The organism is Kineococcus aridisoli, assembly GCF_050871885.1.
Classification (GTDB): domain Bacteria; phylum Actinomycetota; class Actinomycetes; order Actinomycetales; family Kineococcaceae; genus Kineococcus.
In genome coordinates this window covers 1-51,021 of the sequence record NZ_JBJLSF010000024.1, presented here as the reverse complement: position 1 = coordinate 51,021, position 51,021 = coordinate 1, and the positions used below count along the sequence as shown (strand labels likewise).

Annotated in this window: 51 protein-coding genes; 44 read left to right on the top strand and 7 right to left on the bottom strand. The window is 75.5% G+C overall.

Annotated elements, in window-relative coordinates; genetic code table 11:
• Positions 1–10: 10 nt before the first annotated feature.
• From ACRYM2_RS09125 to ACRYM2_RS09040, 18 genes are all read left to right on the top strand, one after another.
• A complete protein-coding gene (locus tag ACRYM2_RS09125; protein ID WP_432521618.1) occupies positions 11–1,408 on the top strand; it encodes a UDP-N-acetylmuramoyl-tripeptide--D-alanyl-D-alanine ligase in 1,398 nt (465 codons plus the stop codon).
• On the top strand, positions 1,405–2,496 hold the full coding sequence (gene mraY, locus ACRYM2_RS09120; RefSeq protein WP_432521615.1) for a phospho-N-acetylmuramoyl-pentapeptide-transferase: 1,092 nt from the start codon (positions 1,405–1,407) through the stop codon (positions 2,494–2,496). The genes ACRYM2_RS09125 and mraY overlap by 4 nt, the downstream gene beginning before the upstream one ends.
• Positions 2,493–4,076: a UDP-N-acetylmuramoyl-L-alanine--D-glutamate ligase gene (murD, locus tag ACRYM2_RS09115; protein ID WP_432521613.1), complete on the top strand. Its 1,584-nt coding sequence runs from the start codon at positions 2,493–2,495 to the stop codon at positions 4,074–4,076. The genes mraY and murD overlap by 4 nt, the downstream gene beginning before the upstream one ends.
• 1 nt (position 4,077) lies before the next feature.
• A complete protein-coding gene (gene ftsW, locus ACRYM2_RS09110) occupies positions 4,078–5,436 on the top strand; it encodes a putative lipid II flippase FtsW (protein ID WP_432521612.1) in 1,359 nt (452 codons plus the stop codon).
• Positions 5,433–6,527 (top strand): undecaprenyldiphospho-muramoylpentapeptide beta-N-acetylglucosaminyltransferase, encoded by a 1,095-nt coding sequence (gene murG, locus ACRYM2_RS09105; protein WP_432521611.1) that lies wholly within the window; start codon positions 5,433–5,435, stop codon positions 6,525–6,527. The genes ftsW and murG overlap by 4 nt, the downstream gene beginning before the upstream one ends.
• Positions 6,524–7,939, top strand: a complete 1,416-nt coding sequence (gene murC, locus ACRYM2_RS09100) for a UDP-N-acetylmuramate--L-alanine ligase (RefSeq protein WP_432521610.1) — start codon at positions 6,524–6,526, stop codon at positions 7,937–7,939. The genes murG and murC overlap by 4 nt, the downstream gene beginning before the upstream one ends.
• A gap of 41 nt (positions 7,940–7,980) precedes the next feature.
• The gene (locus ACRYM2_RS09095) at positions 7,981–8,961 is read left to right on the top strand and encodes a cell division protein FtsQ/DivIB (protein ID WP_432521609.1); all 981 of its coding nucleotides are present in this window, start codon (positions 7,981–7,983) and stop codon (positions 8,959–8,961) included.
• A 265-nt stretch (positions 8,962–9,226) separates the two neighbouring features.
• Complete coding sequence (gene ftsZ / locus ACRYM2_RS09090) at positions 9,227–10,642, top strand: cell division protein FtsZ (RefSeq protein ID WP_432521607.1); 1,416 nt, start codon at positions 9,227–9,229, stop codon at positions 10,640–10,642.
• A gap of 22 nt (positions 10,643–10,664) precedes the next feature.
• Positions 10,665–11,390, top strand: a complete 726-nt coding sequence (gene pgeF, locus ACRYM2_RS09085; RefSeq protein ID WP_432521606.1) for a peptidoglycan editing factor PgeF — start codon at positions 10,665–10,667, stop codon at positions 11,388–11,390.
• Positions 11,387–12,151, top strand: a complete 765-nt coding sequence (locus ACRYM2_RS09080; RefSeq protein ID WP_432521604.1) for a YggS family pyridoxal phosphate-dependent enzyme — start codon at positions 11,387–11,389, stop codon at positions 12,149–12,151. Before pgeF ends, ACRYM2_RS09080 begins: the two co-directional genes overlap by 4 nt.
• A 109-nt stretch (positions 12,152–12,260) precedes the next feature.
• The gene (locus ACRYM2_RS09075; protein ID WP_432521603.1) at positions 12,261–12,836 is read left to right on the top strand and encodes a cell division protein SepF; all 576 of its coding nucleotides are present in this window, start codon (positions 12,261–12,263) and stop codon (positions 12,834–12,836) included.
• Between the two features lie 39 nt (positions 12,837–12,875).
• Positions 12,876–13,181 carry a YggT family protein gene (locus tag ACRYM2_RS09070; RefSeq protein WP_432521602.1) on the top strand — a complete coding sequence of 102 codons (306 nt, stop codon included), beginning with the start codon at positions 12,876–12,878 and terminating at the stop codon, positions 13,179–13,181.
• Positions 13,182–13,355: 174 nt separating this feature from the next.
• Positions 13,356–14,054: a DivIVA domain-containing protein gene (locus tag ACRYM2_RS09065; protein WP_432521601.1), complete on the top strand. Its 699-nt coding sequence runs from the start codon at positions 13,356–13,358 to the stop codon at positions 14,052–14,054.
• A gap of 192 nt (positions 14,055–14,246) precedes the next feature.
• Positions 14,247–14,738 (top strand): TraR/DksA family transcriptional regulator, encoded by a 492-nt coding sequence (locus tag ACRYM2_RS09060; protein WP_432521599.1) that lies wholly within the window; start codon positions 14,247–14,249, stop codon positions 14,736–14,738.
• A 95-nt stretch (positions 14,739–14,833) separates the two neighbouring features.
• Positions 14,834–15,418 carry a signal peptidase II gene (gene lspA / locus ACRYM2_RS09055; RefSeq protein WP_432521597.1) on the top strand — a complete coding sequence of 195 codons (585 nt, stop codon included), beginning with the start codon at positions 14,834–14,836 and terminating at the stop codon, positions 15,416–15,418.
• Positions 15,411–16,334, top strand: coding sequence for an RluA family pseudouridine synthase (locus tag ACRYM2_RS09050; RefSeq protein WP_432521596.1), 924 nt, complete (start codon positions 15,411–15,413; stop codon positions 16,332–16,334). The genes lspA and ACRYM2_RS09050 overlap by 8 nt, the downstream gene beginning before the upstream one ends.
• A 95-nt stretch (positions 16,335–16,429) precedes the next feature.
• A complete protein-coding gene (gene dnaE / locus ACRYM2_RS09045) occupies positions 16,430–19,978 on the top strand; it encodes a DNA polymerase III subunit alpha (RefSeq protein ID WP_432521595.1) in 3,549 nt (1,182 codons plus the stop codon).
• Positions 19,975–20,442, top strand: a complete 468-nt coding sequence (locus ACRYM2_RS09040; RefSeq protein WP_432521593.1) for a hypothetical protein — start codon at positions 19,975–19,977, stop codon at positions 20,440–20,442. The genes dnaE and ACRYM2_RS09040 overlap by 4 nt, the downstream gene beginning before the upstream one ends.
• Before the next feature lie 37 nt (positions 20,443–20,479).
• Here ACRYM2_RS09040 and ybaK read toward each other — a convergent pair whose 3' ends face one another.
• Together ybaK and ACRYM2_RS09030 are read right to left on the bottom strand one after the other, a co-directional pair.
• Positions 20,480–20,986, bottom strand: coding sequence for a Cys-tRNA(Pro) deacylase (ybaK, locus tag ACRYM2_RS09035; protein ID WP_432521591.1), 507 nt, complete (start codon positions 20,984–20,986; stop codon positions 20,480–20,482).
• A 48-nt stretch (positions 20,987–21,034) separates the two neighbouring features.
• Complete coding sequence (locus ACRYM2_RS09030) at positions 21,035–21,721, bottom strand: LON peptidase substrate-binding domain-containing protein (protein ID WP_432521589.1); 687 nt, start codon at positions 21,719–21,721, stop codon at positions 21,035–21,037.
• Positions 21,722–21,853: 132 nt separating this feature from the next.
• On the opposite strand from ACRYM2_RS09030, the gene hisD reads away from it, so the two are divergent.
• Positions 21,854–23,131 carry a histidinol dehydrogenase gene (gene hisD / locus ACRYM2_RS09025; protein WP_432521617.1) on the top strand — a complete coding sequence of 426 codons (1,278 nt, stop codon included), beginning with the start codon at positions 21,854–21,856 and terminating at the stop codon, positions 23,129–23,131.
• On the top strand, positions 23,128–23,727 hold the full coding sequence (locus tag ACRYM2_RS09020; RefSeq protein WP_432521588.1) for a hypothetical protein: 600 nt from the start codon (positions 23,128–23,130) through the stop codon (positions 23,725–23,727). Before hisD ends, ACRYM2_RS09020 begins: the two co-directional genes overlap by 4 nt.
• On the opposite strand, the gene ACRYM2_RS09015 is transcribed toward ACRYM2_RS09020, so the two are convergent.
• Together ACRYM2_RS09015 and ACRYM2_RS09010 are read right to left on the bottom strand one after the other, a co-directional pair.
• The gene (locus ACRYM2_RS09015) at positions 23,724–24,053 is read right to left on the bottom strand and encodes a hypothetical protein (protein ID WP_432521586.1); all 330 of its coding nucleotides are present in this window, start codon (positions 24,051–24,053) and stop codon (positions 23,724–23,726) included. The genes ACRYM2_RS09020 and ACRYM2_RS09015 overlap by 4 nt on opposite strands.
• An 8-nt stretch (positions 24,054–24,061) precedes the next feature.
• Entirely contained in the window at positions 24,062–24,946 is an 885-nt protein-coding gene (locus ACRYM2_RS09010) for a tyrosinase family protein (protein WP_432521585.1), read from the bottom strand.
• Between the two features lie 343 nt (positions 24,947–25,289).
• Between ACRYM2_RS09010 and ACRYM2_RS09005 the strand changes: the two genes are divergently transcribed.
• Positions 25,290–26,282: a Gfo/Idh/MocA family protein gene (locus tag ACRYM2_RS09005; RefSeq protein WP_432521583.1), complete on the top strand. Its 993-nt coding sequence runs from the start codon at positions 25,290–25,292 to the stop codon at positions 26,280–26,282.
• Entirely contained in the window at positions 26,279–27,280 is a 1,002-nt protein-coding gene (locus tag ACRYM2_RS09000) for a Gfo/Idh/MocA family protein (RefSeq protein ID WP_432521581.1), read from the top strand. Before ACRYM2_RS09005 ends, ACRYM2_RS09000 begins: the two co-directional genes overlap by 4 nt.
• A gap of 19 nt (positions 27,281–27,299) precedes the next feature.
• Here the strand turns inward: ACRYM2_RS09000 and ACRYM2_RS08995 are convergent, their stop codons facing one another.
• Complete coding sequence (locus ACRYM2_RS08995) at positions 27,300–27,614, bottom strand: hypothetical protein (RefSeq protein ID WP_432521580.1); 315 nt, start codon at positions 27,612–27,614, stop codon at positions 27,300–27,302.
• Positions 27,615–27,687: 73 nt separating this feature from the next.
• Here ACRYM2_RS08995 and ACRYM2_RS08990 point away from each other — a divergent pair, with 73 nt between their 5' ends.
• From ACRYM2_RS08990 to ACRYM2_RS08970, 5 genes are read left to right on the top strand one after another with little or no spacing between them, the layout of a single operon-like run.
• On the top strand, positions 27,688–28,827 hold the full coding sequence (locus tag ACRYM2_RS08990; RefSeq protein WP_432521579.1) for a histidinol-phosphate transaminase: 1,140 nt from the start codon (positions 27,688–27,690) through the stop codon (positions 28,825–28,827).
• Positions 28,824–29,423 carry an imidazoleglycerol-phosphate dehydratase HisB gene (gene hisB / locus ACRYM2_RS08985; protein WP_432521577.1) on the top strand — a complete coding sequence of 200 codons (600 nt, stop codon included), beginning with the start codon at positions 28,824–28,826 and terminating at the stop codon, positions 29,421–29,423. Before ACRYM2_RS08990 ends, hisB begins: the two co-directional genes overlap by 4 nt.
• Entirely contained in the window at positions 29,420–30,064 is a 645-nt protein-coding gene (hisH, locus tag ACRYM2_RS08980; protein ID WP_432521576.1) for an imidazole glycerol phosphate synthase subunit HisH, read from the top strand. The genes hisB and hisH overlap by 4 nt, the downstream gene beginning before the upstream one ends.
• Positions 30,065–30,115: 51 nt before the next feature.
• The gene (gene priA, locus ACRYM2_RS08975; RefSeq protein ID WP_432521574.1) at positions 30,116–30,871 is read left to right on the top strand and encodes a bifunctional 1-(5-phosphoribosyl)-5-((5-phosphoribosylamino)methylideneamino)imidazole-4-carboxamide isomerase/phosphoribosylanthranilate isomerase PriA; all 756 of its coding nucleotides are present in this window, start codon (positions 30,116–30,118) and stop codon (positions 30,869–30,871) included.
• Positions 30,868–31,689 carry an SseB family protein gene (locus ACRYM2_RS08970; RefSeq protein ID WP_432521616.1) on the top strand — a complete coding sequence of 274 codons (822 nt, stop codon included), beginning with the start codon at positions 30,868–30,870 and terminating at the stop codon, positions 31,687–31,689. Before priA ends, ACRYM2_RS08970 begins: the two co-directional genes overlap by 4 nt.
• A gap of 43 nt (positions 31,690–31,732) precedes the next feature.
• Here ACRYM2_RS08970 and ACRYM2_RS08965 read toward each other — a convergent pair whose 3' ends face one another.
• Complete coding sequence (locus ACRYM2_RS08965) at positions 31,733–32,290, bottom strand: DoxX family protein (protein WP_432521572.1); 558 nt, start codon at positions 32,288–32,290, stop codon at positions 31,733–31,735.
• Between the two features lie 78 nt (positions 32,291–32,368).
• Positions 32,369–32,764 (bottom strand): DUF1844 domain-containing protein, encoded by a 396-nt coding sequence (locus tag ACRYM2_RS08960; RefSeq protein ID WP_432521571.1) that lies wholly within the window; start codon positions 32,762–32,764, stop codon positions 32,369–32,371.
• Positions 32,765–33,029: 265 nt separating this feature from the next.
• Between ACRYM2_RS08960 and infC the strand changes: the two genes are divergently transcribed.
• From infC to tyrS, 17 genes are all read left to right on the top strand, one after another.
• Positions 33,030–33,737: a translation initiation factor IF-3 gene (infC, locus tag ACRYM2_RS08955; protein WP_432521570.1), complete on the top strand. Its 708-nt coding sequence runs from the start codon at positions 33,030–33,032 to the stop codon at positions 33,735–33,737.
• 115 nt (positions 33,738–33,852) lie between these two features.
• Entirely contained in the window at positions 33,853–34,047 is a 195-nt protein-coding gene (rpmI, locus tag ACRYM2_RS08950; protein WP_166617867.1) for a 50S ribosomal protein L35, read from the top strand.
• Between the two features lie 103 nt (positions 34,048–34,150).
• On the top strand, positions 34,151–34,540 hold the full coding sequence (rplT, locus tag ACRYM2_RS08945) for a 50S ribosomal protein L20 (protein WP_432521569.1): 390 nt from the start codon (positions 34,151–34,153) through the stop codon (positions 34,538–34,540).
• Positions 34,541–34,572: 32 nt separating this feature from the next.
• Entirely contained in the window at positions 34,573–35,433 is an 861-nt protein-coding gene (locus ACRYM2_RS08940; RefSeq protein ID WP_432521567.1) for a TrmH family RNA methyltransferase, read from the top strand.
• Positions 35,434–35,506: 73 nt separating this feature from the next.
• Positions 35,507–36,670: a sensor histidine kinase gene (locus tag ACRYM2_RS08935; protein WP_432521566.1), complete on the top strand. Its 1,164-nt coding sequence runs from the start codon at positions 35,507–35,509 to the stop codon at positions 36,668–36,670.
• Between the two features lie 101 nt (positions 36,671–36,771).
• Positions 36,772–37,932, top strand: coding sequence for a phenylalanine--tRNA ligase subunit alpha (pheS, locus tag ACRYM2_RS08930; protein WP_432521565.1), 1,161 nt, complete (start codon positions 36,772–36,774; stop codon positions 37,930–37,932).
• Entirely contained in the window at positions 37,932–40,505 is a 2,574-nt protein-coding gene (gene pheT / locus ACRYM2_RS08925; RefSeq protein WP_432521564.1) for a phenylalanine--tRNA ligase subunit beta, read from the top strand. Before pheS ends, pheT begins: the two co-directional genes overlap by 1 nt.
• A complete protein-coding gene (locus tag ACRYM2_RS08920) occupies positions 40,498–41,301 on the top strand; it encodes an SDR family NAD(P)-dependent oxidoreductase (RefSeq protein WP_432521563.1) in 804 nt (267 codons plus the stop codon). The genes pheT and ACRYM2_RS08920 overlap by 8 nt, the downstream gene beginning before the upstream one ends.
• 55 nt (positions 41,302–41,356) lie before the next feature.
• Positions 41,357–42,415, top strand: coding sequence for an N-acetyl-gamma-glutamyl-phosphate reductase (gene argC / locus ACRYM2_RS08915; protein ID WP_432521561.1), 1,059 nt, complete (start codon positions 41,357–41,359; stop codon positions 42,413–42,415).
• A complete protein-coding gene (argJ, locus tag ACRYM2_RS08910; RefSeq protein WP_432521560.1) occupies positions 42,412–43,581 on the top strand; it encodes a bifunctional glutamate N-acetyltransferase/amino-acid acetyltransferase ArgJ in 1,170 nt (389 codons plus the stop codon). Before argC ends, argJ begins: the two co-directional genes overlap by 4 nt.
• On the top strand, positions 43,578–44,480 hold the full coding sequence (gene argB, locus ACRYM2_RS08905; RefSeq protein ID WP_432521559.1) for an acetylglutamate kinase: 903 nt from the start codon (positions 43,578–43,580) through the stop codon (positions 44,478–44,480). The genes argJ and argB overlap by 4 nt, the downstream gene beginning before the upstream one ends.
• A gap of 20 nt (positions 44,481–44,500) precedes the next feature.
• Positions 44,501–45,763 carry an acetylornithine transaminase gene (locus tag ACRYM2_RS08900; protein ID WP_432521558.1) on the top strand — a complete coding sequence of 421 codons (1,263 nt, stop codon included), beginning with the start codon at positions 44,501–44,503 and terminating at the stop codon, positions 45,761–45,763.
• A complete protein-coding gene (argF, locus tag ACRYM2_RS08895) occupies positions 45,760–46,692 on the top strand; it encodes an ornithine carbamoyltransferase (RefSeq protein ID WP_432521557.1) in 933 nt (310 codons plus the stop codon). Before ACRYM2_RS08900 ends, argF begins: the two co-directional genes overlap by 4 nt.
• Complete coding sequence (locus ACRYM2_RS08890; protein WP_432521555.1) at positions 46,689–47,291, top strand: arginine repressor; 603 nt, start codon at positions 46,689–46,691, stop codon at positions 47,289–47,291. Before argF ends, ACRYM2_RS08890 begins: the two co-directional genes overlap by 4 nt.
• A complete protein-coding gene (gene argH / locus ACRYM2_RS08885; RefSeq protein ID WP_432521554.1) occupies positions 47,284–48,756 on the top strand; it encodes an argininosuccinate lyase in 1,473 nt (490 codons plus the stop codon). The genes ACRYM2_RS08890 and argH overlap by 8 nt, the downstream gene beginning before the upstream one ends.
• Before the next feature lie 2 nt (positions 48,757–48,758).
• Positions 48,759–49,379 carry a DNA-3-methyladenine glycosylase gene (locus tag ACRYM2_RS08880; protein WP_432521552.1) on the top strand — a complete coding sequence of 207 codons (621 nt, stop codon included), beginning with the start codon at positions 48,759–48,761 and terminating at the stop codon, positions 49,377–49,379.
• Between the two features lie 14 nt (positions 49,380–49,393).
• Positions 49,394–50,662 (top strand): tyrosine--tRNA ligase, encoded by a 1,269-nt coding sequence (gene tyrS / locus ACRYM2_RS08875; RefSeq protein ID WP_432521551.1) that lies wholly within the window; start codon positions 49,394–49,396, stop codon positions 50,660–50,662.
• The last annotated feature ends 359 nt before the right edge of the window (positions 50,663–51,021 follow it).

Genomic DNA, 51,021 nt, shown 5'->3' with positions numbered 1-51,021 from the left:
GGGCGGGGTTGTGCGGGGGGGGGGTGGCGGGTTGCGGGCCGCCCGGGGGCGGCGGCCGCGGCCCGCGGCGCCCCCCCCCCCCCCCCCCCCCCCCCCCGACGGCGCCGAGCACGCCGCGGCGGCCGTCGCGGCCGGCGCGGTGCTGGTCCTCGCCGAGCGGGAGGTGCAGGTGCCCGCCGGGACGGCCGTCGTCCTCGCCGACGACGGCGTGGCGGCCCTGGGCCGCCTGGCGGCCGGCGCCCTGCGCCGGCTGCGCGAGGGCGCTCGCGGCCCGGTGGTCGTCGGGGTGACCGGCTCGCAGGGCAAGACGACGACCAAGGACCTGCTGGCGCAGGTGCTGGCCCCGCTGGGCCCGGTCGTGGCCCCCGCGGGCAGCTTCAACAACGAGATCGGCGCGCCCCTGACGGTGCTGCGCGCCGACGAGCGGACCGCCGCCCTCGTCGTGGAGATGGGCGCCCGCGGGCTGGGCCACATCGCCGCGCTGTGCGAGCTGGCGCAGCCGAGCGTCGGCGTGGAGCTCGTCGTGGGCGCCGCGCACGCCGGGGAGTTCGGCTCCCTGGAGGTCACGGCGCGGGCCAAGGGCGAGCTCGTCGAGGCGCTGCCCGCCGAGGGCCTCGCGGTGCTCAACGCCGACGACGACCGGGTGGCCGCGATGGCCGCCCGCACGCGGGCGCGGGTGCTGACCTTCGGCCGCTCCGCGCACGCCGAGGTCCGCGCTCAGGACGTCGTCCTCGACGAGCGGGCGCGGGCCGGGTTCACCCTGGTGCGCGGCGACGAGCGCGCGGGCGTGCAGCTGCGCCTGCACGGCGAGCACCAGGTGACCAACGCCCTGGCCGCCGCCGCCGTGGCGCTCGGCCTGGGCCTGCCGCTCGCCGGCGTCGCCGCCTCGCTGAGCGCCGCCGAGACCGTCAGCCCGGGGCGCATGCAGGTCGTGGAGCGCGCCGACGGCGTCACGGTCGTCCACGACGCCTACAACGCCAACCCCGACTCGATGCGGGCAGCGCTCAAGGCCCTCGTCGGCATGGCCGGCGGGCGGCGCACCTGGGCGGTGCTGGGGGAGATGCTCGAGCTCGGCCCGGCCTCGCGCGACGAGCACGACGCGCTCGGGCGGTTCGTGGTGCGCCTGGACGTCGCGCAGCTGCTGGTCGTCGGGGCCGGTGCGCGCCCGCTCTACACCGGTGCCGTCATGGAGGGCTCCTGGGGCGAGGAGGCCGCGTTCGCCGACGACGTCGACGCGGCGCTGGAGTTCCTGCGCCCGCGCCTGCGCAGCGGTGACGTCGTCCTGGTGAAGTCCTCGCAGGGGGCGGGCCTGGCCCGCCTCGCGCTGGCGCTCACCGCCGACCCGCTCACCGACCCGACCACCGACCCGACCACCGACCCGACCACGACCACGGAGGCCCCGGCGTGAGGACCGTCCTCATCGCGGGGGCCTTCTCCCTCGTCGTCGCCCTCTTCGGCACGCCGCTGTACATCCGCTGGCTGGTGCGCCGCGGCTACGGGCAGTTCGTGCGCGACGACGGGCCCACGAGCCACCACACCAAGCGCGGGACCCCCACGATGGGCGGCACCGTCATCATCCTGGGCGCGCTGCTCGCCTACGGCGCTGCGCACCTGTTCACCGGGGCGCCGCCGACGGCCTCGGGGCTGCTGGTCCTCTTCCTCATGACCGGCCTGGGCGTCGTCGGGTTCCTCGACGACTTCATCAAGATCTCCAAGCAGCGCAGCCTCGGCCTGCGCCCGCGGGCCAAGCTGGCCGGCCAGGGCCTGGTCGGCATCGTGTTCGCGGTCCTGGCGCTGCAGTTCCCGGACGGGCGCAAGGACGGCGCGACCCCCGCCTCGACGCACGTGTCCGTGCTGCGCGACACCCCGCTGGACCTCGCGTTCGCCGGCGCGGCCGTCGGCACCGTGCTGTTCGTGCTGTGGGCGCTGTTCATCACCTCCGCCATCAGCAACGGCGTGAACCTCACCGACGGCCTCGACGGCCTGGCCACCGGGGCGACGACGCTGGTGCTGGCCGCCTACGTCCTCATCTGCACGTTCCAGTCCAACCAGAGCTGCTACGTGCTCACCGAGGTCGAGGCGCGCTGCTACGAGGTGCGCGACCCGCGCGACCTCGCCGTCGTCGCCGCCGCCGTCATGGGCGCCTGCTTCGGCTTCCTGTGGTGGAACGCGAGCCCGGCGAAGATCTTCATGGGCGACACCGGCTCGCTCGCGCTGGGCGGTGCGCTGGCCGGCCTGGCGATCCTGTCGCGCACCCAGATGCTGCTCGTCGTCCTCGGCGGCCTCTTCGTCATCATCACCCTGTCGGTGGTCCTGCAGGTGGGCTCCTTCAAGCTCACCGGCAAGCGCATCTTCCGGATGGCGCCGCTGCAGCACCACTTCGAGCTCGCGGGCTGGGGCGAGGTGACGATCGTCATCCGGTTCTGGATCATCGCCGGGCTGTTCGTCTCGCTCGGCCTGGGCGTCTTCTACGCGGAATGGGTCACGGGGGCATGAGGGTCTTCGACAGCTGGCTGGGCAACCCCAGCCCCCGCGCCGACGACACCGACCGGGTGCGCGAGCTGCGCGACGCCGGATCCCGCTGGTCGGGGCTGCGCACGCTCGTCACGGGCATCGGGCTGTCCGGCTTCGCCGCGGCCGACGCCCTGCTGGAGGTGGGCGCCGAGGTCACCGTCGTCGACGCCGCCACCGGCGAGGGCCCGCACGAGAAGGCGCAGCTGCTGCAGGTGCTCGGCGCGCACGTCCTGCTCGGCCCCGAGCACGTGCAGGCGCCGCCGCGGCCGTGGGAGGCCTACGACCTCGTCGTCACCTCCCCGGGCTGGCACCCCGACGCGCCCCTGCTCGTGGGGGCGGCGCTGGCGGGCGTGCCCGTGTGGGGCGACGTGGAGCTCGCCTGGCGGATGCGCCCGGCCACCGGCGCCGCGCCGTGGCTGACGCTGACCGGCACCAACGGCAAGACGACCACCGTGGAGCTGCTGGCCTCGATGCTGCGCGCCGCCGGGCTGCGGGCCGCGGCGGCCGGCAACGTCGGCACCCCGCTCGTGGAGGCGCTGCGCCACCCGGAGGCCTACCAGGTCCTCGCGGTGGAGCTGTCCAGCTACCAGCTGCACTGGCTGTCCACCGACACCGCCGCCTCGCTGCGGCCGCTGGCCTCGGCGGTGCTCAACGTCGCACCCGACCACCTCGACTGGCACGGCTCCCTGGACGCCTACGCCCGGGCCAAGGGCCGCGTCTACGAGAACACCGAGGTGGCGTGCGTCTACAACCTCGCCGACCCGCGCACCGAGGAGCTCGTGCGCGAGGCGGACGTCGTCGAGGGCGCGCGCGCCGTCGGCTTCACCACCGGCGTGCCGCGCATCGGGACGCTCGGGCTGGTCGAGGACGTCCTGTGCGACCGCGCCTTCGTCGAGCAGCGCGCCACCAGCGCCGCGGAGCTGTGCTCGCTGGACGACCTGCGCCCGGCCGGCTCGCAGGACCCGGTGCCCCCGCACGCCGTCGAGAACGTGCTGGCGGCGGCCGCGCTGGCCCGCGCCGCCGGGGTCGGCCAGGCCGCCGTGCGCGACGGGGTCCGCGCCTTCACCCCCGCCCCGCACCGGGTCGCCACCGTCGCCCGGGCGGACGGCGTGCACTGGGTCGACGACTCCAAGGCGACCAACGCGCACGCGGCGTCCGCCTCGTTGGCGGCCTTCGACCCCGTGGTGTGGATCGCCGGGGGACTAGCCAAGGGCGCCCGCTTCGACGACCTCGTGGCCGCCCACCGCGACCGGCTGCGCGCCGCGGTGCTCATCGGCGCCGACCGGCAGCTGCTGCGCGAGGCCCTGCAGCGACACGCGCCGGATGTCCCGGTCGTCGAGGTCGACCTCCCGCAGACTGCAGGCGTGCCCGCCTCCGACACCCCGCCGGCCGACGCCCTCATGGACGCCGTCGTCGAGCGCGCGGCCGCCTCTGCGCAGCCGGGGGACACCGTGCTGCTCGCCCCGGCGTGCGCCTCCTTCGACCAGTTCACCTCCTACGGCCACCGCGGTGACGCCTTCGCGGCCGCGGTGCACCGCCGCCTCGGGCGCCGGGAGCGCTGACGTGGCGCTGACCGGTCCCCAGGCGCGGGCGCGCTCGGCCGGTGCCCGCCCGGCGTCCCGCCCGGCCGCCGGCTGGCGCCGCCCGGCGTGGCTGGAGGCGACGGGGGAGTGGGTCCGCGAGCGCGCCCGCCTGCTGGACTCGCCGCTGGCCACGCACCACGTGCTGCTGGCCACGACGTCCGTGCTCGTCGTCATCGGCCTCGTCATGGTGCTCTCCAGCTCCAGCGTGGAGTCGCTCACCGAGTACGGCTCGCAGTTCTACTACTTCCGGCGCCAGGCGATGTTCGCCGTCCTGGGGGGCCTGGCCCTCGTCGTGGCCAGCCGCCTGCCCGCCACCGCCTGGTCGCGGCTGGCCGTGCCGGCCCTGTTCGGCTCGGCGCTGCTGCAGCTGCTCGTCTTCGTGCCCGGCATCGGTCGCGTCGTCAACGGCAACCGCAACTGGATCGCGATCGGCCCGGTCAGCGGGCAGCCCTCCGAGGCCGCCAAGCTGGCCCTCGTGCTGGCGCTCGCGCTGGCGCTGACCCGGCGCCGCGAGCGGCTGCACGAACCGCTGCAGCTGCTCGGCGCGCTGGCGCTGCCCACCGGCCTGACGATCGGCCTGGTCCTGCTCGCCCGCGACCTCGGCACCGCGCTGGTCATGATGACGATGGTCGTGGCGGTGGTGTGGGCGGCCGGCGTCCCCGCGAAGTGGTTCGCCCTCGCCGGCGGTGCCGGTGCGCTCGTGGCCACGATCGCCGTGCTCACCAGCAGCAACCGCCGCGACCGCGTGCACGACTGGCTGTTCGGCGCCGGCGACACCGCCGAGGCCATCCAGGGCCTGTCGTGGCAGCCCGTGCAGGGCAAGTACGCGCTCGCCTCCGGCGGCTGGTGGGGGCTCGGCCTGGGCGCCAGCCGGGAGAAGTGGTCCTGGCTGCCCGAGGCGCACAACGACTTCATCTTCGCCGTCATCGGCGAGGAGCTGGGCCTGCCCGGCACGCTGACCATCCTGGTGCTCTTCGCCGTCATCGCCCTGGCCTGCCTGCGGCTGGTGCGCCGCTCCGAGCAGCTGTTCACCAAGCTCGCCGTGGCCGGCCTGGCCGCCTGGGTCCTCGGGCAGGCCTGCATCAACGTCGGCGTCGTGCTGGGCCTGCTGCCGGTCATCGGCATCCCGCTGCCGCTGATCTCCTACGGCGGCTCGGCGCTGGCGGTCACGCTGCTGGCGATCGGGGTGCTGCTGTCCTTCGCCCGCGCCGAACCCGGCGCCCCGGAGGCCCTCGCGGCCCGCGAGTCGGTCATCTCCCGCTCGCTGGCCGTCCTGCCGCGCCGGACCGGTGCTCCGGCGCCGAAGAAGCGCACGACCGCACGGAAGGCTCCTCGGTGAACGTCCTGCTCGCCGGTGGCGGCACGGCGGGGCACGTCGCCCCGCTGCTGGCCACCGCCGACTGCCTGCGCCGGCGCGACCCCGGCACCCGCGTCCTGGTCCTCGGCACCGCCGAGGGCCTGGAGTCGCGCCTGGTGCCGCAGCGCGGCTACGACCTGGCGCCGGTGCCGCGCGTGCCGCTGCCGCGCCGGCCCTCCGCCGACCTGCTGCGCCTGCCGGGACGGCTGAGCTCGGCGGTGGCCGCCGCCCGGCGGGCGATCGAGGACGTCGGGGCCGAGGTCGTCGTCGGCTTCGGCGGCTACGTGGCCGTCCCCGCCTACCTCGCGGCCCGGCGCGCGGGCGTGCCCGTGGTCGTCCACGAGCAGAACTCCCTGCCCGGCATCGCCAACCGCCTCGGCGCCCGGTGGGCGCGCAGCACCGCGGTCGCCTTCCCCGGCACCCCGCTGGCCGGCGCCGTGCACACCGGCATGCCGCTGCGCACCGAGATCACCGCCCTCGCCGCGGCCGGCGACCGCCCCGCGCGGCGGCGGGCGGCGCGGGCCGGGCTGGGCCTGGACCCGGACCTGCCGACGCTGCTGGTGACCGGCGGCTCGCTGGGCGCCCAGCGCCTCAACGACGTCTTCGGCGCCTGCGCACCGGACCTGCTGGGCGCCGGGGTGCAGGTCCTGCACGTCAGCGGCCGCGGCAAGCGGGTGCCGCTGCCGCCGCTGGAGGACGCGCTCGCGGGCCGCTACGCCGTGCGCGAGTACGCCGACGCGATGGACACCGCCTACGCCGCGGCCGACCTCGTCGCCTGCCGCAGCGGGGCGGGCACCGTCAGCGAGCTGACGGCGCTGGGGTTGCCCGCGGTCTACGTGCCGCTGCCCATCGGCAACGGCGAGCAGCGGCGCAACGCCGAACCGGTCGTCGCCGCCGGCGGCGGCCTGCTCGTGCCCGACGCCGAGCTGGACGCGGCCTTCGTCCGCGAGCGGGTGCTGCCGCTGCTGGGCGACGCCGCGGCGCTGGACGCCGCCGCGCGGGCGGCCGAGGCGTTCGGGGTGCGCGACGGCGACGAGCGGCTGGCCGACCTCGTCGAGGCGGCGGCCCGGTGAGCGCGACCACCCCCGCCCCCGTGGCCGTCGCCGACCTCGGCCGCGTGCACCTGCTCGGCATCGGCGGTGTCGGCGTCTCCGGCGTCGCCCGGCTGCTGCGGGCGCGCGGCGTGCAGGTCTCCGGCACCGACGCCGCCGACTCCGAGACGCTGCACCGCCTGGCCGACCTCGGGGTGCGCGTCGTCGTCGGGCACGACCCGGCCAACCTCGGCGACCTCGGCCCCGGCGACACCCTCGTGGTCAGCTCCGCGGTGCGCCCGTCCAACCCCGAGCTGCTCGCCGCCCGCGAGCGGGGCCTGCGCGTCCTGCACCGCTCGCAGGCGCTGGCGGCCCTCATGACCGGCCGGGCCGGCATTGCCGTTGCCGGCACCCACGGCAAGACGACGACGTCGTCGATGCTCGCGGTCGCCCTCACCGAGGCCGGTCTGGACCCCTCCTACGCCATCGGCGGCGAGCTGACCGGCGGCAGCGACGGCGGGGCGCGCGAGGGCGCCGGGCCGTTCGTCGCCGAGGCCGACGAGTCCGACGGCTCCTTCCGGGCCTACGCGCCGGTCGTCGACGTCGTCACCAACGTGGAACCGGACCACCTGGACCACTACGGCACGCCGGAGGCCGTCGTGGCCGCCTTCGAGGAGTTCGTCGAGCGCCTGCAGCCGGGCGGGCTGCTCGTGGCCTGCGCGGACGACCCGGGCGCCCGGCGGCTGGCGCAGAGCGCCCGCGGGCGCGGGGTGCGGGTGCGCACGTACGGCACGGCCGCCGACGCCGACGTGCGGCTGGAGCGGGTGCGCGACGGCGCCCGGCCCTCGGCGCTGCTGCACGAGGGCGCGGACGCGGTCGGCGAGCTGCGCCTGCGCGTGCCGGGCCGGCACAACCTGCTCAACGCCGCCGCCGCCTACGCGGCCGCGGTGGAGGTCGGTGCCGGTCCCGCCGCCGTGCTGGCGGGGCTGGCCGCCTTCGGCGGCGCCCGCCGGCGCTTCGAGCACAAGGGCGAGGCCGCCGGCGTGCGCGTGGTCGACGACTACGCCCACCACCCCACGGAGGTCGAGGCGCTGCTGCGCGCCGCCCGCCCCGTCGCCGACGGCGGTCGGGTGGTGGCGGTCTTCCAACCGCACCTGGTCAGCCGCACCAGGGCCTTCGCCGCGGAGTTCGGCCGCGCGCTGGGGCTGGCCGACGACGTCGTCGTCCTGGACGTCTACGTGGCCCGCGAGGACCCGGACCCGGCCGTGACCGGGGAGCTGGTCGCGCGGGCCGTGCCGCTGCCGGCCGAGCACGTGGCCTTCGTGCCCGAGCGCGCGGGCGCGGCCGCGGCCGTGGCGGCGCGGGTGCGCCCGGGGGACCTGCTGCTGACGATCGGGGCCGGCGACGTGACGCGGGTCGGCCCCGAGGTGCTCGAGCTGCTGGCGGCGCGCTGATGGCCCGTCCCACCCGGCCGCGCCGCCCACCGGCCCCGCCCGTGCCCCCGGCCGCCGCCGCGCCGCCCACCGGCTCCGGGGCCCCGGCGCCCCGCACCTCCGGCAGCCCCCAGCGCCGCCGGGCGGTGCGGGCGGCGGGTGCCGCCGGGACGCCGGTGGGACGGGCGCCGGCCGGGCGCACGCCGGCCGGGCGGTCGGCGGGCGGCCGTCCCGCGGTGCGGCCGGTGCGGCCGGCGTCGTCGGCCCAGGGTGCCGGCGCGGCTCCCGCGAAGGCGGCGCGCTCGGCGCGCATCGCCGAGCTGGCCGACCGCGCCGGCGCCCGGCGGGCGCACCGCTGGCGTCCGGGCCGGCGCGCGCTGGCGGCGCTGGCGGGCCTGGTGGCGCTGTGCGCGGCGGCGGGCTGGGTGCTGCTGGGCTCGCCCTGGCTGCGGGTGGAGCAGGTCCGCATCACCGGCACCGAGCGCACCGACCGGGCCGCCGTCGAGGCGCTCGTCGAGGACGTCCGGGGTGCCGCGCTGGCCGGGGTGAGCACCGGCTCGCTGGCCCGGCAGGTCGAGAGGCTGCCGCTGGTCGCCTCCGCGGACGTGACGCGCTCGTGGCCCTCGACCCTGCTGGTCACCGTCCACGAGCGCCAGGCCGTCGCCGCGGTGCCCTCGCGCACGGGGGGAGTGGACCTCGTCGACGGCGACGGCACGGTCCTCGTGCACGCCGAGGCCCCGCCGCCCGGCGTGCCGGTCCTCGACGTCGACGTCGACGCCGCGGGTGCGCAGGCGCTGCAGGCGGCCATCGCGGTCAACGGCTCGCTGTCGCCGCAGGTGCGCTCGCTGGTGGTCTCCATCGCCGCGACCAGCCCGGACGCGGTGAGCCTGCAGCTGGCCGACGGTCCCCGCGTCACCTGGGGCGACGCCTCGCGCCCGGAGCGCAAGGCGGAGGTCCTGCTGCGGCTGCTGCAGGAGCCGGCGGTGGCGGCCTCCAGCGCCGTCGACGTCTCCGCCCCCGACTTCGCGACGACCACGCCGTGACCACCGCTGCGTGACGGCTCGGTGACCACGAGTTGATCACGACGCGGTCCCGGACCGGTCACGGCGGTCCCACCCCCCGCTGAGCGCGTCCGATCCGGGGTGTTCGCGCGACACGCCGAGCCGTCGGTTGCAGTTCACCCTCATCGCTCCCTACGGTCACCACCCAGCAGGAAGTGACATAACGTTGACCCTCTACTTGAGGGTCAGGGTTCGCAGCAGCGCTCCAGACAGCGAGATTCGGCGAAAGAGGCGAGAGGCACTCGACGTGGCAGCTCCGCAGAACTACCTAGCGGTCATCAAGGTCGTCGGCGTCGGCGGCGGCGGGGTGAACGCGGTCAACCGGATGATCGAGGTCGGCCTCAAGGGCGTCGAGTTCATCGCCGTCAACACCGACGCCCAGGCACTGCTGATGTCGGACGCCGACGTCAAGCTCGACGTGGGCCGCGAGCTGACCCGCGGCCTCGGCGCGGGCGCCGACCCCGAGGTCGGCCGCAAGGCGGCCGAGGACCACGCGGAGGAGATCGAGGAGGTGCTCAAGGGCGCCGACATGGTCTTCGTCACCGCCGGCGAGGGCGGCGGCACCGGCACCGGCGGCGCGCCGGTCGTCGCCCGCATCGCCCGCTCCCTGGGCGCCCTGACGATCGGCGTGGTCACCCGGCCCTTCACCTTCGAGGGCCGCCGGCGGGCCAACTCCGCGGAGTCCGGCATCGCCGAGCTGCGCGACGAGGTCGACACCCTCATCGTCATCCCCAACGACCGGCTGCTGTCCATCAGCGACAAGCAGGTCAGCATCCTGGACGCCTTCAAGTCCGCCGACCAGGTGCTGCTGTCCGGTGTCCAGGGCATCACCGACCTGATCACCACCCCCGGCCTGATCAACCTCGACTTCGCGGACGTGAAGTCGGTCATGCAGGGCGCGGGCTCGGCCCTCATGGGGATCGGCTCGGCCCGCGGCGACGACCGCGCCGTGCAGGCCGCGGAGTCGGCGATCTCCTCGCCGCTGCTCGAGGCCAGCATCGACGGCGCCCACGGCGTCCTGCTGTCCATCCAGGGCGGCTCGGACCTCGGCCTCTACGAGATCAACGAGGCCGCCCGCCTCGTGCAGGAGGCCGCGCACCCGGAGGCCAACATCATCTTCGGCGCCGTCATCGACGACGCCCTCGGCGACGAGGTCCGCGTCACGGTCATCGCGGCGGGCTTCGACAGCGGCAGCCCGCTGCGCCGCCGCGACGAGCGCGCCCTGGGCCAGGTGCCCCAGGTCCCCGCCGGCCGCCCTCAGCAGCAGGGCAGCGCGGTGCCGCCGCGCGCGGCCCGCCCGGACGGCTGGGGCGCCCCCTCCCAGCAGTTCGCCCCCTCGCAGCCGCAGGCCCCGCAGGTGCCGCAGGCCCCGCAGCAGCCCCAGCAGCCGCAGTACGCCCCCGCGCAGCCGCAGCAGCCCGCCTACGCGCAGGCGCCCGCCCAGCCGGTTCAGCACCAGCAGCAGCCGGTGCAGCAGCAGGCCCAGCACCAGGCCCCGCAGGAGCAGCCGGTGGCCCAGCAGCCGCCGCAGGTCGTGCCCGGCGAGGACCCGGTGCAGGTCCCGCGGATCATCGAGCTGCCCCAGGACACCGCGGGCGCCCGCCGGCCGGTGCGCCAGCGCGTCGAGGAGGACGACCTCGACGTGCCCGACTTCCTCAAGTGAGGTCGGGGCGGCTCTGACGACCGTGCTCGACGTCCCCGTCCCGCTGCTGGACGCCGGTCTGCCGGCCGGCGTCCGCGGCGGGTTCACCACGCGGGCGGGCGCCGCGGGCGCCCCGCCCTTCGCCGGGCTCAACCTCGGCGACCACGTGGGCGACGACCCGCAGCGGGTGGCCGCCCACCGCGACGCCCTGCGCCGCGCGGTCGGAGCCCACGCCCTCGTGGTGCCCGAGCAGGTCCACGGCGCCGACGTGGTCGTCCTCGACGGCGTGCCGGCGCGCCCGCCGCGCGCCGACGCCCTGGTCACCGCCGTGCCGGGGCTGGCGCTGGCGGTCGTCGTCGCCGACTGCGTGCCGGTCGTGCTCGCCGACCCCGCCGCCGGCCTGGTGGCCGTGGCCCACGCCGGCCGGCCCGGTCTGGTGGCCGGTGTCGTCCCCGCGGTCGTCGCGGCCCTGCGCGCCGCGGGCGCCCGCGACCTCGTCGCCGCGCTCGGACCCTCCATCTGCGGCGGGTGCTACGAGGTGCCGCCGGCCATGGCCGACGAGGTCGCCGCCCGGGTCCCGGCGGCGCGGGCCCGCACCCGCCGCGGCACCCCGGCCGTCGACGTCCCCGCCGGCGTCCTCGCCCAGCTCGCCGACCTCGGCGTCCCCGCCCGCCGCACCGAGCGCTGCACCAGCGAGCACGAGGACCTCTACTCCTACCGCCGCGACGGGCGCACCGGCCGCAGCGGGGCGGTCGTGGTCCTGGCGTGAGCGGCGCGGACGCGGTCCGTGCGGACGGGGACCCGGTGACCACCCCCGAGCGCACCGACCAGCTGCGCGCGGGCCTCGAGGCCGCGCGCACCCGGGCGGCCGACGCGGCGCGCGCCGCCGGCCGGGCGCCGGAGGAGCTGACGCTCGTGGTCGTCACCAAGTTCTTCCCGGCCGCCGACGTGCGCGCCCTGGCGGCGCTCGGCGTGCGCGACGTGGGCGAGAACCGCGACCAGGAGGCGTCGGCGAAGGCCGCTGCCCTGCGCACCGGCGTGCCGGACCTGCGCTGGCACTTCATCGGCCAGCTGCAGACGAACAAGGTGCGCTCGGTCGTGGGCTACGCCGACACCGTGCACTCCGTGGACCGCGCGAAGCTGGCGGCGGCGCTGGGCGCCGAGGCCGCCAGGGCGGGGCGCCCGCTGGGCTGCTTCGTGCAGGTCGACCTCGCCACCGCGCTGGGGCAGCCGGTGGACCCCGGCCGGGGCGGTGCGGCGGCGGCCGACGTGCCGCGCCTGGCCGACGCCGTCGCGGCCCAGCCGGCGCTGCGGCTGCGCGGTCTCATGGCGGTCGCGCCGCGCGGCGCGGAGCCCGCCGCGGCCTTCGCGGCGCTCGCCGGGCTGGCCGAGCGCGTGCGCCGGGAGCACCCGGGCGCGCGCGAGCTGTCGGCGGGCATGAGCGGCGACCTGGAGCAGGCCGTGGCGGCCGGGGCGACACACCTGCGTGTCGGCAGTGCCATCCTCGGATCGCGACCGCCCGCGCGGTAACGTCACGCGCGTCCCGACCCGCTCCGGCGGGTCGAGCTGACGCCCACGTGGTCCGGTACCCGGTCCACCGACTGGTCAGACAACCGAGCACGATCCCGAGGAGCCTGCGATGGCCGGCGCGCTGCGCAATGCGATGGTCTACCTCGGCCTCGCCGAGGACGACCGCTACGCCGAGGACACCGAGGTCGAGTCGTCGCGCGCCCGCACCGAGGCGGTGCGCGAGGTCCGGCACGAACCGCGGCACGAACCCCGCGTCGAGGTGCGGCACGAGTCCCGCCCGGCGCCCGAGCCGGTCCCCGTCGCCGAGCGCCGCCCCAGCGCGGCCACGGCCCAGGTGACCCCCATCAGGAAGCAGGTGGCCCACGTGGTTCCCCCGTCGAGCCCCGTCTCCTCCGGTGCGGGTGAGCTGCACCGGATCACGACGATCCACCCGCGCACCTACAACGAGGCGAAGACGATCGGGGAGTCCTTCCGCGACGGCGTCCCGGTGATCATGAACCTCACCGACATGGACGACTCGGACGCCAAGCGCCTCGTGGACTTCTCCGCCGGGCTGGTCTTCGGCCTGCACGGTTCCATCGAACGGGTGACCAACAAGGTCTTCCTGCTGTCGCCGCAGAACGTGGAAGTGGCCACGCAGGAGGAGGAGCGCCCCGCCGAGCGCACCTTCTTCAACCAGTCGTGACGGTGGGGGTCGGCGCCGTGCGTCAGGCAGGATGAGGACGTGGCCGTCCTCTTCAAGCTCCTCGAGCTCGTCGTCTTCCTCTTCTTCATCTGCCTCATCGGCAGGCTCGTGCTCGACTGGGTGCAGGCGCTCTCGCGCGAGTGGCGGCCGCGCGGCGTGGTCCTCGTCCTCGCCGAGTCGGTCTATACCGTCACCGACCCGCCGCTGAAGGCCCTGCGCAAGGTGCTCCCGCCGCTGCGCCTGGGAGCGGTCCAGCTGGACCTGGCCTTCCTCGTGCTGGCGATCCTGTGCTCGATCCTCATGCCCACCCTGGACGGTCTGGCGAACAGCTTCGCGCAGGCCTGAGCCGCCCGGCCCGCCGCTGCGGGCGCGGCGGTGGCGGTGCGCTGGTGGTGCTCTGGTCCGGTGCGCGAGGGCCGGTGGGGTGCGCCGTCGTCCGGAGCGCGGGCGATCACGTCCGCTACGGTGGGGCCGAGTTCGCCGTCCGTCGGGGGCGGTCCGTCAGCGAAGGTGCGTGCCATGCCGCTCACTCCCGAAGACGTCGTCGAGAAGCGCTTCAACCCCACCCGGGTCCGCGAGGGGTACGCGCAGGACGAGGTCGACGACTTCCTCGACGAGGTGGTCGCCGAACTGCGCCGGCTCAACGCCGAGAACGCCGAGCTGCGCGGTCAGCTCGACCAGTGCCGGGCCCGCGTCTCCGAGCTGACCCGCGCCGGTGCGGGTCAGGTGCCCGCGGAGCAGGCGGTGCCCGCCGCCGAGCCCGCCCCCGCCGAGCCCGCCCCCGCCGAGGCCGAGCCGGCTCCGGTCGCCGCCCAGCCGGCGCCGGTCGCCGCCGCCGAGCCGGCACCCGAGCCGGCCGCAGCGCCGGCCGCACCGGCGGCAGCCGGCGGGGACGACGCGTCCGTGCGCGCGGCCGGGGTCATCGCCCTCGCGCAGCGCCTGCACGACGAGTACGTGCGCGAGGGCGAGAGCCGGCGCGACGCGCTGCTGGCCGAGGCCGAGGAGCAGGCGCAGCGCGTGGTGGCCGAGGCCGAGGTGCGGCGCGAGCGGACCCTGGGCGACCTGGAGAGCCGCCGCCACCAGCTCGAGGACGTCATCCGCCAGCTGCACGGGCGGGAGACGACCTACCGCGAGCAGCTGGAGCACTTCATGGCCGGGCAGCTGGAGGACCTGCGCCGCCTCGAGCGCGTCGTCCCCGACGAGGCCGTCAGCCGGTAGGCCCAGCGACCGCCGGCCGCCCCTTCCCGACAGCCGCCGCCCCCCGACGGGGCGGCGGCTGTCGTGCGCCCAGGTCCTCCGGGCAGCCGAACATCGGCAACTTTCCGTTTCCGGTTGCTTACACAGGGTGATAGTCCCTAGTGTCTCCCGCACGCGGCACCCGGCCGTGACGAGATGGAGGGGGGACCACAGGTGCACGGGACGACGGCAGGGACGGCGACGGCGGGCGCGGCGACGCGGATCACGGGGCACGGGCACGCCAGCGGACGGGCCGCGCGCGCCGCGGCGGTGCGCGAGCTGCCGGTGCGCGACAGCGAGGAGGCGTGGACGCCTGCCGAGCTGGAGGACGTCCGCCAGGAGCTGCAGGCCGAGGTGGACCGCCTCACCCACCAGCTCGACGACGCCACCTCCTCCTTCTCGGCGCTGGTGCGCTCGGGCGGCGAAGGGGCCGGTGACGACCAGGTCGACCACGGCGCGACGACCGCGGGTCGCGAGCACGAGATGACCATCCTCAACAACGCCCGCGACCTGCTGGAGCAGACGCAGCGCGCCCTCGTGCGCATGAGCTCCGGCGCGTACGGGGTCTGCGAGTCCTGCACCGGCGCCATCGGCAAGGCCCGCCTGCAGGCCTTCCCGCGCGTCACGCTCTGCATGTCCTGCAAGTCCCGCACCGAGCGGCGCTGACGCCGCACCCGCACCGGGGGAGTGCCGGTGGCCGCGCCCGGGCGCGCGGCCACCGGCACCGGGGCGGCCCGCCGGCGTGGGACACTCGCTGGGCCATGAGCCGCACCCCCACCCCCTCGCAGCCGCCGGACACCCCGGACGCCCCGGCGTCCGCCCGCCCGCGCCGCACCGCACGGGTCTTCGCCGTCTGGGCCGTCGTCTACGCGCTGGACCAGGTCACGAAGGTGCTCGCCGTCGCGCACCTGGAACCGGGCGTGGTCCGGCCCTTCGTCGGGCAGCTGCTGCAGTTCCACCTCATCCGTAACCCGGGGGCGGCCTTCAGCTTCGCCACCGGCAGCACGTGGATCTTCACCGTCCTGGCCGCCGTGGCCGTGGTGGTCATCGTGCGCCTGGCCCGGCGCCTGCGCAGCGGCGCCTGGGCGCTGGCCCTGGGCCTGCTGCTGGCCGGGGCCACCGGCAACCTCACCGACCGCCTGCTGCGCCAGCCCGGCTTCGCCCGCGGACACGTCGTGGACTTCCTGCAGCTGCCGCACTGGCCGATCTTCAACGTCGCCGACGCCGGCCTGTGCGCGGCCGCCGTGCTCATCGTCGTGCTGGCCGCGCGCGGCACGCAGCTGGACGGCACCCGCGAGCCGAGCGCCCGGCGCAGCCGGGCCCACCAGGAGGAGACCGGTGCCTGAGCTGCGCAGCCTGCCCGTGCCCGACGGCCTCGAGGGGGAGCGCGTCGACGCCGCCCTCTCGCGCCTGCTGGGGCTCTCGCGCACCCGCGCGGCCGAGCTCGCCGCCGAGGGCCTCGTCGTCATCGACGGCGCCCCCGCCGGCAAGTCCGACCGGGTGCGCGCGGGGTCCTGGCTGGAGGTGGAGGTCCCCGACCCGCCGGCGGCGCCCGCGGTCGTCGCCGAGCTCGTCGAGGGGCTGGTGGTCGTGCACGACGACGACGACCTCGTCGTCGTCGACAAGCCCGTCGGGGTCGCCGCGCACCCGAGCCCCGGCTGGAGCGGCCCGACCGTCGTCGGCGGCCTGGCGGGGGCGGGCTACGCCATCGCCACCTCCGGGGCGGCCGAGCGCCAGGGCGTGGTGCACCGCCTCGACGTGGGCACCTCGGGGCTGATGGTCGTGGCCAAGAGCGAGCACGCCTACTCCGCGCTCAAGCGGGCCTTCAAGGAGCGCACGGTCGACAAGGTCTACCACGCGCTCGTGCAGGGCCACCCGGACCCGCTGCGCGGCACCATCGACGCCCCCATCGGGCGCCACCCCGGCGGGGCCTACAAGTTCGCGGTGACCGCCGAGGGCAAGCCCAGCGTCACCCACTACGAGGTCCTGGAGGCCTTCCGGGCCGCCGCGCTGTGCGAGGTGCACCTGGAGACCGGGCGCACCCACCAGATCCGGGTGCACTTCTCCGCGCTGCGCCACCCCTGCGTGGGGGACCTGACCTACGGCGCCGACCCGACGCTGGCGGCCCGCCTCGGCGTGGCGCGGCAGTGGCTGCACGCCGTCCGCCTCGGCTTCGAGCACCCCGGCACGGGGCAGCCGGTGGAGTTCACCAGCTCCTACCCCGAGGACCTGCGGACCGCCCTGGAGCGCCTGGCCGACTGAGCCCGGCCCCGCCCGGCGAGGCGGCCCGGTGCTGTCCGACCCGGCGCCTACGATCGACCCGCACCACCGCCCGACAGCACCAGGAGGCGCCCCCCATGGCATCCGCGGACTCCTTCGTCCACCTGCACGTGCACACCGAGTACTCGATGCTCGACGGTGCGGCGAAGGTGGACGACCTCTTCCGCAGCGCCGCCGAGATGGGGATGCCGGCCGTCGCCACGACCGACCACGGCTTCGTCTTCGGCGCCTACGACTTCTGGAAGACGGCCAAGAAGCACGGCGTGAAGCCGATCATCGGCGTCGAGGCCTACCTGACCCCGGGCACCGCCCGCCAGGACAAGACCCGCGTGAAGTGGGGCGACCAGACCAGCCGCTCCGGCGACGACGTCTCGGGCGCCGGCTCGTACACGCACATGACGATGCTGGCCTCCACCACCGCCGGCATGCACAACCTCTTCAAGATGAGCTCGCTGGCCTCCCTGGAGGGCTTCCTCTACAAGCCCCGCATGGACCGCGAGCTGCTCTCGCAGTACTCCGACGGGCTCATCGCCACCACCGGCTGCCCGTCGGGGGAGGTGCAGACGCGGCTGCGGCTGGGCCAGTACGACGAGGCCCGCCAGGCCGCGGCCGACTACCGCGACATCTTCGGCCGGGAGAACTTCTTCTGCGAGCTGATGGACCACGGCCTCGACATCGAGCGCCGGGTGCAGGACGACCTGCTCAAGCTCGCCAAGGACCTCGACCTGCCGCTGCTGGCCACCAACGACCTGCACTACACGCACGCCTCCGACGCCCAGGCGCACGCCGCGCTGCTGTGCGTGCAGTCCGGCTCGACGCTGGCCGACCCCAAGCGCTTCAAGTTCGACGCCGACGAGTTCTACCTCAAGAGCCCGGCCCAGATGCGCGAGGTCTGGCGCGACCACCCCGAGGCCTGCGACAACACCCTGCTCATCGCCGAGCGCTGCGAGGTGGAGTTCACCGAGTCCACCGGCGCCTACATGCCGCGCTTCCCCTGCCCGCCGGGGGAGAACGAGGAGAGCTGGTTCGTGAAGGAGGTCTGGAGCGGCCTGGCCCACCGCTACCCGGCCGGCATCCCCGACGACGTGCGCAAGCAGGCCGAGTACGAGATCGAGGTCATCACCTCCAAGGGCTACGCGGGCTACTTCCTCGTCGTCGCCGACTTCATCAACTGGTCCAAGGCCAACGGCATCCGCGTCGGCCCCGGCCGCGGGTCGGGCGCCGGCTCGATGGCGGCCTACGCCATGAAGATCACCGACCTCGACCCGCTGCGGCACGGGCTGTTCTTCGAGCGCTTCCTCAACCCCGAGCGCATGTCGATGCCCGACTTCGACGTCGACTTCGACGAGCGCCGGCGCGGTGAGGTCATCCAGTACGTCGTCGAGAAGTACGGCACCGACCGCGTCGCCCAGATCGTCACGTACGGCACGATCAAGGCCAAGCAGGCGGTCAAGGACTCCTCGCGCGTGCTCGGGTTCCCCTTCTCCATGGGCGACCGGATCACCAAGACGATGCCGCCGGCCGTCATGGGCAAGGACATCCCGCTGTCGGGGATCTTCGACCCCAACCACAAGCGGTACTCGGAGGCGGGGGAGTTCCGCGAGCTGTACAAGTCCGACCCCGAGGTCGTGCGGGTCGTCGACACCGCCCGGGGCCTGGAGGGCCTGAAGCGCCAGTGGGGCGTGCACGCCGCCGGCGTGATCATGTCCTCCGAGCCGCTCATCGACCTCATCCCGATCATGAAGCGGGAAGCCGACGGGGCGATCATCACGCAGTTCGACTACCCGACGTGCGAGACGCTCGGGCTGGTCAAGATGGACTTCCTGGGCCTGCGCAACCTGACGATCCTCGACGACGCGCTCAAGAACGTCGTCGCCAACGGCAAGGAGCCCGTCGACCTCGACGCCCTCGAGCTCGACGACAAGGCCACCTTCGACCTGCTCGGGCGCGGTGACACCCTCGGCGTCTTCCAGTTCGACGGCGGGCCCATGCGCTCGCTGCTGCGGCTGATGCGCCCGGACAACTTCGAGGACATCTCCGCCGTCGGCGCCCTCTACCGGCCCGGCCCGATGGGTGCGGGTTCGCACACCGCCTACGCCCGGCGCAAGAACGGCCAGGAACCCATCACCCCGATCCACCCCGAGCTCGAGGAACCCCTCAAGGAGATCCTCGGCACGACCTACGGCCTGATCGTGTACCAGGAGCAGGTCATGTCGATCGCGCAGAAGGTCGCCGGGTACAGCCTCGGCAGCGCCGACCTGCTGCGCCGCGCGATGGGCAAGAAGAAGCGCGAGGTCCTCGACGCCGAGTACGTCGGCTTCGAGAAGGGGATGCTCGACAACGGCTTCTCCAAGGAGTGCGTCAAGGCGCTGTGGGACATCCTCGTCCCCTTCTCCGACTACGCCTTCAACAAGGCGCACTCGGCGGCCTACGGCCTCGTCTCGTACTGGACGGCCTACCTCAAGGCCAACTACCCGGCCGAGTACATGGCCGCGGTGCTCACCAGCGTGCGCGACGACAAGGACAAGTCGGCGCTGTACCTCAACGAGTGCCGCCGCATGGGCATCCAGGTGCTGCCGCCGGACGTCAACGAGTCCAGCGCGAACTTCACCGCCGTCGGCTCCGACATCCGCTTCGGCCTCACGGCCATCCGCAACGTCGGCGCCAACGTCGTCGACGCGATCGTCGAGGCGCGCCGGGAGAAGGGCCGCTACGAGTCGTTCACCGACTTCCTCACCAAGGTGCCCGCGGTCGTGTGCAACAAGCGCACCATCGAGTCGCTCATCAAGGCAGGTGCCTTCGACTCCCTGGGGCACCGCCGGCGCGCCCTGGTCGCCCGGCACGAGGACGCCGTCGACGCGGTCGTCGACGTCAAGCGCAACGAGGCGATCGGCCAGTTCGACCTCTTCGCCGGCCTCGGCGGCGACGACGACGGCGCGGGGGCCGGCGGCTTCCACGTCGAGATCCCCGACCTGCCCGAGTGGGAGAAGTCCGAGCTGCTGGCCCACGAGCGGCAGATGCTGGGGCTGTACGTCTCCGACCACCCGCTCTTCGGCCTCGAGCACCTGCTGGCCAACGCCTCCGACGTGCCGATCGCCTCGCTGCTGGAGGACGAGTCCCGTCCCGACGGCTCGCAGATCACCATCGCCGGGATGATCACCGGTCTGCAGCGCAAGACGACCAAGCAGGGCAACTACTGGGCCATCGTCACCGTCGAGGACCTCGCCGGTGCCATCGAGTGCCTGTTCTTCCCGCAGGCCTACACCGACGTCGCCCAGCTGCTGGCCGAGGACCTCGTCGTCGTGGTCAAGGGGCGGCTCAACCGCCGCGACGAGGTGCCGACCATCTACGCCTCGGGCCTGACGGTGCCGGACGTCTCCTCCACCGACGGCGTGCCGGTGACGGTGACGATGCCGACCTCGCGCTGCACGGCCCCGGTGGTGGAGAAGCTCAAGGACGTCCTCACCACCCACCCGGGGATGACCGAGGTGCGGCTGCGGCTGACGAAGAACGGCGGCGGGGGAGGGGGCACCCTCATGCGGCTGGACGACGCGCTGCGCGTCACCCCCAGCCCGGCGCTGTTCGGCGACCTCAAGGCCCTGCTGGGGCCGACCTGCCTGGCGTGAGAGCCGGGCACCCCGCGCCGGCGCCGTCGCGGGTGCCCGTGGTGCTGCTGTTCGGCCAGCCGCTGGCGGGAGCCGTGGTGGGGGTGCTGTGGTGGGCGCTCACCCGGCACCCGGCGGACTGGCTCGTCGGCGAGCCGGTCGTGGTCTCCAGCAGCCTGTACCCCATCGCGCGGGACGGAGTCTTCGCCGTGCTCACCGGGGTGGTCGGCGCCCTCGCGGGCCTGCTGGTGGCGGCCCGGCCCGGGCCGCGGCCGCTGGTGACCTTCACCGCCGCGGTCGCGGGCGCCCTCGCGAGCGCGCTCATCGCGGCCGGGCTGGGCAGCTCCCTGCCGCCGACGGCGGTCGAGGACCCGGCCCACGTGACGCTGCTGGCGTGGGTGGTCCTGCTCGTCCAGGTCCTCGCGGTGACCGTCGTGGTCGCTGCCGCCACCCTCGTGCAGGCCGCCCTGGACTGGACCCGCTGACCCGCTGACGCCGGGCCGCCGGCGCCCCGGCGCCGCGTCAGCGGGCGATCTCGGCGAGCACCCCGCCGGTGGCGGCGAGCAGGTCCGCCGGCGCCAGCTCCACTTGCAGCCCGCGCTTGCCGGCGCTGACGAAGACCGTCGGCCACGTCGAGGCCGAGGCGTCCACCACCGTCGGCAGCGCGGTGCGCTGCCCCAGCGGGCTGATGCCCCCGACGACGTAGCCGCTGCTGCGCTGGGCCCGCGCCGGGTCGGCCATCGCGGCCCTCTTGCCGCCGGCTGCCGCGGCGAGCGCCTTGAGGTCGAGCATGGCGGCCACGGGCACCACCGCGACGACGAGGGAGCCGTCGACGTCGGCCAGCAGCGTCTTGAACAGCCGCTCGGCGCTCACCTCGACGCCGGCCGCCCGCAGGGCGCGCACGGCCTCCTCGCCGTAGGACGTCTCCGCCGCGCCGTGCTCGTAGGGGTGCACGACGTGCGCGGCGCCGCGCTCGGCGAGCAGCCGCAGCGCGGGGGTACCGGTCTCGGCGGTCTTCCTCTTGGGCACGACCCCTCCTCGGGTCAGCGCTCGTCCGGGGCGCGGAGAGCGGTCGGGTCAGTTGGGGTCGGCCGGCAGCACCGGCAGCTCGGTGGCGGGCACCGCGCCGAAGGTCGTGACGAGCGCGGTCTCCCGGCGCAGCAGGTCCCGCTCGGCGAGCAGCCGGGAACGGGTGTCCGGCGCCTCGAGCAGCAGCTGGCGCTGGCCGACGGTGAGGACCATCGCCGCGGCCACGAGGTAGGAGACGACCCGGGGGTCCTCCGGCGCCGCGGCGCCGCCGATGTCGAGGACCTCGCGGTACTCCTCGAAGCGGCGGGTCACGTCCGCCGCCAGCAGCCGCAGCTCGCCGTCGTCGTCGGCGTCCTCGCTGTCGTCGTCGCCGAAGGGCTCCACGAGCGCGGTCAGGTAGGGCGTGCCGGCCGCCTCGTCGATGCCGACGACGCGGAAGCGGCCCGCCCCGACGGTGACGATCTCGTACTGGCCGTCGTCGCTCTCGCTGACCTCGCGCAGCAGCGCCACGCAGCCGATCTCGTGCAGCGCCTGCACGTTGCCCTCGCCGACCTCGTGCCCGGCCCTGATCGCCACCACGCCGAAGCCCTTGACGGTCTCCTCGTCCTCCGCGGTGGCCTCGGCGACGAGGTCCTGCACGAGCAGGCGGTAGCGCGGCTCGAAGACGTGCAGCGGCAGGACGAGCCCGGGGAACAGGACGCTGCCGAGGGGGAACAGCGGGAGGCGTTGCGGCACGCCGCCACCCTAGTGAGGTCGCCGCGCCACCGGCGGCGCCGCCACCGGCGTCGCCGCCCGCTCGTAGACTGGCCGATCGTGACGACTCCTCACCTGCGCCGCATCGACCTGCGGGGGCAGACCCTCGACGAGATGGCCCTGCGCGCCGTGGTGCCCCGCGCCGACGTCGACGTCGCGGCGGCCATGGCCACCGTCGCCCCGATCTGCGAGGACGTGCGCGCGCGGGGCGTCCCCGCGCTGCTGGAGCTCACCGAGCGCCTCGACGGCGTGCGCATCGCCGACGTGCGGGTGCCGCGCGAGGCGCTGCGGGCCGCCCTGGACGGCCTCGACCCGCAGGTGCGGGCGGCGCTGGAGGAGTCGATCCGCCGCGCCCGCCTCGTGCACGCCGACCAGCGCCGCGCGGACACGACGACGCGCGTGGCCGCGGGCGGCACCGTCACCGAGCGCTGGGTGCCGGTGGGCCGCGTCGGCCTCTACGTGCCGGGCGGGCGGGCCGTGTACCCCTCCAGCGTCGTCATGAACGTCGTGCCCGCCCAGGCCGCCGGGGTGGCCTCCATCGCGGTGACGACACCGGCCCAGAAGGAGTTCGGCGGCTCGGCGCACCCGACGATCCTCGCCGCCTGCGCGCTGCTGGGGGTGGAGGAGGTCTACACGGTCGGCGGGGCGCAGGCCGTCGCGATGTTCGCCTACGGCGCCCGCGACGCCGACGGCGCCGTCGTCGTGCGTCCCGTGGACGTCGTCACCGGGCCGGGCAACATCTACGTCGCCTCCGCCAAGCGCTACGTGCAGGGCGTCGTCGGCATCGACTCCGAGGCCGGTCCCACCGAGATCGCCGTCCTCGCCGACGGCACCGCGGACCCGGTGCACGTGGCCGCCGACCTGGTCAGCCAGGCCGAGCACGACCCGATGGCCGCGGCCGTCCTCGTCACCGACTCCCCGGCGCTCGCGGACGCGGTCGACGCCGAGCTGGCCCGGCGGGTGCCCGCCGCCAAGCACGCCGGGCGCATCGAGGAGGCGCTGCGGGGCCGGCAGTCGGCCACCGTCCTCGTCGACGACGTCGACACCGGCCTCGCGGTGGTGGACGCCTACGCCGCCGAGCACCTGGAGGTGCAGACGGCCGACGCGCGCGCGGTGGCCACCCGGGTGCGCAACGCCGGAGCGGTCTTCGTCGGGGCGCACGCGCCGGTGTCGCTGGGCGACTACTGCGCCGGCTCCAACCACGTGCTGCCCACCGGCGGCACCGCCTCGCACTCCGGCGGCCTGAGCGTGCAGACCTTCCTGCGCGGCGTGCACGTCGTCGACTACGACGAGCCCGCGCTGCGCGAGGTCGCCGGCCACGTGGTGGCGCTGGCGGAGTCGGAGGACCTGCCGGCCCACGGCCAGGCCGTCACCGCGAGGTTCCCCTCGTGAGCGGCGCCGGCACGCCCGACGGGCCCCAGCCGCCCGAGCTGCCCGGGGAGCCCGGCGACTCCTCCTTCGACTTCGACGCGGAGTTCGCCAAGGCGTTCGGGCCGAAGCGGCCGGTGCGCTCGGTGCTCGTCGTGCCGGTGGCCGACGCCCGCCGCCTGGCCGAGGTCTGCACGCTGGCGCAGGTGCACGCCCACGTCGTGCCGGTGCGCGGTCTGGGCTGCGTCCTGGTCACCGAGGACCCGGGCACGGGTGAGCAGGACGCGCAGACGCTGTCGCGGCTGGTGCAGGGTGCGGAACTGGTGCTGCTGACCGTCGGCGAGGACTCCATCGAGGGCCAGACGTGGTCCGCCGGCGTGCGCGGCACCGACCCCAGGCCGGGGCTGCTGCTGTCGGTGTGGCCGGACGTCGTGCAGCAGCTCGTGCTGGGCCGGCTGGACCCCGCGCAGGCCGCCGGTGCGGCCACCGGCGGGGAGGGCAGCCGCATGGGTGCGCTCTGGAAGCTGCTGCGCGGCAAGGACGCGGGCCCGGCTGGGCGCGGGCCGGACGAGCCCGAGGGTCCCGGGGAGTCCGGGCAGGAGCGTCCAGGACCCGCCTAGATGAGGAGCAGCCCGGCGTCCTCGGCGTCGATGACGCCCTGGGCCAGCAGCTGCGGTGAGTCGAACTCGGTGAACGGCAGGGAGTGGGTGAGGTAGCCGCCGCGGGGCCCGCCGCGGTGCGCGTGGACGTCCTTGGTCCCGTTCACCCGGATGCGGACCTCGCGCCCGTGCGGGGTGACGCGCACCCTGCGCCCGCGGTAGCGGAACTCGTCGTCGGTGGGCAGGGCGACGGCGTCGACCTCCGGGAAGGGCCAGACCACCGTCCCCACCACGGCGCCCGCGAACAGCGCCCACGTGCCTGCGAGGTAGTGCCTGCGGCTGATCACGGTGCCTCCTAGGCGTAGGTGTAGCCGAGGGTCTTGACGTCCAGGACGCTCCCGACCTGACGCGGCGTGATGAGCTGTCGCATCTGGTCACCCAGGTTGTGCCCGGCCGGCCCGCCGGTGACGGGCCTGTAGGTGCTGACGACGCCGTAGCGGGACTGCCAGGCCCACCAGATGCGGTCGATGTTGCAGTGGTGCAGCCAGAAGACCGGGTCGTTGGGCGAGGTGCCCACCAGCATGTCCCCCCCGACCCACCGGTGCACCTGGTTGTGCAGCTGCGAACCGGCGGTCCAGCCCTCCAGCTGGTTGCGGAACGCGGGGACGGTCGCGTCCCACGGGGAGGCGTCGTAGGTCTGGTACTTGGCGAGGACGTCGGTGACCTGGGCCTCGACCGGGAAGCTCGTGGTGCCGCCCGGGTCCCGGCCGAGGGCGCGCACCAGGCCTGGGGTGGAGCGGGGCACGAAGGTGTTGGTGCTGCTCTGGTGCAGCAGCGCCACCCACGAGGCGAAGGGCCCGTTCAGCACCCGGTTGCCGGACGTGGCGACGCCGTCGGAGCCCAGGTAGTCGGCGGTCCACACGCGCGATCGCGCCGGGTTGCCCCCGTTGAGCGCCCCCTCCCGTTCCCACCTCCAGTACGGCATGCCCGGCAGGGAGGGGTCCACCGCCAGCAGGGCCGCTTCCATCTCCAGCAGGGAGGCGCGGTGCCACGGCAGGAACGCCGGCCCCCGGTGCGCGATGTTCCGGAGCGAGCCGGCCGGAGTCGCAGTGTTCATCGCCGTCATGTGCCGCCGGGTGAAGGCGTCGTACGTGCCGTTGGACTTCAGCGCGTTGAGCGCAGCGGTGAACCTCTTCACCTCGTCCCGGGTCATGTCGAGGATGTTCTTCCGCACGGGCACCTGTGCTCCCCCTCACGTCACGGAGCTTCGCGTCGAAACGGTGCAGGCGTTCACGAGTCGATGTGCACCGGCTGTGCGCCGGCTGTCGTCGCAAGCGAACGGTAGTCCTGGGACGGCTCCGGAGGAAGGCCCTCGCGCGGGGCCCCGGGCAGGCGGACGTCGCCGAGCGCCGGCTGGACCGGCCGGCCCCCGGTGCGGAACCGGTGCAGGCCTCGCCCACCCACGTCCTGCGAACGTTCCCAGGAGGTGGGCGCGCCGATCTTCCGCCCGGGCCCGGCCTGCTCTAGCGTCGGAGCCGCACGCCCCCCACGACTCGACGACGCGTCTCCCGGAGGAACCCCCCGTGCCCCACCTCACCGTGGCCGTCCTCGGCTGCTGGCACGTCCACGCCGAGGACTACGCCCGCTCCGCGGACGCGCACCCCGGCACCACGCTGGTCGCGGCGTGGGACCCCGACGCCGCCCTCGGCCGCCCGCTGGCGCAGGAGTTCGGCGTCGAGTTCACCGACGACCTCGACGCGCTGCTGGCGCGCGAGGACGTCGACGCGGTCACCGTCACCACCGGGACCACCGCCCACGCCGAGGTCATCGGCCGCGCGCTGGCGGCCGGCAAGCACGTCTTCACCGAGAAGCTGCTGGCCCCCACCGTCGCCGAGTGCGAGGCCCTGGTGGCGCAGGCCGCGGACGCCGGCCGGGCGCTGGTGGTCTCCCTGCCGCGCCTGTCCCACGGCTACGCGCTCGCCGTGCGCGACGTCATCGCCTCCGGCGAGCTCGGCGAGCTCACCTACGCCCGGGTGCGGCTGTCCCACGACGGCGCCGTCCGCGGCCGCGGCGACGGCGGGTCCGGCGGCTGGCTGCCCGAGCGGTTCTTCGACCCCGGCCCCGCCGTCGGCGGCGCGCTCACCGACCTCGGCTGCCACCCCGTCTACCTCACCCAGCTCTTCCTCGGCGAGGACCCGGCGAGCGTGCGGGCCGTCTACGGGCACGTCACCGGCCGCGCGGTCGAGGACCACGCAGTGGTCACCCTCGGCTACGACGACGGCCGCATCGGCGTCGTCGAGGCGGGTTTCGTCAGCGACGACCCGTTCACGATCGACGTCCACGGCACTGCGGGCAGCGTCCACCACAGCCAGGACGGGGCGCGCCTGCAGCTGCGCCGCCCCGGCGGCGGCGTCGAGGACCTCCCCGTCCCCGACGACGCCCCCGACCCCTTCGCGCAGTGGCTCGCCCACGCCGCCGACGGCACGCAGGCCACCGAGAACCTGCACCGCGCCGTCGAACTCACCCGTCTGGTCGAGCGGTCCAACGCGGCCGCGCAGGAAGGAGGCACCCGGTGAACGACGTCGTCAGGGTCGGGCTCGTCGGCAGCGGCGGGATCACCCGCGCCCACGTGCGCGGCTACCTCGCCCACGCCGAGAAGATCACCGTGACCGCTGTCGCGGACATCGACGAGGACGCCGCCTCGAGCCGCGCCGCGGAGCTGGGCGCGAAGCCGTTCACCGACTACCGCGAGATGATCGCCACGGGTGACGTCGACGCGGTCGACGTCTGCCTGCCGCACCACCTGCACGCCGACGCCATCGTCGCGGCCGCCGAGGCCGGCAAGCACGTGCTGTGCGAGAAGCCGCTGTGCCTGACCGCCGAGGAGGCCCGCCGGGTCGCCGACGCCGTGCGCGGCAACGGCATCACCCTCATGTGCGCGCACAACCAGCTGTACTTCCCCTCCGTGGCCAAGGCCAAGGAGCTCCTCGGCTCGGGGGTCCTCGGCACCGTCTACGAGGTCCGCACCACCGACAGCTTCCACAACGACTTCGACCCGACGACCATGGGCTGGCGCGCCTCGGCGAGGACCAGCGGCGGCGGGGAGCTCATCGACACCGGCTACCACCCCACCTACCTGCTGCTGCACCTGGCCGACGCGCAGCCCGTCGAGGCGACGGCGATGCTCTCCACGCACCGGCTGACGTTCATGGAGGGCGAGGACTCCGCGCAGGTCCTCGTCCGGTTCGCCAACGGCGTCGTCGGGCAGATGGCCACCAGCTGGGCCTACGACGCCGCGCCGGGCACCGAGAAGTTCTCCGTCGTCGGCGAGCTCGGCTCGCTCACCGGCACCGCGGACTCGCTCACCTGCCGGCTGCGCACGGGGGAGGAGGAGACGTTCTCCTTCCCCGCCACCGACGCCTTCGTCACCGAGATCGGCGAGTTCGCCGACTGCCTGCGCGAGGGCAGGCGCCCGATCCACACCGAGGTCGAGGGCATCGCCGTCCTGGGCGTCCTACTCGCCGCCTACGAGGGCGCGCGCACGGGGACGGTCGCGAAGGTCATGAGCACCTGAGCCGCGCCGGAGGCCGTCGTCAGCGCGCGAGGCGGACGACGACCTCCGTGTCGCTCACGCTGTCGACGCCCACCGTCAGGCCCCCCACCTCGGTGGAGGTGCCGACGGCCAGCGAGACGTCCTGCCCGGCCACGGTCAGGTCCGCCGTCCCCTCGCCCACCCCGTCCAGGCGGGCCTGCACGCCCAGCACCGACACCTCCGCGGCCCCCTCGCCGCGGGGGAAGGTGACGGTGCAGCCGTCGAGGGAGCAGTCCGTCGAGGACTCCCCGCCCCCGGACCCGCACGCGGTCAGGACGAGGGCGGCCAGGGGCAGCAGGACGCGGGAGCGGTGCACCCGTCCACCGTAGGCGGGCCGGCGCGGGCGAGGGGCGACGGGCGACCTCGCCGGGTCTGGGACACTGTGGCGCGTGACCGACACGACCGACCGCACGGGCCCGGGGACGACCCTGGCCGACCTCCCGCTGCGCGAGGACCTGCGGGACGAGCACCCCTACGGCGCTCCGCAGCTGCAGGTGCCGGTCGTGCTCAACGTCAACGAGAACCCCTACGCGGTCGCCCCGGGGATCGTCGCCGACATCGCCGCCGCCGTCGCCGAGGCCGCCACCGGGCTCAACCGCTACCCCGACCGGGAGTTCCTCGACCTGCGCGCCGACCTCGCGGCCTTCCTGCGCACGGAGTCGGGCGCGGAGCTCACCCCGCAGCAGGTGTGGGCCGCCAACGGCTCCAACGAGGTCATGCTGCACGTGCTGCAGGCCTTCGGCGGTCCGGGCCGGCGCGCCCTGAGCTTCGCCCCGACGTACTCGATGTACCCCGAGTACGCGCGCGACACCCAGACCACCTGGGTGGCGGGCCAGCGCACGGACGCCTTCGCGGTCGACGTCGAGCACGCCCGCTCGATGGTCCGCGAGCACCGCCCCTCGGTCGTGCTGCTCGCCAGCCCGAACAACCCGACCGGCACGGCGCTGCCGCTGTCGACGATCGAGGCAGTCCTCGACGAGTGCTCCCGCCTGTCGCAGGGGGCCGTCGTGGTCGTCGACGAGGCCTACGGGGAGTTCCGGCGCAGCGGCACCCCCAGCGCGCTGGAGCTGCTGCCCCGCCACGGGAACCTGGCCGTGAGCCGCACCATGAGCAAGGCGTTCTCGCTGGCCGGCGCCCGCGTGGGCTACCTCGCGTCCTCGCAGGCCTTCGTGGACGCCCTGCGGATCGTCCGCCTGCCCTACCACCTGTCGGCCGTCACCCAGGCCGTGGCGCGGGCCGCGCTGAGGCACTCCGCGACGCTGCTGTCGACGGTGGCCGAGCTGCGCGCGCGCCGCGACGAGACGGTGGAGTGGCTGCGCGCGCAGGGCTTCGACGTCGCCGACTCCGACGCGAACTTCGTCCTCTTCGGCCGCTTCGCCGACCGGCACGCCGTCTGGGCGGGGCTGCTCGAGCGGGGCGTCCTCATCCGCGAGACCGGCCCCGCGGGCTGGCTGCGGGTCAGCATCGGCACGGCCGACGAGATGCAGCAGTTCAGGACCGCACTCCGGGAAGTGGTGGGACAGCAGTGAGCCGCACGGCGCGCATCGAGCGCAGCACCAGCGAGTCCAGCGTGCTCGTCGAGCTCGACCTCGACGGGACGGGACGCACGCGGATCGACACCGGCGTGCCGTTCTACGACCACATGCTCACCGCGCTGGGCAAGCACTCCCTCGTGGACCTCACCGTCCAGGCCGAGGGCGACACCCACATCGACGTCCACCACACCGTGGAGGACACCGCGATCGTGCTCGGCCAGGCGTTCCGCCAGGCCCTGGGCGACAAGTCCGGCATCCGCCGCTTCGCCGACGCGACGGTCCCGCTCGACGAGGCCCTCGCGCACGTGGTCGTCGACGTCTCCGGGCGCCCCTACTGCGTGCACTCCGGCGAGCCCGCCGGCCAGGAGTTCCACCTCATCGGCGGCCACTTCACCGGCTCGCTCACCCGGCACGTCCTGGAGAGCTTCGCCTTCCACGCCCAGATCGCCCTGCACGTGCGCGTCCTGGCAGGCCGCGACCCGCACCACGTCGTGGAGGCCCAGTTCAAGGCGCTCGCCCGCGCGCTGCGCTACGCGGTCGAGCCCGACCCGCGCGTGCAGGGGATCCCCTCGACCAAGGGCGCCCTGTGAGCGCCCGGAAGGTCGTCGTCCTCGACTACGGCTTCGGCAACGTCCGCTCGGCCGTGCGCGCCCTCGAGCGCGTGGGCGCCGACGTCGAGCTGACCGGCGACCGCGAGGCGGCGCTGGAGGCCGACGGGCTGCTCGTGCCCGGCGTCGGCGCGTTCGCCGCCGTCAACGCCGGTCTGCAGCGGATCGGCGGCGCCTCCATCGTCGGCCGCCGCCTGGCCGGCGGCCGCCCGGTGCTGGGGATCTGCGTCGGCATGCAGGTGATGTTCGAGAGCTCCACCGAACCCGGTGAGGGTGTCCGGGAGGGGCTGGGGGAGTGGCCCGGCACCGTCGAGCGGCTGCCCGCCGACGTCGTCCCGCACACCGGCTGGACGCCCGTGGAGGTGCCCGGCGGCTCCCGGCTGTTCGCCGGCGTCGAGGAGGAGCTGTTCTACTTCGTGCACTCCTACGGCGTGCAGCGCTTCGAGCTCGTCGACACCACCGGCGGCCGCATGGCCGCCCCGCAGGTCACCTGGGCCGAGCACGGTGCCCGGTTCGTGGCGGCCGTGGAGAACGGCGCGCTGTCGGCCACGCAGTTCCACCCGGAGAAGTCCGGGGACGCCGGCGCGCAGCTGCTGCGCAACTGGGTGGACTCCCTCGGCTGAGGCCGCCGCGGCGGCGTCCGGCACCCGGCGGCCCTCGTAGACTCGCCCCCCGTGACCAGCGAGAACACCTCCGCCGCCGCGACGCGGCTGCAGCTGCTGCCCGCCGTCGACGTCGCCGACGGCCAGGCCGTCCGGCTCGTGCAGGGCGAGGCGGGCAGCGAGACCTTCTACGGCGCACCGCTGGAGGCGGCCCTGGCCTGGCAGGAGGCGGGAGCCGAGTGGGTCCACCTCGTCGACCTCGACGCCGCCTTCGGCCGCGGGTCCAACCGCGAGCTGCTGGCCGAGGTCGTCGGCCGCCTGGACGTGGCCGTGGAGCTGTCGGGGGGCATCCGCGACGACGCCTCCCTGGAGGCCGCGCTGGCCACCGGCTGCCGCCGGGTCAACCTCGGCACCGCCGCCCTGGAGGACCCCGAGTGGACCCGCTCGGCGATCGCCCGCCACGGCGACCGCATCGCCGTCGGCCTCGACGTGCGCGGCACCACGCTGGCCGCGCGCGGGTGGACCCGCGAGGGCGGTGACCTGTGGGAGGTCCTGGCCCGCCTGGACGCCGACGGCTGCGCGCGCTACGTCGTCACCGACGTCACCAAGGACGGCACGCTGAAGGGCCCGAACACCGAGCTGCTGCGCGAGGTCTGCACGCGCACGAGCGCGCCCGTCGTGGCCTCCGGCGGCGTCTCCAGCCTGGAGGACCTGCGCGCCCTGCGCGAGCTCGTCGACCTCGGCGTCGAGGGCGCCATCGTCGGCAAGGCGCTGTACGCGGGCAGCTTCACCCTGCCGCAGGCGCTCGACGTGGCGGGCCGGCCCTGAGCGGCTCCGGCCACGACCCGCACGCCACCGACCGGCTGCCCACCGACCCGCGCCGCACCGACCCGCGCCGCACCGACTCCGCCGGTGTCCCCTGGGCCGGGCGCACGCTGCAGCCGAACGCCTTCGCCGCGGACGACGGCAGCCGCGCCCCGGCCCTCGCGCAGGCCCTGGCCGCCTGGCGGGCGCTGACCGGCGGGGGCGCCGGCGGGGAGCGCACGGCCCGCCTGCGCGCGGAGGCCGGCGTCGTCGCGGCGCTGGCCGGCACCCGGGTGTTCGCACCCGTCGTGGCCGAGCTCGGCGAGCTGGCCGCCGACGGCGGCGACAAGAGCGCCGACATGGCGCTCGCCCTGCTCACCCAGCCCGACGGCCGGCGCGCGCTGCCGCTGTTCACCGACCTCGCCGCGCTCGTCGCCTGGCGCGCCGACGCGCGCCCGGTCCCGGTGCCCGCGGAGCAGGCCGCGCTGTCGGGGGTGCAGGAGGAGTGCGACGCGCTCGTGCTCGACGCCGCCGGGCCGGTCCGCTTCGTGGTGCGCCGCAGCGCCTCCTGGGCCCTGGCCCGCGGCCTGCCCTGGGTGCCGGCGGCCCTGGACCCCGCGGTGGCCGCCGCCGCCGAGCGGGCCGTCGAGGGCCTCGCGGCCGTGCGCGGGGTGCGCTGCGAGCCGGGGGAGGGGGCCGAGCTGCGCGTCGTGCTCGGCATCGTCCCCGGCCTGCGGCGAGCGCAGCTGGACGAGGTGCTGCGGACCGTCGGCGAGCGGCTGGCCGAGGGGCCGGTCGCCGAGCGCGCGGAGTCCCTGGAGTTCCGGGTCCTGCCCGCCTGAGCCCTGCGGCCCGTCCCCCCGGCCGGGAGGACGGGCGGGGGCATCAGGAGGCCACGGGCGCCTGCGGGCCGTCGGCGGGCGCGTCGGCCGCCTCCTGCGCGTCGCCGGCCACGGCCTCCTGGCGCTGCTTGATGGTGGCGTAGGCGCCGGCGCCGGCCGCGGCCAGGGCCAGCACCGTCGTCCAGGGCCTGTTGAGCGCGTGCCCGCTCACGGCGTCGAGGCTGTAGCGGCCGGGGCCGCCGACGGCCAGCGCGACGCTGGTCAGGCCCAGGACCGCCGGGTACTCGAAGCCGCCGGCGGTGGCGAAGAAGCCGTTCGGCTTGTGCACGACCGTCGCCGCCGCCATCGCCGCCGCCGCGACGGCGCCGCCGACCGGGGTCGCCAGGCCGAGCGCGAGCAGCACGCCGCCGCCCGCCTCCGAGGCCCCGGCGACGACGGCGTTGCGCTTGCCGGGGCGGAAGCCCATGGCGTGCATGGCGCCGGCGGTTCCCTCGATGCCGCCGCCGCCGAAGGCGCCGAACAGCTTCTGCGCGCCGTGCGCCACGAGCGTGCCGCCGATGCCCAGGCGCAGGGCGAGCAGGCCGAGGTCGTTGTTGCTCACGGGGTTCCTCCGAGTCGTTGCACGTTCAAGGTCCCGCGCATTGGACCACCCGGCGCACCCCCGGCGCGAGGTGGGGGCTCAGACCACGCTGCCCGTGAGCCGCTCGCCCGGCCCCTTGCCGGGCTCGTCCGGCACGCTGGAGGCCTCCCGGAAGGCCAGCTGCAGCGAGCGCAGGCCGTCGCGCAGCGAGCGCGCGTGCTGCCCGCCGATGTCGGGGGCGGAGGTCACGACGAGCCCGGCGAGGGCGTTGATGAGCACGCGCGCCTCGGCGAGGTCGAGGTGCTCCTCGGCGTCCGGGCCCTCGGCCAGGCCGCACTTGACCGCCGCGGCGCTCATGAGGTGGACGGCCGCGGTGGTGATGAGCTCGGCGGCGGGCACGTCGGCGATGTCGCGGGCCGCGGCGGCGGCCGGGTCGGTGCCGGCGGGGGCCCCCTCGGGGGCCGGTGACGCCTCGTGGGCGGGGTCTGGCTGCATGCTGCTACCCTGACAGGTGACCGACCGGCTCACGTCACCGGTCCACCGCCCCGGCGGTGGAGCGCAGCGCGGGCCGGCACGCGAAGCGGAGGCCTCCTCCCACCCCGGTGCCCCTGGCGCCGAGGGTCCTGGTCCCTCCCCCGTCCGCGGGGGAGCGCAGCGACGTCCGTCGTCGTGGCGCGGTGGTGCGACCACCCGCCCGTCGCCGTGCCCGTCGCCGGATCCGGCAGGCCTCCGTGCGCGTCCGAGCACGGGGGCCTTTCCCGTGTCCGGTGGCCCCGCGACGACGAAGGAGCAGCACATCAGCGAGCCCCGCATCAACGACCGCATCCGTGTTCCCGAGGTGCGGCTCGTCGGCCCCAACGGTGAACAGGTCGGCATCGTGCGCGTCGAGGACGCGCTGCGGCTGGCGGACGAAGCAGGCCTCGACCTGGTCGAGGTGGCTCCGCAGGCACGGCCGCCGGTCTGCAAGCTCATGGACTTCGGCAAGTTCAAGTACGAGTCCGACATGAAGGCCCGCGAAGCCCGCAAGAACCAGACGAACACGATCCTCAAGGAGATCCGCTTCCGCCTGAAGATCGACCCGCACGACTACGGCACGAAGAAGGGCCACGTCGAGCGGTTCCTCAAGGCGGGGGACAAGGTCAAGGTGATGATCATGTTCCGCGGTCGCGAGCAGTCGCGCCCCGAGATGGGCTTCCGGCTGCTGCAGCGCCTCGCGGAGGACGTCTCCGACCTGGGCAGCGTCGAGAGCTCGCCGCGCCAGGACGGGCGCAACATGGTGATGGTCATCGGGCCGCACAAGAAGAAGGCCGAGGCCAAGGCCGAGGAGCGCCGCCGCAAGGACGCCGAGTCCGCCGGGTCCGCCGAGTCCGCGAGCACCGCTCCGGACGAGGCCGCCGAGCAGGCCCCGGCCCAGCAGGCCGCACCGGAGCAGGCCCCGGTGGACCAGACCGCCACCACCGCGTCCTGACGCGGACCGCGACAGCCTGACGACGTCCCGCGGGTCCCGGCCGCCGCCGGGGCCCGGGGGCCCACGCCAGACCCGGCCGGGGAACCTCCCGGCCGGCCACACCACAGGAGATGACGTGCCCAAGAACAAGACCCACTCCGGCGCCAAGAAGCGTTTCCGCGTCACCGGCTCCGGCAAGGTCATGCGCGAGCGCGCCAACAAGCGCCACCTGCTCGAGGTGAAGCCGAGCAAGCGCACGCGGCGGCTGTCGGTCGACGCGGTGCTCTCGCCCGCCGACGCCAAGAAGGCCAAGAAGCTCCTCGGCATCTGACCGCGGCCCACCACCCACCCCGCGGAGCGCGCGAGCGCCGTCCCGACCACGGACCGGCGGCCCGCCGGCGCCCGCGACACCGACCAGCACAAGGAGCACCCCCGTGGCACGCGTCAAGCGCGCAGTCAACGCCCAGAAGAAGCGCCGCACCGTCCTCGAGCAGGCCAGCGGCTACCGCGGCCAGCGCTCGCGGCTGTACCGCAAGGCGAAGGAGCAGGTCACCCACTCCCTCGTCTACGCCTACCGCGACCGCAAGGCGCGCAAGGGCGACTTCCGCCGCCTGTGGATCCAGCGCATCAACGCCGCGGCGCGCGCCGAGGGCATGACCTACAACCGCTTCGTGCAGGGCCTGAAGGCCGCCGGCATCGAGGTGGACCGCCGCATGCTCGCCGAGCTGGCCGTCAACGACGCCGCGGCCTTCGCCTCGCTGGTGAAGACCGCCCGCGCCGCGCTCCCGGCCGCCCCCGCGGCGGCCGAGGGCTCCGCGGCCTGAGCACGCCCCGCACCGCTCCCGGACGCCCGGCAGTGCCCAGCACCACCCCGCCCCTCCTCGCCAACCCGCGCGCGGAGCGGGTGCGGGCCGTGCGGGCGCTGACCGGGCGTCCGGCGCGTTCGCGCCACGGCCGCTTCCTCGCCGAGGGCCCGCAGGCGGTCCGGGAGGCGGTCGCCGCCGGCGCCGTCCTCGAGCTGTACGCCACCGAGGAGGCCGCCCGGCGCCACGCCGACGTCCTCGAGCGGGCGCTCGGCGACGGCGTGCGCACCTGGACGGTCACCGAGGACGTCCTGGCCGCCATGAGCGACACCGTCACCCCGCAGGGCCTGCTCGCCGTCTGCCCCGTGCGCACCGCGCAGCTGGCCGACGTGCTGGCCACCCGCCCCCGGCTGGTCGCGGTGCTCGACCGCGTGCAGGACCCCGGCAACGCCGGCACGGTGCTGCGCGCCGCCGACGCCGCCGGCGCCGAGGCCGTCGTCCTCACCCGCGGCAGCGTCGACGTGCACAACCCCAAGTGCGTGCGCTCCACCGCGGGCAGCCTCTTCCACCTGCCCGTCGTCGTCGGCGTCCCGCTGGAGCAGGTGGTGGAGGGGTTGCGCGGGGCGGGGTCGGCGGTCCTGGCCGCCGACGGCGAGGGGGCGCTGGACCTGGACGACCTGGCCGACGCCGCGGTCACCGGGGCGGGTGCCGGCGCCGACCTGCGCGCGCCGACGGCGTGGGTGTTCGGCAACGAGGCGGCCGGTCTGGACGAGGCGGCGCGCTCGCTGGCCGACGCCGTCGTGCGCGTGCCGCTGCACGGCCGCGCCGAGAGCCTCAACCTCGCCACCGCGGCCGTCGTCTGCCTCTACGCCAGCGCCCGCGCGCAGCGGCGCGCCGGACCCGCCGCGGGGTGAGCCGCGCGCGCTGAGCGGTCACCGCCGCGGTGACGGCGGGTGATCGGGGGTGCCATGCCCTACCCTCGCTCGCGTGCCCGAGGCGAGGGGGATCGCCGCCGCCGCACCGGCGGTGCCCGTCACCCTGCCCGCCGACCCGCCCGGCGCGACGGCGCTGGCCACCGCCCCCGCGCCAGAGGTGAGCGTCGTGACGACCGCCCTCGTCCTCGACGACCTGCCCGACGGCCTCGTCGTCGTCGCGGCCGACGGCACCATCGCCGACGTCAACACGGCCGCCGTGCGGCTGCTCGGCCGTCCCGGTGCCGAGCTGGTGGGCACTCCGGTCCGCCGGGCCCTGCCGCTGCAGGACACCTCCGGCCGCCGCTGGTGGGACGTGCTGGCCCAGGCCGGCGGTGAGCGGCCGACGGGCGTGTCCGCCGACGGCCACACCGAGCGCCTGCTGCTGCTGCCCGGCGGCGCCGAGCTGCTCGTCACCGCCCGCTACCACCGCCGCCCCGACGGCACCCTGGAGCGGGCCGTCCTGGCGCTGCGCAGCCCCGACGAGCGCCGCCGCGCGGAGTCGGACGCCGCGAGCCTCATCGCCACCGTCGCGCACGAGCTGCGCTCGCCGCTGACGTCGGTCAAGCAGTTCACCGCCAGCCTGCTGCGGCGCTGGGACCGCTTCAGCGACGAGCAGAAGCGGCTCATGCTCACCACCGTGCAGGCCGACGCCGAGCGCGTGAGCCGGCTCGTGGGCGACCTGCTCGACGTCGCCCGGGTCGACGCCGGCCGGTTGACGGTGCACCGGCGCCCGCTGGACCTGGTGACCCTCGTGCGCGAGCACGTCGACCGGCTGCGGATGGCCGGCTACGACGACGACCGCTTCACCCTCACCGCGGCCTCGCCGCTGCCGGAGCTGTGGGCCGACCCCGACCGGATCGCCCAGGTCGTCACCAACCTCGTCGACAACGCCGTGCGCCACGGCGCGGGCACCGTGGCCATCGACGTCGCGGCCACCGCCGGGGAGGTCGTGCTCACCGTCGACGACTCCGGCGAGGGCGTGCCCGCGGAGAACCGCCCCTACGTCTTCAGCAAGTTCTGGCACGGCGGGCAGCGCAGCGGCACCGGGCTCGGGCTGTACGTCACGCGCGGTCTCGTGGAGGCGCACGGCGGGGACGTCGAGGTGGCCTCCTCGCCCGCGGGCGGTGCCCGCTTCCGCGTCCGGCTGCCCGCCGGGGTGCCGGCGGGGCAGGAGTAGGCGCGGCGCGAACTGCGTCGTGCCCGCGCGGGGCGGTCTGGGAGGATCGCAGGCGACGAAGCCACCGGGGCCGCACCCCCGATCGAGGAGAACCACACCCGATGCCCGACCCGAAGCCCGAAGACCCCGCCGGCGGCGCCGAGGGCGCGGTCGACGAGTCGAGCGTGCAGGCGGCGCTCGACGCCGCCCTCGCCGCCGTCGAGGCGGCCGCCGACCTCGACGAGCTCAAGGCGGCCCGCCTGGCCCACGCCGGCGACCGCAGCCCGCTGGCCCTGGCCAACCGCGCCATCGGCGCGCTGCCCGGTCCCGAGAAGGCCGCCGCGGGCAAGCGCGTGGGCGCGGCCCGGGGCCGGCTGAACCAGGCCCTCGCCGCCCGCACGGGCGTGCTGGAGGCCGAGCGCACCGAGCGCGCGCTGCGCGAGGAGGTCGTCGACGTCACCCTGCCGGCGCGCCGTCCCGAGCGCGGCGCCCGCCACCCGCTGCCGCTGCTCATGGAGCGCGTCGCCGACGTCTTCACCGCGATGGGCTGGGAGGTCGCCGAGGGGCCCGAGGTCGAGGCCGAGTGGTTCAACTTCGACGCGCTCAACTTCGACGTCGACCACCCGGCGCGGCAGATGCAGGACACCTTCTTCGTCGCCGACGCCGAGGGCGGCGCCGGTTCGGGGCTCGTGCTGCGCACCCACACCTCGCCGGTGCAGGCGCGCTCGCTGCTGACGCGCGGGGTGCCGCTGTACGTGGTCTGCCCCGGCAAGGTGTTCCGCACCGACGAGCTGGACGCCACGCACACCCCGGTCTTCCACCAGCTGGAGGGCATCGCGGTCGACGAGGGCCTGACGATGGCCCACCTCAAGGGCACCCTGGACCACTTCGCGCGCGCCATGTTCGGCGACGCGGTCGAGACCCGGTGGCGGCCGGCGTTCTTCCCCTTCACCGAGCCCAGCGCCGAGCTGGACCTGCGCTTCTCCCTGGGGCGCGAGGCCGAGCGCGGCTGGATCGAGTGGGGCGGCTGCGGCATGGTCAACCCGAACGTGCTGCGCGCCTGCGGGATCGACCCCGAGCGCTACCAGGGCTTCGCGTTCGGGATGGGCATCGAGCGGACGCTGATGTTCCGCAACGGGGTGACGGACATGCGCGACATGGTGGAGGGCGACGTGCGGTTCAGCCGGGCGTTCGGCGTGGAGGACCTGTCCGCGTCGGCGGTGGCGGACGTGCTGGGCGGCCCGGCCGACCCGGGCACCGGCGAGGGCGAGGGGGTGCTCTGATGCGCGTGCCCCTGGACTGGCTGGCCGAGCACGTCGACCTCGAACCCGGCGCCACCGGCGCCGACGTCGCCGCCTCCCTGGTGCGCGTCGGGCTGGAGGAGGAGGGCGTGCACACCTCCGGCGTCACCGGCCCGCTCGTGGTGGGCCGCGTCCTGGACCTGACGCCCGAGCCGCAGAAGAACGGCAAGACGATCAACTGGTGCCACCTCGACGTGGGCGCCGAGCACGCCGGCCCGGAGGGCCACCGCGGGATCGTCTGCGGCGCGCACAACTTCGCGGCCGGCGACCTCGTCGTCGTCGCGCTGCCCGGTGCGCTGCTGCCCGGCGGCTTCGCGATCGCCGCGCGCAAGACGTACGGGCACGTCTCCGATGGCATGATCTGCTCGGCCGAGGAGCTCGGCCTGGGTGCCGACTCCGACGGGATCATCGTCCTGTCGCAGTTCCTGCCCGGCGTCGAGGTGACCCCGGGCCAGGACGCGCTCGCGCTGCTGGGCCTGGCGGGGGAGACCGTCGAGGTCAACGTCACCCCCGACCGCGGGTACTGCTTCAGCGTCCGCGGCATCGCGCGCGAGTACGCCCACGGCACCGGCCGCCCGGTGGCGCAGGTCTTCCGCGACCCCGTCGCCGTCGAGGTCCCCGAGCCCGCCGGCCCCGGCTACCCGGTGCGGCTGACCGACGACGCGCCGATCCACGGCACCGCCGGCTGCGACCGCTTCGTGGCCCGCACCGTGCGGGGGATCGACCCGGCCGCGCCGACCCCGCGCTTCATCGCCGACCGCGTGCGCCAGGCGGGGATGCGCTCGATCTCGCTGGCCGTGGACGTGACGAACTACCTCATGCTCGAGACGGGGCAGCCGCTGCACGCCTACGACCTCGGCGCGCTGCAGGGCGAGCTCGTCGTGCGCCGCGCCCGCCCGGGGGAGCGCCTGACCACCCTGGACGGGGTCGAACGCGCCCTGCACCCGCAGGACCTGCTCATCACCGACGAGGTCCCCGGCGAGCCGAGCACCTCGCGGGTGCTCTCGCTGGCCGGGGTCATGGGCGGGCAGAGCACCGAGGTGTCGGCGAGCACGACCGACGTCCTCGTCGAGGCGGCGCACTTCACCCCGGTGACGGTCGCGCGCACTGCGCGCCGCCACAAGCTGCCCACCGAGGGCGCCAAGCGCTGGGAGCGCGGCGTCGACCCGGCGATGACCGCGCAGGTGGCCGAGCTGGCGGTGCGCCTGCTCGTCGAGCACGGCGGCGGCACGGCCGACCCCACGGCCACCGACGTCGTCCTGGACGGGGGCCCGGCCCCCTCGCCGACCATCGCGCTGGACGCCGGCTTCCCCGCCCGCCTGACGGGCACGCCGATCGGCGAGGCCGAGGTCGTCGCCGCGCTCACCGAGATCGGCTGCGCGGTGCGCGCCGAGGACGGCCGGCTGGAGGTCGTGCCGCCCTCGTGGCGACCGGACCTGCGCCAGGGCGTGGACCTCGTCGAGGAGGTCGCCCGGCTGCGCGGCTACGACACGATCCCCTCGGTGCTGCCGGCCGCCCCCGCGGGGCGCGGGCTCACGCCGGGCCAGCGCGCGCGCCGCTCGATCGCCCGCTCGCTCGTCGACGACGGCTTCGTGGAGGTGCTCAGCTACCCGTTCGTGGCGCCGGCGGTGCACGACGCGCAGGGGCTGGGGGCCGACGACCCGCGCCGCACGGCGCTGCGGCTGGCCAACCCGCTCTCGGAGCAGCAGCCGCTGATGCGCACCAGCCTGCTGGACTCGCTGGTGGAGGTCGTGCGCCGCAACGTCTCCCGCGGGCTGCGGGACCTGGCGCTGGTGGAGCTGGGCACGGTGACGCACCCGACGCCGGGCGCACCGGCCGCCGAGGTCCTCGGCGCGGCGGGCCGCCCGGGCGAGCAGGAGCTGGCGGCCCTGCTGGCCGCCGTCCCGCGCCAGCCGCTGCACGTGGCCGGTGTCCTGACCGGTGTGCGGCGCCCGGCCGGGGTGGCCGCCGACGGCTTCGAGCGCACCGGCGAGCCCGCGACGTGGGCGGACGCGGTGGACGCGGCCCGCACCGTGGCCGCGGCGGCGGGCGTGGCGGTCGTCGTCGAGGCCGCGCAGCGGGCGCCGTGGCACCCGGGGCGCTGCGCCCGGATCACCACCGCGGCCGGGCACGTCGTCGGCCACGCCGGGGAGCTGCACCCGGGCGCGGTCTCGGCCCTGGAGCTGCCCGCGCCCGCGGTCGCCTTCGAGCTGGACCTCGACGTCCTGCTGGACCAGGTGGGGGCGAGCGTGCAGGTGGAGCAGCTGTCCGGGTACCCGGCGGCCACCCAGGACGTGGCGCTCGTCGTCGACGCCGACGTGCCGGCGGGCGCGGTCGAGGCCGCGCTGCGGGCGGGTGCCGGGGCGCTGCTGGAGGACGTGCGCCTGTTCGACGTCTACACCGGCGCCCAGGTCGGCGAGGGCCGCAAGTCGCTGGCGTACGGGCTGCGCTTCCGCGCTGCGGACCGGACGCTGACCGCCGAGGAGGCCAGCGCGGCCCGCGAGGCCGCGGTGGCCGAGGCCGCGGCCCGCACGGGGGCGGTCCAGCGTGGCTGAGCAGCCGCGGGCGCTGGTGACGGGCGCGACGCACGGCATCGGCCGTGCGCTCGCGCTCGGCCTGGCGCGGGCGGGCTTCGCCGTGGGGGTGGCGGCCCGCACGGCGCGGCTGCTCGACGAGCTCGTCGACGACATCACCGCCGAGGGCGGCCGGGCGGTGGCGACGGCCTTCGACGTGAGCGACGCCGCGGCCGTCGCGCACGGGGTGCGGGCCCTGGAGCACGAGCTCGGCGGCTTCGACCTGCTGGTGCAGTCGGCCGGTCGCATCGAGGCGGTGGAGGCGCCGCCGTGGGAGGCCGACCTGGCGCAGGTGCGCGCGGTGCTGGAGGCCAACGTGCTGGGGCCCTTCCACGTGGTGCGGGCGGTGCTGCCGGGGATGGTGCGCCGCGGCTCGGGCCGCGTGGTCGACCTCAGCTCGGGGGCGGCCGCCAAGGACGGCGGCACCTACGCCGCCTACGCGGCGAGCAAGGCGGCGCTCTTCCGCCTGGGCGGGGCGGTCGCGGCGGCGGGCGCCGCCCACGGCGTGCGCGCCTTCGAGCTGTCCCCGGGCGTGGTGCGCACGGCGATGTCGACGAGCATGGGCCAGCACGCCGAGCGCACCGAGTGGACCGATCCCGTCGACGTGGTGGCGATGGTGCTGGCCATCGCCCGCGGCGAGCTGGACGCCTGGTCCGGCCGCTTCCTGCGGGTGGGGGTGGACACGCCCGCCGCGCTGCGGGCCGTGCCGCTGCCGCTGGCCCCGCAGGCGCGGCGGCTGGTGGTGGCGCCCTACGGCGAGGACGACCCGCTGGCCTGAGCACGGCGCACCGGCGCACGTGCATGGCTACCCGAGCGGGTGTATGGTCATGCACATGGACTCGGGGAAGCGGCTCACGGTCGCTGTCGCGGGGGCCAGCGGCTACGCCGGCGGGGAACTGCTGCGGTTGCTGCTCGGCCACCCGCACGTGGAGATCGGGGCGCTCACCGGCGCCTCCAACGCCGGCACGGCGCTCGGGGCGCTGCAGCCGCACCTGCTGCCGCTGGCCGGGCGCGTCCTGCAGCCCACGACCGCCGAGGTCCTCGCCGACCACGACGTCGTCCTCCTCGCCCTGCCGCACGGCGCGTCCGCGGCCGTGGCGGCCGAGCTCGGCGACGACGTCCTCGTCGTCGACTGCGGCGCCGACTTCCGGCTGACCGACCCCGAGCAGTGGGAGCGGTTCTACGGCAGCCCGCACGCGGGCAGCTGGCCCTACGGGATGCCCGAGCTGCCGCTGGCCGGCGGCGGCACCCAGCGCGAGCGGCTGGCCGGCGCCCGCCGGATCGCCGTCCCCGGCTGCTACCCGACCGCCGTCAGCCTCGCCCTGGCCCCCGGCTTCGCGGCAGGCCTGCTCGCCCCCGACGACGTCGTCGTCGTCGCCGCCTCCGGCACCTCCGGAGCGGGCAAGAGCCTCAAGCCCCACCTGCTCGGCGCGGAGGTCATGGGTTCGATGAGCCCCTACGGCGTCGGCGGCGGGCACCGGCACACCCCCGAGATCGAGCAGAACCTCGCCCTCGCCGGCGGGCGGGCGGTGTCGGTCTCCTTCACCCCGACCCTGGCGCCGATGCCGCGCGGCATCCTCGCCACCTGCACCGCCGAGCTGGCCCCGGGCGCGGCCGCCGCCGACGTGCGCGCCGCCTGGGAGGCGGCCTACGCGGGCGAGCGGTTCGTCACCGTCCTGCCCGAGGGGCAGTGGCCCTCCACCGGCATGGTGCTGGGCGGCAACTCCTGCGCCCTGCAGCTGGCCGTCGACGAGCGCACCCGCCGGGTCATCGTGCTCTCGGCCGTCGACAACCTCGTCAAGGGCACCGCCGGCGGTGCCGTGCAGTCGCTGAACGTCGCGCTCGGCCTGCCCGAGGACGCCGGCCTGAGCGCCGTGGGGGTCGCTCCGTGAGCGTCACCGCCGCCGCCGGGTTCCGGGCCGCCGGGGTCACCGCCGGCCTCAAGGCCTCCGGGCGTCCCGACGTCGCGCTCGTCGTCAACGACGGCCCGCTCGACGCCGCCGCCGCCGTCTACACCTCCAACCGCTGCAAGGCCCACCCGGTGCTGTGGAGCGAGCGCGCCAGCGCCGACGGGCACGTCAAGGCCGTCGTGCTGAACTCCGGCGGGGCCAACTGCTTCACCGGCCCGCAGGGCTTCCAGACCACCCACGCCACCGCCGAGCTGGTCGGCGAGCTGGTCGGCGCGGGCGCCGCCGACGTCGTCGTCTGCTCCACCGGCCTCATCGGCGTGGAGCTGTTCCGCGACACGCTGCTGAGCGGCGTGCGGGCCGCGCACGCCGCGCTGGCCACCGACGGGGGCACGGCCGCCGCGACGGCGATCATGACCACCGACACGGTCTCCAAGCAGGCCATCGCCAGCGGGACCGGGCCGGGCGGGGAGGAGTCCTTCACCGTCGGCGGCATGGCCAAGGGCGCCGGGATGCTGGCGCCCGGGCTGGCCACGATGCTCGTCGTCGTCACCACCGACGCCGTCGCCGAACCCGCCGACCTCGACCGCGCCCTGCGCCGCGCCACCCGCACCACCTTCGACCGCGTCGACTCCGACGGCTGCACGTCGACCAACGACACCGTCGTCCTGATGGCCAGCGGCGCGAGCGGGGTGCGCCCCGAGCCCGCAGCGCTCGACGAGGCCGTCCGCTCGGTGTGCGCCGACCTGGCGCGGATGCTCGTGGCCGACGCCGAGGGCGCCGAGCACGACATCGCCGTGGAGGTGGTGGGCGCCGCCAGCGAGGAGGACGCCGTGGAGGTGGGCCGCTCGGTGGCCCGCAACAACCTCTTCAAGACCGCCGTCTTCGGCAAGGACCCCAACTGGGGCCGCGTCATGGCCGCCGTCGGCACCACCCGTGCGGCCTTCGACCCGCAGGCCCTCGACGTCAGCCTCAACGGGGTCGCCGTGTGCGTGGGCGGCGCCCCGCACGAGGACCCCGCCGGGGTGGACCTGACCCCCCGGGAGGTGCACGTGCGCATCGACCTGCACGCCGGCGGGAGCTCGGCGACGGTGTGGACCAACGACCTGACCCACGCCTACGTCCACGAGAACAGCGCGTACAGCACGTGAGCGACATCAGCGGCCTGTCCGCGACCGACAAGGCGAGCGTGCTCGTCGAGGCCCTGCCCTGGCTGCAGAAGTGGCACGGCGCCCTCGTGGTGCTCAAGTACGGCGGCAACGCCATGGTCGACGACGAGCTCAAGCGCGCCTTCGCCGAGGACGTCGTCTTCCTGCGCACCGCGGGCCTGCGCCCCGTCGTCGTCCACGGCGGCGGCCCGCAGATCTCCGCGATGCTGCAGCGCCTGGACATCCCCAGCGAGTTCCGCGGCGGCCTGCGCGTGACGACGCCGGAGACCATGGACGTCGTGCGGATGGTCCTCACCGGCCAGGTCGGCCGCGAGCTCGTCGGCCTGCTCAACGCGCACGGCCCGCTGGCCGTCGGCCTGTCCGGCGAGGACGCCGGCCTGCTGCGCGCCCGGCGCCGGCACGCCCTCGTCGACGGCGAGCTCGTCGACGTGGGCCTGGTCGGCGACGTCGTGGGCGTCGACCCCGCCGCGGTCCTCGACCTGCTCGCCGCCGGCCGCATCCCGGTGATCTCCACGATCGCCCCGGAGGTCGACGAGGACGGGAACCCGCTCGAGGGGCGGGTGCTCAACGTCAACGCCGACACCGCCGCGTCGGCGATCGCCGTCGCGCTGGGCGCGCAGAAGTTCGTCGTCATGACCGACGTGGCGGGTCTGTACTCCGACTGGCCCGACCGCGCCTCCCTCGTGCGCGAGATCACCGCACCGGCCCTGGCCGACCTGCTGCCCAGCCTGCAGTCGGGCATGGTCCCCAAGATGGAGGCGTGCCTGCGCGCCGTGCGCGGCGGGGTCCCGCGCGCCACGGTCATCGACGGCCGGCAGGCGCACTCGGTGCTGCTGGAGGTCTTCACGACCTCCGGCAACGGCACGATGGTCGTGCCGTGAACCCCCAGCCAGGAGGAGCGGTGGAACCCGTCGAAGCGTCCGCAGCGCTGCCGGTGGCCGAGGGGGGCGGGCAGGCCTGGCTCCAGCGCTACTCCGCCTCGGTCATGCAGACCTTCGGCACCCCGCAGCGCGTCCTCGTGCGCGGCGAGGGCTGCCACGTCTGGGACGCCGACGGCAACCGCTACCTCGACCTGCTCGGCGGCATCGCGACCAACTCCCTCGGCCACGCCCACCCGCTGCTCGTCGCCGCGGTCACCGCCCAGCTGACGACGCTGGGGCACGTGTCGAACTTCTTCGCGAGCGTGCCCCAGGTCGCCCTGGCCGAACGGCTGCTGGAGGTGGCCCGCGCCCCGCAGGGCTCGGCGGTCTTCTTCGCCAACTCCGGCGCCGAGGCCAACGAGGCCGCGTTCAAGATGGCCCGCCGCACCGGCCGCACGAAGGTCGTCTCGACGGTCGGCGCCTTCCACGGCCGGACGATGGGCGCGCTCGCGCTGACCCACAAGGAGGCCTACCGGGCTCCGTTCGAGCCGCTGCCGGGCGGTGTGGAGTTCGTCCCCTACGGGGACCTCGGCGCCCTGGGTCGGGCGGTCGACGGAGCGACCGCCGCGGTGTTCCTGGAACCGGTGCAGGGCGAGAACGGCGTCGTCCCGGCACCCGAGGGCTACCTGGCGGCTGCCCGCCGCATCACCGCCGAGCACGGCGCCCTGCTCGTCCTCGACGAGGTGCAGACCGGCATCGGCCGCACCGGGGAGTGGTTCGCGCACCAGGCCCCGCGCCACGGCGGCCTGGTCCCCGACGTCGTCACGCTCGCCAAGGGCCTGGGCGGCGGCATCCCGGTCGGCGCCGTCATCGCCTTCGGCCCGCGCAACGCCACGCTGCTGAGCGCAGGCCAGCACGGCACGACGTTCGGCGGCAACCCCGTCGCCGCGGCAGCCGGCCTGGCGGTCCTGCACGCCGTCGAGCGCGACGGCCTGCTGGGCAACGTGCGCACCGTCGGCAGCCACCTGCGGGAGGCGGTGACGGCCCTGGACCACCCGCTGGTGGACACCGTCCGCGGCGAGGGCCTGCTGCTGGGCCTGGCGCTGACGCGCCCGGTCGCCGCGCACGTCGTCCAGGCGGCGCTGAGCGCCGGGTTCATCGTCAACGCGGCACGCCCGGACACGGTCCGCCTCGCCCCGCCGCTGGTGCTGACGACCGCGCTGGCGGACACCTTCGTCACCGCCCTCCCCGCCATCCTCGACGCGGCCGCCGCAGCGGCCGAGCAGAACGGAGCGAACCCGTGACCGTCCGGCACCTCCTCGCCGACGACGACCTGAGCCCCGCCGAGCAGGCCGAGGTCCTGTCCCTGGCGGCCGCCCTCAAGGCCGACCGCGCCGCGGGCCGCTTCATCGAGAAACCGCTCGCCGGGCCGCAGACGGTGGCGCTGATCTTCGACAAGCCGTCCACGCGCACCCGGGTCTCCTTCAGCGTCGGCGTGGCCGACCTCGGCGGCGTGCCGCTGGTCATCGACTCGGGCAGCTCGCAGCTGGGCCGCGGCGAACCGGTGGCCGACACCGCGCGGGTGCTGGAGCGGCAGGTCGCGGCCATCGTGTGGCGCACGTTCGAGCACAGTCGGCTGGAGGAGATGGCGGCGCACTCGCGGGTGCCCGTCGTGAACTCCCTCAGCGACGACTACCACCCCTGCCAGGTCCTCGCCGACCTGCTGACCGTCGCCGAGCACAAAGGCGAGCTGGCCGGCCTGACCCTGGCCTACGTGGGCGACGGCGCGAACAACATGGCGCACTCCTACGCGCTCGGCGGCGCCACCGCCGGGATGCACGTGCGCATCGGCACCCCGGCCTCCGACCTGCCGTCCGCGGCGGTGCTCGAGCGGGCGCAGCGCACCGCCGAGGCCACCGGCGGCTCGGTGACGGTCACCTCCGACCCCCTGGCGGCCGTCGCCGGCGCGGACGTCGTCGCCACCGACACCTGGATCTCCATGGGTCAGGAGGGCCAGGAGTACGAGCGCTTCCGCCCGTTCGCGCTCACCGCACCGCTGCTCGCGCACGCGGCCGCCGACGCGCTCGTCCTGCACTGCCTGCCCGCCTACCGCGGCAAGGAGATCGACGCCGAGGTGCTCGACGGACCGCAGTCGGTGGTCTGGGACGAGGCGGAGAACCGGCTGCACGCGCAGAAGGCCCTGCTCGTCTGGTTGCTCGCGGCGTCGCGATGACCTCGCCCCCGGCCCCCGGGCAGGGCGCGCAGCACCCGGGCACGGGGACGGGCACCAAGGCGTTCCGCCACGACCGGATCGCCGCGGTGCTCACCCGCACCCCGGTGCGCTCGCAGACCGAGCTGGCCGCGCACCTGGCAGAGGAGGGCGTGGCGGTGACGCAGGCGACGCTCTCGCGCGACCTCGTCGAGCTCGGGGCCGTCAAGGTGCGCGACGGCGAGCGCGGCCTGGTCTACGCGCTGCCCGCCGAGGGCGGGGACCGCACCCCGCGCAGCGGCGTCGGCCAGGAGGTCCTGGACGCCCGGCTGGCCCGCTGGTGCGAGGAGCTGCTCGTCAGCGCCGAGGCGTCCGCGAACCTGGTGGTCCTGCGCACCCCGCCCGGGGCCGCGCAGTTCCTGGCCAGCGCCATCGACCACTCGAGGATGCCGGTGCTGCTGGGCACCATCGCCGGTGACGACACCGTGCTCGTCATCTCCCGCGACCCCACCGGCGGTGCCGCGGTCGCCGAGCGCTTCCTCGCACTGGCCCGCCGCGGTGAACCCGTCCCACCCGCCAGCGCCGACCCCTCCGGCGCCGACCACGAGAGAGCCGATGACTGACGCGACCGCCTCCCCGTCCACCCCCGGCCAGGGCGAGAAGGGGCTCTGGGGAGCCCGCTTCGCCAGCGGCCCCGCCGCCGCGATGGCCGCGCTGTCGAAGTCGACCCACTTCGACTTCCGCCTCGCCCGCTACGACCTCGCCGGCTCGCGCGCGCACGCCCGCGTCCTGCACCGGGCGGGTCTGCTCGACGACGACGTCCTGGCCCGGCTGCTCGCCGGCCTGGACGCGGTGGAGGCGGACGTGGTCTCCGGCGCCCTCGTGCCCGCCGAGGACGACGAGGACGTGCACGTGGTCCTCGAGCAGGCGCTGCTGCGGCACGCCGGTGAGGACGTCGGCGGCCGGCTGCGCGCCGGGCGCTCGCGCAACGACCAGATCGCGACGCTGCTGCGGATGTTCCTGCGCGAGCACGCCCGCCTGGTCGCCGGCGGCGTCCTCGACGTGGTCGAGGCGCTGTTGACCCAGGCCGCCGCCCACTCGGGCGCGGCGATGCCGGGCCGCACGCACCTGCAGCACGCCCAGCCGGTCCTGCTGGCCCACCACCTCATGGCGCACGCCTGGCCGCTGCTGCGCGACGTCGAGCGGCTGCGCGACTGGGACGCGCGCGCGGCGGTCTCCCCGTACGGCTCCGGCGCCCTCGCCGGCTCCTCGCTGGGCCTGGACCCGCTGGCCGTGGCGCACGAGCTGGGCTTCGCGCGCAGCGTGGAGAACTCCATCGACGGCACCGCCGCGCGCGACGTGGCGGCCGAGTTCGCCTTCGTGGCGGCCATGATCGGCATCGACCTGTCCCGCCTCTCCGAGGACGTCATCGCCTGGGCCACCAAGGAGTTCTCCTTCGTCACCCTCGACGACGCCTGGTCGACGGGGTCGAGCATCATGCCGCAGAAGAAGAACCCCGACGTCGCCGAGCTGGCGCGCGGCAAGGCCGGCCGGCTCGTCGGCGACCTCACCGGTCTGCTGACCACCCTCAAGGGGTTGCCGCTGGCCTACAACCGCGACCTGCAGGAGGACAAGGAACCGGTCTTCGACGCCGTGGACACCCTCGAGGTCCTGCTGCCGGCGGTCGCGGGCATGGTCGCCACGCTGCACTTCCACACCGACCGCATGGCGGCGCTGGCACCGCAGGGCTTCGCGCTGGCCACCGACGTCGCCGAGTGGCTGGTGCGCCAGGGCGTCCCGTTCCGCGACGCGCACCGCATCTCCGGTGCGTGCGTGCGCCGCTGCGAGGAGCGCAGCGCCGCGGAGGGGCGCAGCGTCGAGCTGTGGGACCTCACGGTCGAGGAGCTCGCCGCGATCTCGCCGCACCTGACGCCGCAGGTGAAGGACGTCCTCACGCTGGAGGGCTCGCTGGCCTCCCGCGACGGCGTCGGCGGCACCGCGCCGGTGCGGGTGGCCGAGCAGCTGGAGGCCGCTCAGGACGCCCTGGCCGCGCACCTGGCCTGGGCCCGGCCGGAGACGGCGTCCTGAGCGTGCTGCTGGATCGCGCCTTCTACGCGCGCGACGTGCTCGTCGTGGCGCGCGAGCTGCTCGGCTGCGTCGTGCGGCACCGCACCGACGACGGGGTGGTGGCGGTGCGGCTGACGGAGGTGGAGGCGTACGCGGGGGAGGCCGACCCCGGCTCGCACGCCTTCCGCGGCCGCACGCCCCGCACCGCGGTGATGTTCGGCCCACCGGGGCACGCCTACGTCTACTTCTCCTACGGCATGCACTGGTGCGTGAACCTCGTCTGCGGGCCGGAGGGCACGGCGTCCGCGGTGCTCCTGCGCGCGGGCGAGGTCGTCGAGGGTCTCGACCGGGCGCGCTCGCGCCGCCCCGCGGCCCGCCGCGACGTCGACCTGGCCCGCGGCCCGGCCCGCCTGACGCAGGCGCTGGCGGTGACGGGAACGCTGAACGGCGCGGACGTCTGCGGGGCGGGACCGCTGGAGGTGCGGGCGGGGGAGGTCGTCCCCGACGAGGCCGTCGTGTGGGGGCCCCGCGTCGGAGTCGCCGGGGCCGGGGCGCCCACGCCCTGGCGCGCTTCCCTCGTGAACGACCCGACCGTCTCCGCGTACCGTGTCGGCGGGCGACGGTCGCCCCGAGCGAAGACCTGAGGAGCCGACGGACCGTGAGCGACGTCTGGGACGAACTGCAGTGGCGGGGCCTGGTGGCGCACTCCACCGACGAGGCCGCGCTGCGCGAGGCGCTGCAGAGCGGACCGCTCACCTACTACGTCGGCTTCGACCCGACCGCACCCAGCCTGCACGTGGGTCACCTCGTGCAGGTGCTGACCGCCAAGCGCCTGCAGCAGGCCGGCCACCACCCGCTGATCCTGGTCGGCGGCGCCACCGGCCTGGTCGGCGACCCGCGCCCCTCGGCGGAGCGGACGATGAACGACCCGGCGACGGTGGCGGGCTGGGTCAGCGGGCTGCAGGCCCAGATCGCGCCCTTCCTGGACTTCGACGGCCCCGCCGCGGCGACCATGGTCAACAACCTGGACTGGACGCAGTCGATGTCGACCATCGAGTTCCTGCGCGACGTCGGCAAGCACTTCAGCGTCAACCGCATGCTGGACCGCGAGGCGGTCAGCAAGCGGCTGGCCACCACGGGCATCAGCTTCACCGAGTTCGCCTACGTGCTGCTGCAGTCCAACGACTACCTCCAGCTGCACCGCCGGCACGGCTGCACGCTGCAGCTGGGCGGCTCGGACCAGTGGGGCAACATCACCGCCGGCTGCGAGCTGGTGCGCCGGGTCGATCAGCACACCGTCCACGCGCTGGCCACTCCGCTGCTCACCAAGGCCGACGGCACGAAGTTCGGCAAGACGGAGTCGGGGGCGGTGTGGCTGGACGCGGACCTGACCTCGCCCTACGCCTTCTACCAGTTCTGGCTCAACGCCGAGGACGCCAAGGTCGTCGACTACCTCAAGGCCTTCAGCTTCCGCAGCCGCGAGGAGATCGAGGACCTGGGCCGGCAGGTGCTCGAGGCGCCGCGAGCGCGCGCCGCCCAGCGGGCCCTCGCGCACGAGGTGACCGCCCTGGTGCACGGGGAGGCGGCCGCGGTCGCCGTCGAGGACGCCTCAGCGGCGCTGTTCGGGGGCTCGGACCTGTCCGGCATCGAAGAGCGCATCCTGCGCGGGGCGCTGGAGGAGCTGCCGACGGCCTCCCCGGAGGCCACCGACGTCCGGCTCGCCCAGCTCTTCGCGGACACGGGCCTCGCCCCGAGCCTCAGCGGGGCGCGCCGGACCATCGGAGAGGGCGGCGCGTACGTGAACAACACCAAGGTCACCGACGTCGACGCCACTCTCGCGGACGTGCACCTGCTGCACGGCCGCTACGCCGTCCTCCGCCGCGGCAAGAAGTCGCTCGCTGCCGTGGCACTACCGTTGCAGCAGTAGGCGATCGGTGCCCGGCGCCCGCACGATTTGCTTGCGGGCCCGGGCGCCGTCTACTGTTCTTCATGTCGCCGGGACGGGGCAGCGCAGCGGGCCGCAAGGGCCGCGGGGCTGGGTCGGGGTCGGTGGCGCCGGAAGCCTGATCGGGGGCTGGGTTGCTTGTCGGCCTGGTTCCGGGTTAAGGTGGGGAAGTTGTCTCTCTTCAGTTGGCCTCTTGGTGGGGTCGGCTGGGTGGGCGTCCGGTTCTTGAGAACTCAACAGTGTGCCAAGTGTTGATGCCAAATCAATCAACCCCGTATGGCCACCGCTCATCTGGGTGGTGGTTGGGGATTCCTTTGGTGTTGTTCCTCCATCTTCTGCTC

Bases quoted from the DNA above. Each gene is read 5' to 3' on its own strand.
- murD (WP_432521613.1), top strand. From the start codon at position 2,493: ATGAGGGTCTTCGACAGCTGGCTGGGCAACCCCAGCCCCCGCGCCGAC.
- ACRYM2_RS09075 (WP_432521603.1), top strand. From the start codon at position 12,261: ATGGCCGGCGCGCTGCGCAATGCGATGGTCTACCTCGGCCTCGCCGAG.
- ACRYM2_RS09065 (WP_432521601.1), top strand. From the start codon at position 13,356: ATGCCGCTCACTCCCGAAGACGTCGTCGAGAAGCGCTTCAACCCCACC.
- lspA (WP_432521597.1), top strand. From the start codon at position 14,834: ATGAGCCGCACCCCCACCCCCTCGCAGCCGCCGGACACCCCGGACGCC.
- dnaE (WP_432521595.1), top strand. From the start codon at position 16,430: ATGGCATCCGCGGACTCCTTCGTCCACCTGCACGTGCACACCGAGTAC.
- hisD (WP_432521617.1), top strand. From the start codon at position 21,854: ATGGCCCTGCGCGCCGTGGTGCCCCGCGCCGACGTCGACGTCGCGGCG.
- ACRYM2_RS08960 (WP_432521571.1), bottom strand. From the start codon at position 32,764: ATGCAGCCAGACCCCGCCCACGAGGCGTCACCGGCCCCCGAGGGGGCC.
- pheS (WP_432521565.1), top strand. From the start codon at position 36,772: ATGCCCGACCCGAAGCCCGAAGACCCCGCCGGCGGCGCCGAGGGCGCG.
- pheT (WP_432521564.1), top strand. From the start codon at position 37,932: ATGCGCGTGCCCCTGGACTGGCTGGCCGAGCACGTCGACCTCGAACCC.
- argC (WP_432521561.1), top strand. From the start codon at position 41,357: ATGGACTCGGGGAAGCGGCTCACGGTCGCTGTCGCGGGGGCCAGCGGC.
- ACRYM2_RS08890 (WP_432521555.1), top strand. From the start codon at position 46,689: ATGACCTCGCCCCCGGCCCCCGGGCAGGGCGCGCAGCACCCGGGCACG.
- argH (WP_432521554.1), top strand. From the start codon at position 47,284: ATGACTGACGCGACCGCCTCCCCGTCCACCCCCGGCCAGGGCGAGAAG.